Raw genomic sequence first — 43,230 nt, 5'->3', positions numbered from 1 at the left:
AAATAAGTGTGAACGTTCTCATTTTAATGCTTCTTATACTAAAGTCACTTATTCCTCTTTAACAAAAAAAGTGGAGGTAGAGCGTAAAATAACTGAGGATAATAAAGCCGCGACCTATACCGTGCCTATTGATGGGGGGGGATGGTGTAACTGGAAGTTAGTAAAAATAGAACTAGCACCAGTCTCTACTATTTATAAAAGTTATATGGTTTTTAGTAAGGTTATTCCAATTACCGATGATAAGCATTCAAAAATAGAACTGTTTGCTACATTAGCCCCTGTAATGGTAGAAGGCAAGAATGAGCAATCGATCTATTATTCATCATCGAGCACGGAAGGTGAGAAAAAACTATCTAATAAATCAAATGGAGAAATCTATTTTAATTATAAAGTTGAACCTAAATTAACCACGACTATCATCTCAAATGATAAAAAAGCTATTTTCCCTAACGGCAATATTAAAACACTGAGTGGATCGACTTATAGTAAAATGATTGGTTTTAATGAAATAATCGAGAATAGTGATGAAAAAGCGTTTACTTCTTTTGTTCGATATATTGATTGATTAATCTGTTTGGGGGAGTAAGTAGTTTTTTGCTGTCTAAAGTGTAAGAAGGGATATGCGATTGCGATTTTAAGCAGGTGAACGGAGTTGAATGGGGATTAACTATGCTAATGACAATGATTAAATTATTTGTTCTTATTCCTTATCTATTGTTAGGTGGTTGTAGTGGGCTTATCAATTCAATATATATCTTGATAATAAATTCCCCGTCAATATGAATAATGATGGCAATAAAATCACGGTTTATTCAACTATTTCCCCTGAAACAGTAGTGCAAGTCCGAGGTACTTATACGTCAAATAAATGCCAACGTTCTCATTTTAATGCTGATTATACCGAAGTCTCTTACTCCTCTTTAACACAAAAAGTGGAGGTAGAACGTAAAATAGCAGAGGATAATAAAAACGCGACCTATACCGTGCCTATCGATGGGGGAGGATGGTGTAATTGGAAATTGATAAAAATAGAACTAGCGCCAATCTCTACCATTTATAAAAATCATATGGTGATTAGTAAGGTTATCCCAATTGTCGATAACAAACATTCAAAAATAGAACTATTTACTACATTAGCCCCTGTTATAGTGGAAGAAGATGATCAATCTATCTATTATTCACCATCAATCACGGAAGGTGAGAAAAAACTATCTAATAAATCAAATGGAGAAATTTATTTTAATTATAAAGTTGAGCCTAAACTAACCACGACTATCTCAAAAGATGAAAAAGTTATTTTTCCTAATGGGAGTATTAAAGAACCGACCTTTTCTATTTATACTGGAAGGGTTAGTTTTAATGAAATAATCGAGAATAGTGATGAGAAATCGTTTACTTCTTTTGTTAGATATATTGATTAATCAATAGGTTACTATTCTAATTCAACTATTAATTTAACTATGCAATCTTATAGATTTATTTGATATGAGCTAACCTTCGATGGTGATCATCTTCTATGTATGTACATTACGTTAAATATGATTCTGTTGCTCCTGACCGTTTACTGTACTTTCCAACGCTTACTAGGCAATAGTACAGTGGTTTTAACAGCAAATCGAATCAGTAAATTGTTATTATCACAATACAATCAAGACCATCCAGAGACAGCAAGATTTCTACCGATTTTTATAGCTTATAACTATTCGATATAATAAAACCTAAATAACCTTATTAATTACGTTAGACCGAAATGAAATAAGTGATATAGTGGTTATATATTGCTTATTTATTATTCTTTTTAGTTATATGAATATGAGCGGAATAACAGAATAATAAGTCTTTTGTAAAGGGATCGTGCTTCTATGAAATTACAACAGTTGCGTTATATCGTTGAAGTGGTGAATAACGATTTAAACGTCTCAACGACAGCAGAGCGTTTATATACCTCTCAGCCGGGGATCAGTAAACAAATTCGTATGCTAGAAGATGAGTTGGGTATACAAATATTCTCTCGCAGTGGTAAGCACTTAACACATGTGACGCCAGCGGGGGAAGAAATTGTCAGATTATCTCGTGAGATATTATCCAAAACAGAAGCTATCCGCTCGGCTGCAGGGGAACACACTTATCCTGATCGCGGTTCGCTTTCTATTGCCACCACTCATACACAAGCGCGTTATGTTTTACCCCCAGTGATTAAAGGTTTTATAGAACGTTATCCCGAAGTGTCATTACATATGAATCAGGGTTCACCGACACAAATTGCAGAAGATGTTTGCCGTGGTAAAAGTGATTTTGCTATAGCGACAGAATCACTACATCTGTATAACGATTTAGTGATGTTACCTTGTTATCGTTGGAATCGTATTGTGGTGGTAACTAAAGATCACCCATTGGCGCAAAAGCGTGAAGTTACCTTACAAGAGCTTGCAACTTACGATATCGTTACTTATACCCATGGTTTTACTGGGCGCTCTGATCTTGACGAAGCCTTTGGTAAAGTGGGTTTAAAGCCTAAAATTGTTTTTACTGCAACGGATGCGGATGTAATAAAAACTTATGTCAGGCTACACTTAGGTATTGGTGTGATTGCGAGTATGGCATTTGATCCGATGCTTGATAGCGACTTAGTCGCTATTGATATGCGTGATAAATTTAGTTATAGCACCACAAAAATTGCATTTCGACGTAGTGGTTTTTTACGCGGTTATATGTATGACTTTATGTGGCGTTTTGCCCCACATCTAACACGTAATTTGGTGGAACAAGCGACAGCTTTACGTACCAATGAAGAAATTGAAGAGTTATTTAAAGATATCGAGTTACCTTTAGTTTAATACGCAAAGGCGGGTATATTATCCCGCCTTTTACCATTATGTAACTTATAACATTAATGCTATTGCAATAAAAAGTCCCCACTAAAAAATGAATCAGATTGAGTAATACTCAACTGACGAAACTTATTTAAAAAAGCATAAAATTGTCGATTAATCAGTGGATCATTAAGTGCACCAATATCAAAAATTGAGGTGATTGTTGTGTATTCTACTGAAATCGTAAATTTTCGCCCCGAACAACTGGCTAATAACATTTTGGCTGTTCGATGTGAGAAACGTAGACTCATTATTTTTAATTTAGGTACAAAAATAAGCTGATTATTATGATTAAGGATTTCCGTCACACCTGCAATAGTTATCGTTTTATAGCTATCAAAGGATTGGCGTATTCCTAGTTCAATTTGTTGTCCCTGATTGCGTAAAAAATCGATAAACTCGGCTAATGACGGTGACGCTGCATTAATGGCTGCACCTAATAACAGTTGCACAAAGGCTTGAGCAATTGAAAAATCAAATGTTTGCTTATCAAGTCGTTTGCTTTCAACTTTATTACGGCTAAGCAAAGGCAAATGATTAAGGGTTTCTAGCCAATGCTCTGGTTGATAATAAGCTTCACTATCTTCTTTTTTTAATACTGAAAGATGATTCGACATAATAGAGATTAAGGCAATTTGTATATCTTTCAGCTGTGTCATGATCATTTTTTCTGATTCGTTAAAACGTTTAGGTGAAGCGATAATAAATTGAACAAGTCCTTCTGTATCTTTGATATTAAGTGTCTGTTGTAATGATTTTATTGCTAAAGGCTGTGGAAAAGGGGGCGTAATAGGTTGTGCAAAATAACTATCAGCCATCATAATCTTTTTTAGTTGTTCGGCTTGTTGATTGTTCATATACATTATCCTTTATTTGCAATAATACCCCCATTAAATCCTAATTAAGTTAAAAGAAAGAGATTAAGTTTTGTTAGTAATATAATCTCAATAACATCATATTAACAAATCGTGTGGTCCGTAAGCGAAATTTCTCTTTCTATGATATGGTTAATAGATAACCTTACCTATTTTGATAGTTTGTGATTGCTGTCAGCATAAAAATAAGAAGGAGAGGAGCTATGTCGTTACGTCTGAAAAAGGAGAGTCTTTCTACGCTCTCTGTAGGTACTCATCAATATGAGTATTACCGTCTTTCTGAAGTTGCTCGTCAATTAGGGGATATCACTCGTCTCCCTAAATCGTTAAAGGTTCTGCTAGAAAATTTAGTCCGCTATCTTGATGATGATACGGTTGTTGAAGATGATATTAAGGCATTGGTAGATTGGCAAAAAAATGCCCACGCCTCCCGTGAAATAGCCTATCGCCCAGCAAGAGTATTAATGCAAGATTTTACGGGTGTACCTGCCGTTGTTGATTTAGCCGCTATGCGTGAAGCCGTAAAATCTTTGGGGGGAAATGTAGAAAAAGTTAATCCACTTTCTCCTGTTGACTTGGTTATCGACCATTCGGTGATGGTTGATAAATATGCCAGTGATGATGCTTTTGAGAAAAACGTTGAAATTGAAATGCAGCGTAACTATGAGCGTTATCTCTTTTTACGTTGGGGGCAACAGTCGTTTGAACGTTTTCGTGTAGTACCTCCTGGAACGGGCATTTGCCATCAGGTTAACTTAGAATATTTAGGTAAAGCGATATGGTCTGAACAACAAAATGGCCGACATATTGCTTACCCTGATACTTTGGTTGGAACCGATTCACATACTACTATGATCAATGGTCTGGGCGTGTTGGGTTGGGGCGTTGGTGGCATTGAGGCGGAAGCTGCGATGTTAGGCCAACCGATCTCAATGCTGATCCCTGATGTGGTAGGTTTTAAGTTAACGGGTAAACTACGTGAGGGGATCACAGCGACTGACCTAGTATTAACCGTAACGCAAATGTTACGTCAACATGGTGTGGTAGGGAAATTTGTTGAGTTTTATGGTGATGGACTAGCTTCTTTGCCTCTTGCTGACCGAGCGACGATTGCCAATATGTCACCTGAATATGGTGCAACCTGTGGCTTCTTTCCTATTGACGAAATTACACTAGATTATTTACGTCTTACCGGGCGTGAAGAGCAAGAAATTGCATTAGTTGAAGCCTATAGTAAAGAGCAAGGCTTATGGCGTCATGCTGGTGATGAACCCATTTTCACCTCAACCTTATCGTTAGATATGGGTACTGTGGAAGCAAGTCTTGCTGGCCCTAAACGTCCACAAGATAGAGTTAACTTGCTGAATGTACCAAAAGCATTTAAAGCTGCTGTAGAGCTTGAAACAAATAAAAAACCTCTTGCTCAATATCCTCAGGTCACTATTGATAATCAGCCTCCTTTTACCTTAACGGATGGTGCGGTAGTAATTGCAGCGATCACCTCATGTACCAATACCTCTAACCCTAATGTCTTAATGGCCGCAGGTCTACTGGCTAAAAATGCGGTAGAAAAAGGCCTACAGCGTAAGCCATGGGTCAAATCGTCATTAGCCCCCGGCTCTAAAGTGGTGACAGACTACTTAGCACTGGCAGGATTAACACCTTATTTAGATAAACTTGGTTTTAATTTGGTTGGTTATGGTTGTACCACATGTATTGGTAACTCAGGGCCTTTATTAGCCCCGATTGAAGAGGCGATTAAAGATAATGATTTAACTATAGCCGCTGTACTATCGGGTAATCGTAACTTTGAAGGTCGTATCCATCCTTTAGTGAAAACCAACTGGCTTGCTTCTCCTCCTTTAGTCGTGGCTTATGCGCTATCTGGTAATATGAATATTGATTTGACCAAAGAGCCATTAGGTGAAGATAAGCAGGGCAATCCAGTCTATTTGAAAGATATTTGGCCTGACAGTAAAGCCATTGCCGATGCAGTGGAAAAAGTAAAAACGCAGATGTTCCATAAAGAGTATTCTGCGGTATTTGATGGTGATGAAACTTGGCAATCACTAAAAATACAAGATACCCCGGTGTATGCTTGGCAACCTGATTCTACCTATATTCGCCATCCTCCTTTTTTTGAAGGTATGACAAAAACACCTGAGGCGATTAAAGATATTCACCAAGCCAGTATTTTAGCCATATTAGGTGACTCGGTGACCACCGATCATATTTCACCTGCAGGGAATATTAAAGCTGATAGTCCTGCAGGGCGTTATCTTCGAGAGCATGGTGTTGAACCAAAAGACTTTAACTCTTACGGTTCAAGACGTGGTAATCACGAAGTTATGATGCGAGGAACTTTTGCAAATATCCGTATTCGTAATGAAATGGTGCCGGGGATCGAAGGGGGCTTTACAAAACATATTCCAACGGGAGAAACGTTAGCCATTTATGATGCGGCGATGCGTTATCAGCAAGAAAATACGCCTTTAGCCATTATTGCCGGTAATGAATATGGATCAGGCTCTAGCCGTGACTGGGCCGCCAAAGGTACACGATTATTAGGTGTGCGAGTGGTGATAGCCGGATCGTTTGAACGTATTCACCGCTCTAATTTGATTGGTATGGGAGTATTACCTTTAGAATTTCCTAACGGTGTATCACGCCAGACTTTAGGGCTCAAAGGTGATGAAAAAATTGAGATAACGGGGCTTAATTCGCTAACACCGGGTCAAGATGTCGCTGTCAATATTACTTTTGCAGATGGTCGCCAAGAAACTATTATGGCTCGTTGTCGTATTGATACGCAAACTGAGCTGGCTTATTTTGAACATGGCGGGATCTTGCATTATGTTATTCGTAATATGTTGTAAAATAATTTAGTAAGTATTAATTAGTTGGCGAAGAATGATGAATTAATTCTTCGCTTTCTTTTTTATAATAGAATATTTTTATATTTCATAATATCGACAAATGATTTCATCTAATACTATAAACTAACCATTAAATGCTAAACGTATTTTTAATGAGTATCAAGTTAATATAACAATATTAACAGGGTGTTATTATGGAGGTGTTTATGAAGAAATATAAAATAACGAGTGAAACAAAAGAATATAATGGTGTTACTTTATATAGAATTAGAAGAGTGTATACAGATAGTCCAGGAGGATGGATAGAAAATGAAAGTAATTTAAGTAGAGATGATAATTGTTTTATTTTTGATAATGTAATGGTATTTGGTAATGCTAAAGTCACAGATAATGCAATTATAAGAAATAATGTGAAGATCTACGGTAATGCAATAGTTAAGGGAAATAGTAAAGTAAAAGACAATGCAGAGATTTATGGTAATGTGCTAGTGGAAGATAATGTGACAATATCTGATGATGTTGTAATATATGATAATGCAGTTATTAAAGATAATGCGAGAATATCTGACGATGCTGTAATATATGATAATGCTGTTATTAAAGATAATGCTAAAGTATCAGAATATGCTATTGTTCGTGGTGATGCAATAGTTGAAAAAAATGGTTGGGTGACTGGTTATGCGACTGTTGAGGGAAATACAATTGTATCGAAAGGTGAGGTTATTAAGAGCCAATTTGGCTCTTGGGATGATATTGATGAACTAAGAGCATTTTATATTTATATTAATAGATATAACAGTACAGCGACTGCATATGTTAATGGTAGACATCAGGTACCTATTACTATTTATATAGAGGCTTTAGATAAAAATGGTCGTATCATAAAAATAGCCAAAGAAGATATTTATAGAAATACACATATTGTAAATGAAAAAAATCTTCCTATTGACCGCAATGATATTTCTTTATCTGATAAAGAAAATGGATTTGTATTTCCAAGCAGTGAAGAAGCAACATTGAACTCCCCTGATGCATCTACTTGTGTTATTTATCTTTCTGTTAATAAAGTGATAGATACCTTTAGAATTTGTGCACAGACTCACATTAAAGGAAAAGAGTATACTACAGCCTTTAAAAATAATTACAGTGATTATTTAAATTTTATCATTCTGGACGTTGCACCAAAAAAAATATTTACAGAAGCAGATGTAGACATAGAACCGCTGGTAAATCCTAGAATAGAAAAAGATGTAGAAACATCAGGTGATGTCTTGACGAAATATTATCTAAGGTTTAACGGTAATAATAGAACGATAACTAAGAGTGTAGAGTATGAAGAAAATAAATCTTTTCATTATTTTCAAAAAGGTCATTATCAGATTATTAGCACATCGACTGATAAATATATTAAAAAAATTCCATTAAAGCCTCATTATTACACTAAGGAATTCCATTTTAAACCAGATACTTTAATTCCGGTCACATCAGCAAATGATGAGGATGGGGTATGTTTCTGGAGCTATAGTATAGAATATGGAAAAGCGTTTACATCCAGTAGGAAAGATGAAGAAATGAATTGTATTATATATGATCAATATGGTAATGATCTTCAAGTATCAATTAAAGCAGATGAAAATAATAAATTAAAGTTTTATTTTGGGTCATAACTATTAATAAATAGGTCACTTATTATAAGTGACCTGATAAATTATAAGTCGTGTTTACCACCCTTGAATAGCACCACCTTTAAAAATAGTCTCAGCGGCTGTTGCCACTTCGGGTGACTGGTAGGCTTTAATAAAATCGCGTACATTCTCTGCTTCTTTATTATCTTCTCTTGTAACAATAATATTAGTATAAGGTGAACTTTTATCTTCAATAAAAATACTGTCTTTGGTTGGTGATAAATTAATTTGTTGGATATAAGTTGTGCTAATTATCGCAACCGTTACTTGGGGATCGTTTAATACTCGTGGTAGTTGCGCACCTTCTAATTGCATAATATTTAATTTAAGTGGATTATCAATAATATCGAGTGTTGTGGGTAATAGGCCACTGTCAGGGTTTAAGGTGATCAGTTTCTCTTTTTGTAGCAATAATAATGCGCGCCCCAAGTTGGTTGGATCATTGGGCAGTGCTATTGTATCACCGGGTTTTAATTCTTGAGGATGTTTAATTTTGGTTGAATAACCCGCCATAGGAAAAACAAAGGTATTGCCTACCGCGACGAGGTTATAACCACGAGAACGATTATCTTGCTCAAGGAAAGGGCGATGTTGGAACACATTGGCATCTAATTCTTTGTTTGCAGTGGGATCGTTAGGTAACAATGAGCCACTAAAACCCACCAGTTCAACCTCTAAACCATATTTTTCTTTAGCCACTTTTTTAGCGACTTCTGCCACATCTTGCTCTGCACCATTAATCACCCCCACTTTAATTGCATAACGGTTGTTATCATTGTGATCGCAACCTGTTAATAGTGTCCCAGCTAATAAAAGAGACGCAAAAATCCTACCAGAAAAATGTAATGGCATTATGCTATTCCTATTAAAAATTATTTAGTTATAAATAGCTTAAAGCCAGTTAAAGAGTCAACAGCTTGCCATATGATAAAATTTCACATGATATAATTTAATAATTAAAGGATAAAAAAATCATCGTGAAAAATAGTCAGTAGCTTGATGGGATAAGTGCAGGAAAATAAAATCCGGGCTAAATCACCCGGATTGAATAATAATTTTATAATCTATCCAATATTTATGTTATTGCGCTTTTTTAAATAACATATGTCCCATTTTATCCGCTTTAGTATCAAGATAATGAGCATTACTTGGATTACGTCCTACGATTAATGGAACACGCTCTACCACGTTGATCCCAGCTTCTTTCATTATTTCGATTTTCTTTGGATTATTGGTTAATAATCGTACTTCATGTATGCCTAATAGATTATACATATCAGCGCAAAGGGTGAAGTCGCGCTCATCGGCTTTAAATCCTAACTTTAGATTAGCTTCGACAGTATCTAATCCTTGGTCTTGTAATGCATAAGCGCGGATTTTATTAAGTAAACCAATATTGCGACCTTCTTGGCGATGATAAAGTAATACACCACGGCCTTCTTTGCTAATTTGTGAAAGGGCAGCTTCTAGCTGAAAACCACAATCACAACGCAGGCTAAATAGTGCATCGCCAGTTAAACATTCAGAATGAATACGGGATAAAACGGGTTTTGTGCCAGAAATGTCACCAAAAACGAGGGCAACATGATCTTTTCCTGTGGCAATTTCTTCAAAACCCACCATTAAAAACTCACCAAAAGGAGTAGGGAGTTTTGCTTCTGCGATACGTCTTAATTTCATTATTTTTGACTCATAATTTCAGGTGATACTCTCGTTCAAGATTATACACTTTATAACGAGGACAAAGAGAAATAAAACACTGAAATGGTTCCTTGTCTAAATCGGCAGGGAATTTGATAACACACACTTAATAAATCACACCTAAACAAATTATCAGATTTTAAGCCTACTTGCATAATTATTTATTGCTAAACTGGTATTGTTTATACTAATCATTTATATCAGTTAATCATCAGTAAATAAAAACAGTGCATACAGAATAGATAAGGACAAATAGATTGAATAAGCAAATATCAGTATTGATGCTTTTAGGAAGTGGATTGCTTTTGATTGTACCTATTGTGGTGCTTATTCTGGGATGGCAATGGCAACCATCAGCACATCCTCTGGGAGGCGAAAGCACTTTATGGATAGCCAATAGTGCGGCTAAACCTTGGGGAGCTTTAACTATATTACTTTGCCTTGTTTTGCTCTTTTTTATTCTTAAACTACCTAAAAAAGCATTTATTCAGTTAGCAATTATTATGGTCGCGACTTTGATGTTGGGGCAGTTGATCAAAGTGGCTGTAAAAAATAGCGTTAAAGAGCCACGACCTTATGTGGTTTGGGTCAGTAACCAACTATCAATATCACCAGAATATTTTTACCAAGTGTCTCGTCCTGAGCGTGAGCAACTGTTGCATAATGGATTATCTCATTCGTCTCTGATCCCTCAATGGCAATTAAGCCATTGGCGAGCAGAAACCGGTTATGCCTTTCCTTCTGGACACAGCTTATTCTCTGCAACACTGGCTTTATTTGTGTTTGTGCTGTGTATGTTACGACGCCACTATTTTTTAGCCATCTTAGGGATATTATGGGGTATTGATGTGACTGTCGGACGAATAATATTAGGTATGCACTGGGCATCTGATGTGATTGTCGGTATTCTGATTAGTGCTGTGTTGGTGTGGTGTGCATTTTGGATGATTGAACGACGATTGTTGTTAAAACCTTGATAATCGTTTTTCTTTTTGAGATAGCGAATTTATTTTTCACTATTTATGTGAAAAAATATACGAAAATCAGATGATTCTAAGAAATGACTTTCTTTGTGAGTGGTGAAAATGCTACCTTTATCCCTTATCCAAAGAAAAGAGAATAAAAAGGAAATAATGTGAAGAAAGTTCTACTTTTTATTTTGGTTGTTCTGGTGCTAGCTATTGTCGTAATAGCCATGACGTTAGGTTCAAATAATGATCAGGTGATCACCTTCAATTATCTTATTGCTCAAGGTGAATATCGTATCTCTACTTTATTAGCCACGCTGTTTGGTGTTGGTTTTGTACTGGGCTGGATCGTCAGTGGCGTTTTTTACTTGCGAGTACGTTTATCATTAGTAAGAGCAAAGCGTAAAATTAAGCGCCTTGAAAGTGAACAAACCAAACAAGAAAGCCAAGAAAATCGTTCTACAGCCGTTTCTACTGTAAAATAAGGACGAGAATAGATGCTTGAGTTGCTGTTTCTGTTATTACCGGTCGCTGCGGCTTATGGCTGGTATATGGGGCGTCGTGGTGCGCAACAGGATAAACAGCAAAATGCCGATCGCCTGTCACGTGAATATGTGGCAGGGGTTAACTTTTTACTTTCTGATCAACAAGACAAAGCGGTTGATCTGTTCCTTGAAATGCTTAAAGAGGATAGCTCAGCCTTTGAAGCACATCTTACTTTAGGTAATCTATTTCGCTCTCGTGGTGAAGTTGAACGTGCGATTCGTATTCACCAATCGTTAATGGAGAGCGCGGCACTCTCTTTTGAACAACGTCTTCTCGCTATTCAGCAACTTGGCCGTGATTATGTCGCAGCAGGGGTTTATGATCGCGCTGAACATATGTTTTTACAGCTGATTGATGAGCAGGATTTTCGTCAAAGTGCATTACAATCCCTCCTAGCCATTTATCAACTTACCAGTGACTGGGGTAAGGCGATAGAAACCGCAGAGAAATTGGTAAAACTTGGTCAACATGAACTTAAAGAGCAAATTGCTCATTTCTATTGTGAACTCGCATTGCAAGAAATGAGCAGTGATAATCTTGATAATGCGCTAAGTTTTCTACAAAAAGCCGGGCAAATGGATCCACTTTGTGCCCGTGTTTCCATTATGTATGGTCGTATCTATATCGCGCGCGATGAAAAAAATAAAGCCATTGATGTATTAATGAAAGTAATTGAGCAAGATAAAGAGATGGTCAGTGAAACCTTGCCAATGCTTTTTGAATGCTTCCAATCTCAAGGTGATCCTGCACGTTGGGAAGCCTATCTACGTCAATGTGTCGAGAGTAATTGCGGTGCCATTGCAGAGCTTTATCTTGCCGATATTATTGAAGAAAAAGAGGGCATTGAAGCCGCACAGTTATATATTAATCGCCAACTAGAACGTCATCCTACCATGCGACTTTTCTATCGTTTAATGCTCTATCATTTAGCTGAAGCAGAAGAAGGACGCGCAAAAGAGAGTCTGATCTTATTACGTTATATGGTCGGTGAGCAGATCCGCACAAAACCTGATTACCGTTGCCATAAATGTGGTTTTACCTCCCATGCATTATATTGGCATTGTCCATCCTGTCGCTCTTGGGATACCGTTAAGCCGATACGTGGCTTAGATGGTCAGTGACGATGTCACTTTTAATAGTCTCTTGATAAATAAAGGCCTTAAAATGTCATTTGATTGTGATAAAAAATCGCCCAGCTCTACCTGCGCGCCCGTTATTGTGGCACTAGACTATGAAGACCAAAAAAGTGCACTCGATTTTGCACAACGTATCGACCCTTCATCTTGTCGCCTTAAAATTGGTAAAGAGATGTTTACTCGCTTTGGACCGCAATTTGTAACGCAATTGCAACAGCAAGGGTTTGATATTTTCTTAGATTTAAAATTTCATGATATACCCAATACGGTGGCGAGAGCAGTTGCCGCAGCTGCCGATTTAGGGGTATGGATGGTAAATGTGCATGCGAGTGGTGGTAGTCGTATGATGCGTGCGGCAAAGGAGAGCTTAAGCTCATTTGGCAAAGAGGCACCGCTATTAACCGCTGTCACTGTGTTGACCAGTATGGATCAATCCGATCTCACTGAATTGGGCATTAACCTAACTCCAGCAGAACAAGCCGAACGCTTAGCATTACTGGCTAAAGCCTGTGGTCTTGATGGTGTGGTATGTTCGGCCCATGAAGCCACTCGTTTTAAACAAGTGTGTGGTGATGACTTTTTATTGGTCACTCCCGGAATTCGACCCGCGGGGAGCGAAGTGGGTGATCAGCGTCGAGTTATGACGCCAGAGCAAGCGATAGTGGCTGGGGTGGATTATATGGTGATCGGCAGACCTATTACACGCAGTGAAAATCCACTGGAAACTTTACAGCAAATTAATCGTTCTATACAAGGTGTTGTGCAACATGGATAATAATTCTCGGCTGGTTTATTCTACTGATATTGGTCGGATTAAAGAAGAAGAGCAGAAACCTACACGCCCCGCCGGTGATGGTATTGTGCGTATCCAACGTCAAACCAGTGGCCGTAAAGGTAAGGGTGTTTGTGTTATCTCCGGTATTGATTTGGATGATGCAGCTCTGGCTAAATTAGCGGCTGAATTAAAAAAGAAATGTGGTTGTGGTGGCAGTGTTAAAGAGGGATTAATTGAAATCCAAGGTGATAAACGGGATTTAATTAAATCTTTATTAGAAGCGAAAGGGATGAAAGTGAAATTGGCCGGAGGCTAAGGTAGTTCTTTATCACAACCCCAATCATCGATTGAAGCCTAGTATTCTACATATAGTGCGCTTATCTTGTTGAAGGTCGGCGCATTTTTATTATTAGCAAACTAGTTTTAGTGGTGACGGTGTCACTTTATATATCTGTAGAGTCGCAAAATAAAATAAAAAAGCTGATAACCTGAGTAGGTTATCAGCTTGATAATATCTATTACGCTAAATAGCTGTTAAATCGGACGAGCAACAATATTACGCGTTTCTAGTTTCACATCTTCAATACGTACCGGAATAATGTCGTTGAGCTTATAGGCTGTTTCACCTTTAATAATGACAGAGCCAGTTTCTTGACTACATTGAATTTCGTCACGTACCGCATGTAAAAATGGTGCAGGAATAAAGGCAATAGCCCCATTTTCAACTAAACGTACCCGAATACCACCACGAGTAATATCAATAATTTCGGCATTAAAGGTACTCTCAGTGCCAGCAAAAGGTTTTAAGAAGCGCGCATATAACCAATCACCGACATCGCGCTCGGCCATACGGTTAGCACGACGACGTTCGGCAATACGAACACAATCTTCATCTTGCGGTTTTTCTGCCGCACTTTTGCTGATAATCGCTTTTAATAAACGGTGATTTAAAATATCACTGTATTTACGGATCGGTGATGTCCATGTCGCATAAGCTTCAAGGCCTAAACCAAAGTGAGGGCCTGGCTCTGTTTTTATTTCAGCGAAGTTTTGGAAACGACGAATACGGCTATCAAGGAATTGGTTTGGCTGATTATCCAGTTCACGACGTAAGCGACAGAAACCTTCAAGGGTTAATAACTCATCTGCGTTGGTTTCAATACCGTGCTCTTTTAAGGTTTGTGAGACTTGATCAATATAGAGCGGATCAAAACCAGTATGAACGTTATAAATACCAAAACCGAGATTACGACTAAGTACCTTTGCCGCACAAATATTGGCGGTGATCATCGCTTCTTCCACGATACGGTTGGCAGTACGACGTTTTTCCGCCACGATATCTAATACGTTGCCACTGTCATCAAGAATAAAGCGATAGTCAGGACGCTCTTTAAAGACGAGAGCATGTTGTTCACGCCATACATGACGTTTCTCGCTCATCTCTTTTAATAGCATGACTTGTTCATGAACAATCTCATTTTCAGGCGCCCACTGTGTTTCTTCACCTTCTAGCCAATCAGAAATATTGTCATAAACCAGTTTTGCTTTTGATTCTACCCATGCTGAGTAGAAGTGGATCTCATCGGTTAATGCACCATCCTCCATAATACCCACTTGGCAGACTAACGCAGGACGTTTTTCATTAGGGCGCAATGAGCAGAGATTATCTGATAGCTCACGAGGTAACATCGGGATATTAAAGCCCGGTAGATAGTTTGTTAGCGCTCGTTGTGCCGCAATGGTATCTAATTCACTATTAGGCTGAATATAAGCCGTTGGATCGGCAATAGCGATATACAGTGAAAGTTGGCCATTTTCTTCTTTACGAATATATAACGCATCGTCCATATCTTCGGTTGAAGCACTATCGATGGTCACAAAGGAGAGCGCGGTTAAATCTTCACGCGGTAGATCATCATGTAAGGTTAATGTTTCACTGTCTACTTCAGGTGCATTTCGCTCTAATTGATGACGCATTAATGTCACCCACCAAGGTGCAAAATGGTCATCTTTATCGGTAATAAAATCAGTTAATTCAGCTTGAAAATGTTTATCACCTTTAAGAGGGTGTCGGCGCATTTCCGCCACTGCCCAATCTTGATCGGCAAATGGATGCGTTAAGCTTTTTATAGGACGACAAGGAATGGCATCTTTGAGTAGAGGGTGATCAGGAATAATCCATAGACGATTATCACCTTCTTTTTTCTGAACACGGCCGACAAAGCGAGTCAAAAAGGGTTCTACCAGCTCTTCAGGCTCAGCGGACTCTTTATCATTATTAGTATGTACGGCAGCAATAATGCGATCACCGTGCATCACTTTTTTCATTTGAGGAGGAGGGATAAAATAGCTTTTCTGACCATCAACTTCAAGGAAGCCAAAGCCTTTATCTGTCCCTTTTACAAGGCCTTCCACGCGCGGTGTTTGGGCATGGAGTTGCTGTTTTAGCTGAGCAAGCAGCGGATTGTCTTGAAACATATTTTTCCGGAAAGTCGGCAATTTTAATAATAAAAGTGGGCAATAGTTTTATTCGATTGTGTGTAATGACGCAAGTAATATGCATCAGAAAAACAGAGAAATTTGCACAATGTTATTGTGGATCTGTTTTTTCGGTATACTCACAGAGATCTTCAATAATACAAGAGCCACACCGTGGTTTTCTGGCAATACAGGTATAACGACCATGCAGGATAAGCCAATGGTGGCAATCGACTTTAAATTCTGCCGGTACCACTTTTAGCAGTTTTTGTTCCACTTCATTAACATTTTTTCCCGGTGCAAATTTAGTGCGATTACACACGCGAAAGATATGTGTATCAACAGCAATGGTCGGCCAACCAAAAGCGGTGTTAAGTACGACATTCGCTGTTTTACGACCGACACCGGGTAATGCCTCTAAAGCCTCTCTATTTTCAGGAACTTGGCCATGATGTTTATCTACCAATATTTGGCAGGTTTTAATCACATTCTCAGCTTTTGTATTAAATAGGCCAATGGTCTTAATATAGGATTTGATCCCCTCAACACCTAATTCCAGCATTGCTTGAGGTGTATTGGCAACAGGGTAAAGTTTTGCTGTTGCCTTATTAACACTAACATCGGTGGCTTGTGCAGAGAGTAACACGGAGATCAATAATTCAAACGGGGAGTTAAATCTTAACTCAGTAGTAGGATGCGGATTGTTATCCCGCAACCTAGTTAAAATTTCTATACGTTTAGCTTGATTCATTATGCTCACAAATTAGTTTTTAACAATATGACTGCCACAACCTTGTTCTTTTTCATAGGTTTTGGTCGTGGATGGAACGCGTTTTTTCTGTTTTTCATCAATCAGGTATTTTATGGCCAGCATAAAACCTAAACCAATAAAGGCACCGGGTGGTAAAATAGCCAGCAAGAAAGGTGAGTCTAAATGTACTATCTCAACCCTTAATACTTGCGCCCATTCACCTAATAATAAATCAGCACCATCAAATAAAGTGCCATTACCTAATATTTCACGCATTGCCCCTAAAACAAAAAGTGCCGCTGTTGCACCTAATCCCATAGCAAAGCCATCAATTGCTGAAGGGAAAACTTCATTTTTAGCTGCAAACGCCTCTGCACGACCAATCACAATACAGTTAGTGACAATAAGAGGAATAAATATTCCTAACGATTGGTATAAACCATAAGCATAGGCATTGATAAGCAATTGTACCGCACTAACAACGGATGCGATAATCATAACATAAATTGGAATACGAATTTCAGAGGGAACCCAACGACGTAAACTCGACACTGCCACATTGGTACAAACTAATACTAATGTTGTGGCTAGACCTAAGCCTAGAGCATTGGTCGCGGTAGAAGACACTGCCAGTAATGGGCACAGCCCTAATAATTGAACTAAAGCAGAGTTATTCTTCCATAATCCTTGTGAAAACAGTTCTTTGATCATACTCATTTTAATTCGCCTCACAAGCTGAAAGGGTATCTAATTTTTCAGGTAAAGATTGTATTAACCATGCAGTGCGTTTTGATGCATTAACGACGGCTCTTGGTGTGATAGTTGCTCCAGTGAATTGGTCAAAATCACCACCATCTTTTTTTACCGCCCAATGTGAGTCATGATCACTGGTAATAAACTTGTTACTTAATGAGTAAATCCAATCTGAAATACGCGTTTCTATTTTATCACCTAGCCCCGGTGTTTCATTATGTGTTGTCACGCGAACACCGAGTACTTTGCCACTAAAATCAGCACCAACCAATAATTCAATCGCCCCTGAATAACCGTCAGGTGCCGTTGATTCTAATGCGGCGGCGACAGGTTTACCATTAAAACGAGCAACATAAAGTTTATGTGGTTTTTCATTACCTAATGCTTTATCTGTCAAAATATAACAATCTTGCGCGAGATGGTTATTGTAGAGAGAGGTTGGGATCACTTGGTCTAATAATTTCTGTTTTTCTAAAGCCGCTTGTTCTGCGATAGTATTCGCCGTCAAGTGATAGACGACAGCCGTTAACCCTGTGGTACAGGCCGCAAAGATAGCTAATGTTAACCCATGACGTTTTAGTATCTCGATCATCATTATCTCCATTAATGTCCATAAACCCGAGGACGGGTATAACTATCAATAAGCGGTACAGCAATATTAGCTAATAGGACTGAGAAGGCCACGGCATCAGGATAGCCACCATAGACACGAATAATCCACACTAATAGGCCAATGATTGCACCATAGATTAATCGCCCTTTTGGTGTGGTGGAGGCGCTAACAGGATCGGTGGCAATAAAGAAAGCCCCTAACATCGTCGCACCTGAGAAAAGCTGTAATAGTGGCTGAGAGTAACGAGTAGCATCGATCCCCCAACTGATCAGTGAACAAACACCAAGTAGCGTTAACATGGCAACAGGAATTTGCCAGCTAATAATTCGTTTATATAACAAGATAACGCCCCCAACCAGATAGGCAACATTCACCCATTGCCAACCCATTCCCGCAAATCCACCTTGTAAGATTGGCGTTGCTAATACTTCATCAATAGAGTGGGTTAATAATCCGGTTTTAAAACTATCAAGTGGTGTGGCTTGGGTAATGCCATCTACAGAGCGTCTTAAATCTTCAAGGGTGAGTCCTGAGGGTGTATGTCCGGTAAAGAAAATACTTAAGCTATCTATAAAGTTATAAGATACGGCTTGTAATTCAATGGGGGGCATCCATGATGTCATTTGTACAGGAAAGGAGATCAATAGCACCACATAACCGACCATCGCGGGATTAAATGGGTTTTGACCTAATCCGCCATAAATATGTTTGGCAATAACAACCGCAAAAAATGTCCCTAAAACAATTATCCACCAAGGCGCTAAAGGAGGAATACTAATTGCTAGTAAGATACCTGTTAGTAAAGCGGAATTATCTTTTAGGTATAGAAGTGGATCTTCTTTTCTGAGTTTGACACAAATAGTCTCCGCCAATAGCGCGACAATGATTGCCAAGATGATTTGATATAGCGTCCCTAAACCAAAGAAGTAGAGTTGGCATAGAATACCTGGAATAGCGGCCAATATTACCCACAACATCACTTGACTGGTGGATTGTTGATTATGAGTAAATGGAGAGCTGGCGATTTTCAATTTGCTATTGTTATTTTGTATTGGTCTAAATTTCATTTGTATTAATCCAATGTCACTTCTTCTTTAGCATGGCGTTGCTGTGCTTCTTTTTTAGCTTTTACCCGAGCAATAGCAGCAGCGACAGCGGCTTTGCGCGGATCGGTTTCCACTTCAGCCTGAGTTTCAGCCGGTGTGTCTACTTTTGCAGTTGCTTGCGCTTGTTGGGCTTTTTTAGCTTTTACCCGAGCAATAGCAGCGGCGACAGCAGCTTTACGTGGATCGGTTTCCACCTCAGCATCAGCCGGAGTTTCAGCAGGTGTGTCTATTTCTGCAGTTGCTTGCGCTTGTTGAGCTTTTTTAGCTTTTACGCGGGCAATAGCAGCGGCGACAGCAGCTTTACGCGGATCGGTTTCCACCTCAGCCTGAGCCTCAGCAGGAGTGTCTATTTCTGCAGTTGCTTGCGCTTGTTGAGCTTTCTTAGCTTTTACGCGTACGCGGGCAATAGCAGCGGCGACAGCAGCTTTACGCGGATCGGTTTCCACCTCAGCCTGAGCCTCAGCAGGAGTGTCTATTTCTGCAGTTGCTTGCGCTTGTTGAGCTTTTTTAGCTTTTACCCGAGCAATAGCAGCAGCGACAGCCGCTTTACGTGGATCGGTTTCCACCTCAGCCGGAGATTCAGCGGGTGTGTCTACTTTTGCGGTTGCTTGCGTTTGCTGGGATTTTTTAGCTTTTACGCGAGCAATAGCAGCAGCGACAGCAGCTTTACGCGGATCGGTTTCCACCTCTGCCGGAGTTTCAGCAGGAGTGTCTATTTCTGCAGTTGCTTGCGCTTGTTGAGCCTTCTTAGCTTTTACCCGAGCCAATGCTGCCGCCACAGCGGCTTTGCGTGGATCGGTTTCCACCTCAGCCTGAGTTTCAGCAGGAGTGTCTACTTTTGTAGTTGCTTGCGCTTGTTGAGCTTTCTTAGCTTTTACACGAGCTAATGCTGCCGCTACAGCGGCTTTGCGCGGATCACTTTCTGCATCGGCGGTGGTATGGGTATTTTGTGGTACCTGTTGTGCCAATTTAGCAGCTTGTTTTGCTCGGGCTTCTTCTTTACGTTTTTTGCGTGCAGCAATAGCCGCTGCGTTGTCAGGTTGTTCTCCTGCTTTAACAGCAATAATTTTGCCAATGCTATGTTTTTCTTTTACACGAGAAAGTGCAGATTGCACTTCATTTTGTTGGTGATCATCAAGCTTAACTGCAGCACGTTGATGTCTTGCCTCACGTTCAAGCTTTTCTCGTTCCATACGGATTTTTTTCGCTTCAAAGCGAGCCTTAGCTTCAGCCGCTCGCTTAGCTTCCGCATCAATTTCTCGTATTTCTGCTTTTTCTTGGCGGTAATATTGCACTAATGGAATATTACTAGGGCAGACAAAAGCACAAGCCCCGCACTCAATGCAGTCAAATAAATTATGTTGTTGCGCTTTCTCATGCTCTTTCCCTTTACTAAACCAGTAAAGTTGTTGTGGTAGTAAACCACTAGGGCAGGCGTCAACACATTGACCACAACGGATACAGGCTTCTTCAATATTATCTGTATCCATCTCTTCTGGAGAGGGAATTAATAAGCAGTTAGTAATTTTTATAACGGGGGCATTTAAGTCAGGTAAGGTGAAGCCCATTAAAGGCCCGCCCATAATGACCATCTGCTCAGAGCCAGCAACAAAGCCTGCTTGTTTTATAAGTGCATAAATAGGAGTACCTAAACGCGCCCAAAAGTTGCCTGGGGTTTTAGCCCCTTGTCCTGTCACGGTAACGACACGTTCAATTAAAGGTTCATCATCGATAATGGCACGTTTAATTGCCACTACCGTCCCCACATTTTGCATTAATACGCCAATATCAGAGGAGCGACCGCCAGAAGGAACTTCTTTGCCCGTTAATATTTTGGTTAACTGTTTAGCGCCTCCAGATGGATATTTGGTAGGGATCACCCGAATAAAAATACGTTTTTCATTTGTGAGTGCTGCTAATGCTTGTTTTAAGGCGGCAATAGCTTCAGGTTTGTTATCTTCAATACCAATCAGCACTTCATCCGGTGACAGTATATGCATTAATATCTGACAACCCGCAATAACTTCATCTGCGTGCTCTTGCATAAGTCTGTCATCAGCTGTGATATAAGGCTCACATTCAGCGGCATTTATGATGAGCGTTTTAACTAAATCACCACCACCTTTTAATTTTGTGGCTGTTGGAAAACCCGCTCCCCCTAATCCAGCAATGCCTGCTTCATGAATACGGGTAAGCAATACTTCTTTACTTTGTGATTGATAGTCAACTAGCGGTGATTTTTCTCGCCATTCGTCTTTACCATCAGAGACAATTTTCACTGCAATTTCAGGCAGACCAGAAGGGTGAGTGCTTGGAAATGGCTCTATTGCCGTGACCGTACCTGATATAGAAGCATGAACGGGTAATGTTCTTCCTACACCACGAGTTAAGGCTTGGCCTTTTAAAACATGATCACCCACTTTAACGCAAAGTTGCCCAGGAGTACCTAAGTGTTGATGAATAGGGATGGTAACCTCATCCGGTAACTGGGCTATACGCATAGGCGTGCGACTTGATTGTAATTTCATTTCGGGAGGATGAATGCCGCCTTTAAAATCCCAAATTTTATCTTTTTTAAATAACGAAAAGAGATTAAACATGAGCGTTATCCTCCGTCTTTAATGACGGTTCATCTTCGGGTGTTTCTTCTGGCTCTGCAGGAATATTTCTTACAGGGATAGTATTTAAATCCCATTTCCAATTAGAGGTCGTCATTTTCACAGGAACTAAAGTAATACAGTCTGTTGGACAAGGTGGAACACATAAATCACACCCTGTGCAGAGATCTTCTATTATGGTGTGCATTGCACGAGTAGCGCCGACGATGGCATCCACTGGGCATGCTTGAATACATTTTGTGCACCCGATGCAGTTGTCTTCATCAATTAAAGCCACTTTTCTCACCGGATTTAATGCTTCTTCATCACCGTCAAGTGGTTGTGGATCAACCCCCATCAGTTCGGCAATTTTTAACATAACCTGTTCACCGCCCGGTGCACAACGGTTAATCATTTCTCCATTATTAGCTACCGCTTCTGCATAAGGGCGACAACCAGGATGACCACACTGACCACATTGACTCTGTGGTAATATGGCATCAATTTTTTCCACAATAGGATCTTCTTCTACTTTAAAGCGACGAGCGGAATAACCTAAAATCAGGCCGAATAGAAGCCCTAGTACACCCAGTACACCAATTGCTATCCATAAAGAATTCATTACAGTTTCACCAAACCACTAAAACCCATAAAGGCAAGAGACATTAAACCCGCAGTAATTAAGCCAATAGAAGAGCCTTTGAAAGGAGCAGGAATATTGGCGACAGCCAGTCTTTCTCTAATGGCTGCAAATAACACCATAACTAAGGAGAATCCTACCGCAGCACCAAAACCATATACTGCTGATTGCATAAAGGTATGTGATTGATTGATATTCAGTAATGCGACCCCTAATACGGCACAGTTGGTGGTAATTAAAGGTAAGAAAATCCCCAATAGACGATATAACGTTGGACTCGTCTTTCTTACGACCATTTCTGTAAATTGCACCACAACAGCAATCACTAAAATAAAGCTGAGTGTACGTAAATAGAGTAAGTCTAAGGGAACTAAAATAAAGGTATCCATTAGCCAAGAGCTAATAGAGGCAATCGTCATGACAAACGTTGTCGCAAACCCCATTCCTATCGCGGTTTCTAATTTTTTTGATACACCCATAAATGGGCATAAACCGAGGAATTTGACGAGTACAAAGTTATTCACCAAGACGGTACCAACGAATAAAAGCAAGTAATCAGTCATTGCTATGCCAAAATTGTTAAAAAATGGAGAAAAAGCCTCATAAAATAAAGAGGCTAAACGGGCGAGTATAATATCAAGCTGAAATGTATGAAGTTATCGATCTTGTGTGAAAGTTTCACGGACACGCTTAGCATATTTGATATAAGGCACAAAGCAGACAGTTGCCATAACGGCCCATAATAGTGACTTAACCGCGGTTTGATCATCAACAGGGGCAAAACCGAAACTTTTTATCGCCAACAATAAGTTAATTAATAACCAAATAATAAATAAACGAGGAAAATTTTTAGCGCGGTAAAAAAACTGTCTTAACAAATAAGCGGTAAATGCAAACATCGCCCATGTTGTTAACACGGAAAGATACCAGCTTGATACCACATGAAAAGGTAGCTGGTGGATAATCGAAAAATCTGAAAAATATCGTATTAAATATAAAACAGACATTAAACCTAAGCCCACTATCGACAACAGCAAATAAGCCAAAGGGGCAAGTAACCAACCCGTAATAGGGGCTTTAGGGGATTGCTCGGGCAAAACGTTTGTCTGAGGTTTTAATTTCATTAATCAAAGATCCTACTATTATACTAAGTTCTAAACGAGATATTATCACAAACTTTGTTATTATTTATTTAGCTGTAGAAGTGAAAGTCATTTTTCATTTATAGAATAAAAAGATAAAAGCGGGATAGGGTTATGACAAAAAATTTAAACGTGGGGATTATAGGCTATGGTTATGCAAGTAAAACCTTTCATGCTCCCCTGATCTGTACCACTGAGGGGTTAACACTATCAGCCATTTCAAGCTCTGATGAAAGTAAAGTTATCGCTGATTTTCCTAATATTACGGTGTATGCCAACCCACAACGACTGATTGATGATCCAGACATCGATTTAATTGTTATTCCAACACCTAATAACACTCACTATACCTACGCCTCACAAGCCTTAAAAAACGGTAAACATGTTGTTGTCGATAAACCTTTTACTTTGACACTCGATGAAGCAGAAAAATTGGCACAACAAGCGAAAGAAGCTAAGAGATTACTCTCAGTTTTTCATAATCGTCGTTGGGATGCCGGTTTTCTTACCGTTCAAAAATTACTCGCCGATAAAACATTAGGTGAAGTCAGTGCCTATGAAGCGCATTTCGATCGTTTTAGACCCGCTGTGCGCCAACGTTGGCGTGAAGATGCCGGACTTGGTGGAGGACTTTGGTACGATCTGGCCCCTCATTTACTAGACCAAGCGGTATGTCTTTTTGGTCAACCTTATGCAATCACTGCTGATATTGCTCAGTTGCGCCCTAATGCTAAAAATGCTGACTACTTTCATACACTATTAGACTATGGTCATCTGAAAGTTATTTTACATGCCTCTATGTTGGTTGCCTCACCTACGCCTATTTTTGCTATTCATGGGACCAAAGGCAGTTATGTAAAATATGGTTTAGATACCCAAGAAGATGCATTAAAAGCGGGTTATCTCCCGACTGAAATGTATAACTGGGGGGCTGATCCTCAAGAGGGTGAATTAACATTATCGACAGAGAGTGGTGAATTAGTAACAACAAAGTTACCGACTCTATCAGGTAATTATCCCGCTTATTATCAGCAAATTTATCGTGCGATTGCATTTGGTGAAGAGAGTCCTGTTACTGTGTCACAAGCCATTAATGTTATGCGTTTAATTGAAGCCGGTAGCCTTTCAAATCAATCAAAAACCACAATTAAGCTGTAAACATTAGGGAGTGACGAAAACCATGTCTTGGTGGCAAAAGCTAAAAATTGACTCTTTTTTAATGATTATGATCTTGGTGGTCATACTCGCAACATTATTACCTGCGCAAGGTGAGATAAAAGTCATCTTTCAACATCTCACTACGGCTGCGATCGCCTTATTGTTTTTTTTGCATGGGGCAAAGCTTTCTAGAGAAGCGATATTGTCAGGACTTGGTCATTGGCGCTTACATTTAGTGGTTTTTGCCAGTACTTTTGTTTTATTCCCATTACTAGGGTTGGGACTACAGTTTATGGTACCTGACTGGATGTCACCTACCGTTTATATGGGATTTTTATATCTTTGTGCTTTACCTGCGACAGTACAATCCGCTATTGCCTTTACTTCTGTTGCCGGTGGTAATGTAGCAGCGGCAATCTGTAGTGCATCAGCATCAAGCATTTTAGGGGTATTTTTATCCCCTGTGCTGGTGGGTTTTTTAATGGAAACACAAGGCTCTGCTGAGCATTTTGATACTGCGGGGGCGATACAATCTATTTTATTACAACTGATGGTGCCTTTTATTATCGGTCATTTATCTCGTCCATTAATTGGCCGTTGGGTTGATAATCATAAGATGTTAGTGAATAGAACCGATCGCTCTTCTATTTTGCTGGTGGTTTATGTTGCATTTAGTGAAGCCGTCGTTGAAGGTATTTGGCATAAAATTGACGGTTGGTCGTTATTGACTATCACCATTGTCAGTTGTGTATTACTGGCTATTGTACTTGTTATTAATATTTATAGTGCAAGATGGCTTGGCTTTAATAAAGCTGATGAAATCACGATTGTATTTTGTGGCTCGAAAAAGAGCTTGGCGAATGGGGTTCCCATGGCAAATGTACTATTTCCCGCAGCAACGGTGGGGATCATGCTATTACCGCTGATGCTATTTCATCAAATTCAATTAATGGTTTGTGCCATATTAGCTCAGCGTTATGCCAATCAAGCTAAAAAACACCATCAGTAGTCACTGTAAAAATAGAGCAAAAGATAAAAATACCGCCTTAGCAATAAGGCGGTATTTTTTCGTTAATATTAACCTAAACTCACTTTTTTAATTAATGCATCACGTTCAGCTTGGCTAATAAAAGCCATAGTAAGACCATTAATTTGTGCTTGGCGAATTTGTGCTGCGGTTAAACCCGCCGCAGGAGCAGCAACAGTATACTCATGTTTTAACTCAATACCTTCCACGGCCGGATCGTCAGTATTGAGTGAGGCGATAATACCGTGCTCTAAGAACTTCTTAAGAGGATGTTGTGCTAAAGAGGCAATAGTACTGGTTTGAATATTTGAGGTTAAGCAAGATTCAATACCAATTTGGTGCTCTGCGAGATAATCCATCAAACGGGGATCTTCAATGGCTTTAACACCGTGACCAATACGACTTGCCCCTAATTCTTTAATCGCGTGCCAAATACTTTCAGCACCAGCCGCTTCACCTGCATGAACGGTGATCTTCCAGCCAGTATCACGAGCACGATTAAAGTGAGGTTGGAATAAATGCCCAGGGAAACCTAATTCATCGCCAGCTAAATCAAGTGCGGTGATTTTATCTTGATGTTTTAATAGACCATTTAATTCTTGCTGGCAGGCATTTTCACCAAAAGTACGGCTTAAGATGCCGATTAAACGGATCTCAACATCATAAGTGTGTAAGGCACTTTGTACACCATCAATAATTGCTTCAACAACACCTTCAATCGGTAATTGATGCTTCATGGCCATATAGTAAGGTGAAAAGCGTAATTCTGCGTAATCAATACCTGCATTAGCAACATCGACGACGTTCTCATAAGCAACACGGCGACAAGCGTCTAAATCGGCGAGTACAGCAACGCCCCAATCTAGCTTTTGTAAGAAGCTCACTAAGCTAGGCTCATTTTTAGTTATCTGCACATGTGGGCGCAATGTTTCTAGCTCATAGGCAGGTAGGGCAATATTATGTTGTTGTGCTAAATCTAAAATTGTTTCCGGACGGATGTTTCCATCTAAATGGCGGTGCAAATCGGTTAAAGGCAACTGTGTGTCAATCACGTGTTATTTTCCTTTTTAATAATAATAATGAAAATCCACTTGTTATGGTGACTTTCTTTTAAGGGGAATAAAGTAATAAATTGCCTATTATTATGAATGATTTTCAATTGATTCACTATAAATTAAACTGAAGTTGTTTATTTTTAATACATAAAGAGGCGTTTTTTTTGTATTTTTCGATGATAAAAATTATTTTTAAATTAATACTGTACATTTATTATGTTTATTTTTCAGTATAGTTGATGCTTCTTATCAACCTGGCTGAAAATATAATTTTTCCTTTAAAAACAAACATATCATTGTTTTTGATATAAGCTATCAGATATATTGATAGGTGTTGGTAAGAATTAAGAATGTCTATTGGTGGAAGGGCTGATTATCTAATTATAAATAAAGTGATTGTTTTATTAATTATTGTTAATAATATTGGGATATTAAAAAACAACAAATCTATTATATTTAATAAGGAAGTGAATAAACAAAATAAAATCATAATATATTCTTGCTAGAAAAAGGCTAATCACTTTATTTTTAATATCGCATATATTGGAGCGAGAATATGAATGGAAAATCAAATAATAGTTTAATAAATAATGATAGTAATAAACAAATAGCTAAACCAATAATTCCGCCACCAACTGCTAACCCTACTTTAAGTTCACAAATGGAGACAGGAGATGGCAATGTTGCTTTAGATTTAGTTGTGGTAATAGATACAAGTGGCTCAATGGCTGATGAATCTTCTGATTTAAGTCAACAAATAGATGATGCTGTTCAAAAGGCATTAGGACGTTGCCCATCAAGTTTAAGAGTCACTTTTTTAGGAATAGAAGGTACGTGGGATAATACTAAGTTCGATCGCTCAGTGACTGACTATTTAATGACACAAGGTGTATCTGCTCACAAATTACAAGCAAGAGCGCCATTTAAAGAGGCTGATGGACGAGATCATGCTGGAAATAAAGAAGATTTATGCCGAGCCGTCATTGATGTGTGTAAATATTTCGATTGGCGAGATGGCGCTCGTCGTGCAATTTTTGTCTTAGGTGATGAAGGTATGGAAGGTGGCGGAGGTGTATTAACACAAGCCGCTGTGCTTAAAAACAATGAGGCAATAGTGGTTGCTAGAAGCGAAAAAGTAAAAGTATATACTTATCAGGGAACGCCTAATGATGATCCCTCTAATGTGGATCGCTTTCCTACTATTGCTGATAGAGATAACATCACGAAAGAGTATGTGCGCTTAGCGCAGATGACGGGAGGACGCTCTTATATATACACAACAGGTATCGCTAATTTTTCTTTAGTTCTGCAAGAAATTCTATGTGACAGTTTAACATTACCTAAACTTCCTGATCTGAATAAAGATAATTCAACGTGTCGTCATGTTTGTGAAGAGCTCTCTACTATTATATCAACAGTTAATACCCTTGCAGAAATAATGCATAAAGCGATTGATTCATGTTGTAAAGATGATTGGGGCACACGCGAAGTATTTAAGCCTAATTGTGATTGTTAATAACAATAAAAAGCCCCTTATCATAAGAATGGTGATAGGGGGCTTTATTGATTAGTGACTGTATGCTCTCAGTGACTAAAATTAATTGTTTTCAGCAGGTGCTGCTGGGATCTCAATTTGTGGCTCTTCTATTGCATCATTTTGATCTGGCTCTTCTGAATATTCAGGATAATCAGAGTCATCATAATCATAAGAAGAAGCACCCGCACCAAATAACATAGCCGCTAAACCTAACATTTGAGGGGCTTGTGTTACTTCCATAAACTCATCAAAGCTGTAAGTTTTACCGTTCATAGTAAATTTATCAGCAGCATAGTTCAGGTTTAAAGACAGTTTATTACCGTCTTGTGATAACAGCATCAATGGCAGAGCATCTTTCTCGTCTTGAGAAATTTGATTGATATTTTGCTGTAATTCAGTTTTTAACTGTGCCATGTCGTTAGCGGTTGTTTTCTGAATTTCAGCTTTATCTTCGTCTGTTAAGCCTTTTTCAGAATAACGCATAACATCAAGGTATTGTGTGGTACTACGGAACTCCGTTAGCATTGGTACAGAAAGATCGATATTAAAATCGATATTATTAAACAATTCATTAAACAGAACTGAAGGCGCCTTGTTTTCTTTTTTCAGTGCATCAGCATTGAACGCATTTAAATCTAACTTAAAGTTTAGCTTGCTTGCGCCACTGCTATTGGTAAGCGATGCTTCATCAATACGGAATACTAAACCTTTTTCCAAAACATCACGTACAGCTTGCTCAATCATCGCTGAATTATCGTATTTATTTTGATTCCAAGGTAAGAAGGTGCTGTTATAAACTTTTGTTAATAGCAACATCGCATCTGGGTCTGCTTTATCAATTGAGTAAGCAAATTTACCCGCACCAAAATCAAAACCACCAACATTAAGAGATTTAAAACTATAATCTTGAGTGATAAAGAATAATTTATCTTTAATTTGGCTCTTAGTAGCAAGAGAAGTATCTTTTAAAGTGAAATTAGATGACTTATCTTGGCTCGTAAAGGTAATATCGCCAAAGTTCAGTGTTTGTGTATCAAATAGATATTGATCGTCTTTAACTTTAGTTCCTTCAACAGAGCCTGCAATATTTTTCAGCGTAAAGGTTTCATCATTACCTTTCTTAACAATGACTTCATCACCTTTTACTGCTGTTGAGATGTTTGTTGCATTTTTATCGGAAGAAAAATCAATCTGAAACGCAGATGTTGTTAATTGGCTACCTTCTTTGCTGTAATTAATAGGATTTATGTTAACTTTACCTGATACACTGCCATCAAACGATAAAGAAGAGTGCATATCAATAAATGATGGCTCTTTGGTCAACTTAAATAGATCTTTAGTGGTCTCATTATTCACTAAAGTATTATTCATTGCTGCTAACTTAGGAGCTAGATTAAATTGAGCAATATCAGAAAGAGGGAATGGCCCATGGTCAATATCCGTCTTAAAGAGCACTTCTTCTACTTTTTTATCTTCATCTGATTTGGCATGCTCTGAAATCACAACCGCAAGATCAGCAGTAGAAGTAAAGACGCCTTTCTTATAGTCACGAATTTCAAGTTTAATATCCGCACCTAATTGGCTTTCTTTAGCGAGTTGCGCTAATTGAACGTTAGTGCGTTTGGTTTCTTCCTGTAAGCGGCTTTCAATTTTACTGCCCATGTACCATGACGCACCGGTCCAAACAACACCTAGTGCAACAATAACACCAACAGCGACAAGCGATTTCTTCATAATTCTAGTCCATCCTCTGTGTATGCTTCGTAGCATACGTTCTTAAGATTGTTTTGCTACCCTTAAACAATCCAACAAATTGGTTTTGGTTATCAATACTCTGAATATGAATATAGATAATTAGCGTATATTAATTGCTATCTATATTCTCTGTAAATATAGATTTAGTGAAATAAGAACGCAATCAGAACTTACTTAGTTATAAGCTAACACAATGAGTTTAAAGAGAAATAATTATAGATAACTTAAATAAGGCAATTAAAGATAAAAATGTCGTTTTTTGGTCTTTTTTGGATTAAAAGTATATTTATTTAAGCCATATTTGTATTTATGATACAGAATAAAAGCTTGTAATTAATATGGTTATAAATAGAGAGCAAAAACACCAATATTATCGTGAGCCAACCTCATTTAATCAGAAAAATCAACCAATTTCATTCTGTTATAAATTTCATAAGCTCGCTTTAGCTCTCATATTTATTATTCTATTTATGGCATGATAGCTGTATCCGAGTTATTTACTAGAAAGTAATTCGGAACTAATCAATTATTCTGTGTACTTAAGGAGATTGAAATGGCAGCCACTCGCATTGAAAAAGACTCAATGGGACAAATCGAAGTACCAGCTGACCAGTTATGGGGAGCTCAAACGCAGCGTTCTCTAGAACACTTCCGTATTTCAGTAGAAAAAATGCCTGTTGCACTGATCCACGCGCTTGCTTTAACCAAAAAAGCCGCCGCCGGTGTCAATATGGATCTCGGGTTATTACCTAAAGAACGTGCAGATGCAATTATTGCTGCTGCTGATGAAGTGCTGGCAGGTAAACACCCAACTGAATTCCCGTTAGCAATCTGGCAGACCGGTTCTGGCACTCAATCAAATATGAATATGAATGAAGTGTTAGCTAACCGTGGTAGTGAGATACTCGGTGGTATCCGTGGCATGGAACGCAAAATTCATCCGAATGATGATGTTAACAAAAGTCAAAGTTCAAATGATGTGTTCCCAACGGCCATGCATGTCGCTGCTGTTATCGCATTACGTCAGGATTTACTGCCGGAATTAAAATCATTACTGAAAGTATTTAAAGAGAAAGCAGAAGCTTTCCATGATATCGTCAAGATTGGTCGTACTCACCTGCAAGATGCGACACCACTTACATTAGGTCAAGAAATCTCCGGTTGGGCGGCGATGCTTGAGCATAATATCAAACATATCGAAGATTCAGTTCCTCATGTGTGTGAGCTTGCGTTGGGAGGAACGGCGGTTGGTACAGGATTAAACACACATCCTGAGTACGCAGTTCGCGTTGCTAAACGTATCGCTGAATTATCAGGTCAGCCATTTGTCACGGCTCCTAACAAATTTGAAGCATTAGCAACCTGTGATGCACTGGTTCATTCTCATGGTGCGTTAAAAGGTTTAGCTGCCTCATTAATGAAAATAGCTAATGATGTACGTTGGTTAGCATCTGGCCCTCGTTGCGGTATTGGCGAAATTTCTATTCCAGAAAATGAGCCAGGTAGCTCCATTATGCCAGGTAAAGTGAACCCAACTCAGTGTGAAGCGTTGACCATGCTGTGCGCTCAAGTTATGGGTAATGATGTTGCTATCAATATCGGTGGTGCTTCAGGTAACTTTGAACTGAACGTATATCGCCCAATGATTATTGATAACTTCCTACAATCAGTGCGTTTATTGGCTGATGGTATGCGTAGCTTTAACGAGCATTGTGCTATTGGTATTGAACCAAACCGTGAGCGTATTAATAAATTATTGCATGAGTCTTTAATGCTGGTTACGGCATTAAATACCCATATCGGTTATGACAAAGCTGCAGAGATCGCGAAGAAAGCTCATAAAGAGGGCTTAACGCTGAAAGAATCTGCACTGAAACTGAACTACCTGACAGCAGAAGAATTTGATAGCTGGGTACGTCCAGAAGATATGGTTGGTAGTATGAAAAAATAAGCAATTATACGCTTACTTTATCTAGTACAATATTGGATCCCGCTATCCCAGATAGCGGGATTTTTTTCTATTGCTTATTTTTCAAGATATAAATGTAAGCGTGGAATAAGTAATTGTAACTTTTTGGCTTTAGGACGATGGCGAATTTGAATATTATTCACATCATAATCAGCTAATTCACCTATTATGGGCTTAAAGTCTGACTCTTTATCAATGTAGAAAGCTAATAATGGTAGGGGACAAGCATATTGTACCTGTTTTTGTTGCTCCGAATACCAAACTCTGGCAATAGGTTGGACTTTCACTGGACGCTTAATTTTTAATTTGGCATTTTCCGGGAGTTGTGAAAGGGTCATTATCTCTTTATCGATACGTTCAGCCCATTGTTCACTAGTATAAGGAGGTACGGCGCGATTGGCCTCTCGACTTTTTTCTAGCTGAGCTAACACATCATTACGAGTTAAGTTTTTTATAATGTTTTTATTGGCCCAGCCAAAACGTACTGTATCAGGATCAGAAAGTAGGGTGAGGGTGCGATAAGCATTAAGTGTAATTAAGCCTTTTAGCTGATTATGGACAAAATCAAAACGTTCTTCTTTCGAAATACCAGACTCTTTCGTCACAATATCTGAAAGTTGTTTTTTTAATGAATTAATGCTCTCTACTTGTGTTTTTACATTCTTAAATACAGGATTGCTGACACTAAAACAGAGTACCCCCGGTAAACGTATCGCACGCTTGCTACTGACATGTGGGGCATTATCATAGATAAAGAGATTGGTCATTAATTTTAAAGAGAGTTCTAAAGCATCAAGATCATAACTAGGTGACACTGTAACATTTGTTATCTCATCATGTTCATCTTCTTTACTTACCTCAGGTAATTCAAAAACCGCAGAAGGAAGTTGCTTTAACTGACGAAGAAAATCGGTAAGAGCATTGATTTCTGTTTCAAGTTGTTGAAAACAGAGATTAAATCGCTGTATTGCATCATATTTGCTCATCTCTATAACCTTATTTAGTTACAACATACAATTAGCCGTTATTAAAAACAATACATAAACTTCAGTGGAATGTATATCGTCTAGTAGGGTGAAAATTAAAAAATTACGCTATACTGTTTATTTATACAGTATAGCGATAAAAGGGCACTTTGTTGATGATATTTTTCTTAAATATCGTTATATGCGGTTTTTTTAAGCTAGCTTGGTTTTATTTTTAATCTTCTTCAGGAGGGTAATGAAAAGCTGTATATTCGTCTACACAATCTGGCTTAGTCGGTGGACAGTTGTCTACTGTGGCAACAGATATAGATGCAAATAATAGTGTTGCTAGTATTATTGGTAATTTTATTAAAGTCATGGTTGTTGTCCTTTTCAAAATAGAGAATCCATATTAAAAAAAGCAAATTAAAGTCACAATTTTCTTTATTATTAATAGGTTTTTATAAATTAACAGATAGAAAATTATGACTTTTTATTGTGCTATTTGATTAAGGCGCAGTGCGATTAATAGTGCTGTTAACATTAAAAAAGCAATAAACAAACCAACACCAAGCCAACCAAAATTGACCCAGAAGATCCCACCTAGTGTTCCCGCAATACTCGAGCCTGCATAATAGGTAAATAGATAAAGAGAAGAGGCCTGCGCACGTCCTCGTTTAGCTCGACGTCCAACCCAACTACTTGCTACCGCATGGGCAGCAAAAAAACCTGTAGTTAGAATAAGCATACCTATAAAAATAATTGCTAGAGAGTCAAATAGTGTAATTAATATACCCGCTAGCATCATAGAAACACCGGCAATAAACACTTTACCTAATCCATATTTATTGGTTAATAAGCCTGCTTTCGATGCACTATAAGTTCCACTCAAATAAACAATTGAAATTAAACCAACGGTTGTTTGAGTTAATGAATAAGGTGCATCTAATAGGCGATAACCAATATAATTAAATAAAGTTACAAACCCTCCCATTAACAAGCCACCTTCAATAAAAAGAAGAGGGAGTCCTTTATCTCTAAAATGCAATTTAGTTGTGATAAGAAGATTACGTGGTTTTAAGGTTGCTGGCCTAAAATGTTGTGATGTCGGCAATATTCGCCAAAAAATGATAGCAGCAACAAGGGCAAAAATACCTAAAATAATCACAGACACACGCCAAGAGTAATAATCACTCAAAACACCAGTAATAACACGGCCACTCATACCACCAATAGAGTTACCGCTAATATAAAGCCCCATCGATAAGGCTAGATAAGCAGGATGGATCTCTTCGCTAAGGTAGGTCATCGCAACGGCTGCAACACCACTAAGTGATAGCCCTACGAGTGCTCGTGTAATTAAAATTCCCGTCCAGCTATTCATCATGGCACTTAATAGTGTGAAAAAAGCCGCACAAAATAGCGCAATAACCATCACATTTTTTCGACCAAACGCATCAGAAAGAGGCCCTGTAATCAATAGACCACAAGCCATAAGACCTGTAGAAAGCGATAAAGCAAGACTACTGGTTGCAGGGGTGACTGAAAATTCTTTTGATAGGATAGGTAAGATAGGTTGCACAAAGTAGAGTAATGCAAAAGTGGCTAAACCAACCATAAAAAATGACACTGTCACTTTTATATAAAGCGCGTCATCACGCTGGATATAGTGTTTCGGACTGTTTGGTTTAGAAGTGGTGTTGATAGAAACATCTTCTTTTAGGGCCATGTTTTTACTGCTTATTTCATGAGTGTCCATAAAAAGTGGCTATCCAATACTTAAATTTGATTTATATCAATGTTAGAAACATTTGATTTTTTTGTCTAATATATTAATCATTGGCAATAAGACTTTTAAAGTATCATTAGGCATTTACATCAACGAATAATACAAATTATGAATATAGAACTTCGCCATTTACGTTATTTTATTGCTGTTGCTGAAGAATTACATTTTGGTAAGGCAGCTGAGAGATTAAATATTTCCCAACCTCCTTTAAGTCAGCAAATACAAGCCTTAGAAAGTGAGATAGGGGCTCGTTTACTCGAAAGAACCAATCGTTCTGTTTCGTTAACCCCGGCAGGACAAATGTTTTTAAAAGGATCCTATCAAATTATGGCACAAGTTAAGGCGGTAGCGACACGAGCATCAAGAATGGAAAAAGGAGAATTAGGTGAAATTTCAATTGGTTTTACCTCAACAACACCTTTTATGCATTTGGTTACGTTAAGTTTGCGTCAATTTAGGGAAAATTATCCTGAAGTCGGTATTCATATGCATCAAATGAATACCAAACAGCAGATATCACCATTATTAACTGGTCACATTGATTTGGGAATTATGCGTAATACGGTGTTACCTGATAATTTGCACCACCAGCTCCTATTTCGTGAACCTTTTATTTTGGCAGTTTATGAAGGGCATCCTTTACTTGAATACAAAGAAACAGGCGTAAATATTCAAGATATTGGGCAATATCCTTTTGTATTTTTTGAGCGAGATGTAGGAACGGCGCTTTATGATGAAATTATTCAATTGCTTAGCCTTGCGGGTATTACACCAACGATAGCACAGGAAGCCGGAGAGGCGATGACCATCTTGGGGCTTGTTGCTGCCGGATTAGGTATTTCTATTGTGACAAAATCATTTACCCGCATGAAAGTTGATGGTGTGCATTATCTGCATTTTGCTAATTCGAATGCTTTCTCTGAAGTATGGTTAGTTTCTCATAACAAACGAACGATCCCCGCAGCGGCCAACAGGTTGACTCAATTATTGCTAAAAAATATCTTAGAAGATCAAAAATCTTGATTTATATGTGCTTTCCATCACGATTTTTATGTAATTATTGTACAATTATCACAAACTGACGACATAATCGAAAAATAATTATTTAGAGCTTCGAATTAATTACGGCTTTTTTATTAAGGATAAGATGAAATGGGGATCCCGCCTAGCCATATTGATCATGTAAAACAATTTAATCTTGGCACTGTTTTTCGATTAATTGATGAACATGGTCCTATTTCTCGTATCTCATTATCTAAAAAAGCAACACTTGCGCCTGCCAGTATTACTAAAATTACGCGAGAATTAGTCGAAGCACACCTTATTCATGAAACAGAATTTCCTGGGTTAGGATTTCGAGGACGGCCGGCTGTTGGTTTAAAGTTAGAGAGCAAAGGGTGGCAATTTTTATGTATTCGAGTAAATAATGGTAGTCTACTTTTTAGTTTAAGAGAGCTAGATAATCAATTAGTTGTTGAAGATACCTTCGACTTTCCTAAACAAAATAGTGATGCTTTTTTGCATCATTTCCTTGCTGCAATAGATACATTCTTTCAACGTTATCAATCAAGAGTTGAGCGCCTTACTGCAATTAGTATTACCATGAATGCAATTGTTGATCCGATTAGTGGCGTTATTTATAGCTCTCCTTACTATGCTATCCAAGATATCCCGCTGGCTGATAAAATTCAGGAAAAAACAGGTGTTGCTGTTTTCTTACAACACAGTGTAACAGCTTGGACGATGGCTGAATCACTCTATGGTGCAGCCAAAAATAACACCGATATTCTGCAAATTGTTATTGATGATATTGTCGGTGCAGGGGTTGTGACTAATGGAAAGACATTACATTCAAACAGCCATAGTGCCGTCGAAATAGGGCATACAAAAGTTATTGATTCACAGACGCAATGTTATTGTGGTGCAAAAGGGTGTTTAGAAACGGAAATATCGATCCCTCAGTTAATTAAAAAAGCACAGCACTTGGCGCAAGAAAATCCCACCTCAATACTTAATCAATATCCGATTACGGTAGAAACGCTATGTGATGCTGTATTAATTGGTGATAAACAAGCATTAGACATCATTAATTTAGTGGCGCAACGACTTGGTTTTATTTTAGCCGTGATGGTCAATATTTTTAATCCTCAAAAAATATTAATAGGTTCACCTCTGTGTAGAGCAAAATCTGCACTTTTCCCCCTGATCCTTAGTAGTATCCAACACCATGTATTACCTAGATATGCCCATAACTTGGTTATTGAAGAAACAGAATTGCGCAATAAAGGCACATTGCCAGCGGCATCACTAGTAAAAGAAGCCTTATATAATGGCTCATTATTACTTGAGTTAATGCAAGGCTAATAATAATACAATAAAGTATAATTAAAGTATTATGCATAGAGAAGTAGGCCAATTGATCACTTACATTACCCTATTTTTACTCAATTAACTAAAAAATTGAGCTAACTCAAGCCACCATAAACAGTGTTACCCTAAACTCTAATCTCTGTCATTTTTCGTAAACCTGATTTATCTGTCATAACGGAAGTAAATTATATGTTAACACGCTTGTTTGTTACGGGGACAGATACCAACATAGGTAAAACTGTTGTCACCCGAGCACTTCTTCAGTCAATAAATCGTGGCGGGACAACAGCAGTGGGCTTTAAGCCTATCGCAACCGAATTACATGAAACGGTTGAGGGTAATCGTAATCGTGATGCTCAGATTATTCATAATTCCTCACCTATTGACGCTCGCTACGACGAAATTAACCCTATTTTGCTAGAAAATTGTTATGTAAGTGAAAATGCAATAGACTTCCATCAAATTTCAAGTGAACTAAATAATTTGGGCCAAAAAGCTGAATGCGTTGTTATCGAGGGAAATGGTGGTTGGCGCTATTTACTTGATGATAATACTTTTTATTCAGACTGGGTGGCTAAAGAAAAAATTCCTGTTGTTCTAGTGGTTGGGATCCAACCTGGTTGTGTCAATCACTCAATTCTAACCGCGCAATCTATTATTAATGATGGTTTAGAATTAGTTGGTTGGGTGGCTAATAGAATTAATCCTGGGTTACCGCACTATGCAAAAATTGTAGAAAGGTTATCTCAACATATTCCAGCCCCATTGATTGGTGAAATCCCGTATTTATTGCGCCCTGAAGAACGTGATCTCTCTTGTTATCTTGACTTAAGCCAGTTAGAAATCGCTCAACCCGCTTAGTTAAGGTCAATTAAAGAGAATAAAAATAAGTTATTTCTATTCAATAACTTATTTCCTATTAATATTTAGTTTTACTTATTACTTATCAACGCCTAATGGGTTAACTCATTGGGTGTTTTTTTATTTAACAATGAATACTAAATATTAATAGCCTAATCGCTATTTAGGTTAAAAAAGAAAAGGGCACACAAAGTACCCTTTTTAGCTATTAATTCTATTAATTCTATTAAATCAATGATTAATGGCGAGTATAAATGATTTTTTTAGAATCATTTTCACAAGTACCTACAACTTTACCTTCAGTCTGTGCAACTTGATCATTTTCAACCACTGTTAGGGTAAAGTTAGCTGCAGGAACACCATTATTTTCAATTTTTTGTTGAATATCTTGAACGACTTCATCACATCCAGCATTTGCGGCTAAAGGTGAAAATGCGAACAATGTAGCCAGTACTGCAAATAGATATTTTTTCATAACATTTCTCTCCTTGCTTGATTTTTAAAACATCATTGTTTTATTTATATTAAGGGTTAATTGGGCGACCAGTATTACTGTCTAAACAGCGACGTGTTTCTGGCTCCCAGTAAGCATAGATATTGGCGCTTTTTAAACAAGCATCACGCTCATCAATAGCTTTATCTATTTTATTAAACTCAGTTTTTTCGCGTTGGTTGATTTTATTACGGAGATCGCGTTTTTGATCCCAATCTTCTTTCATTTGTCGAGCTTGCTCTTTATCTAAAACATTATCATAGCCATTGCCATTAATGGTTACATTTGTTGAAGCTGCAACAGAAGAAAAAGAAGACACGGATAAACCAAGAAATAGTGAAAATAGCAGAGTCCTTGTTGCTTGTTTCTTAGTTAACGTATTTATCATAATGGCTATCCTCTAAAATTATGTAGCACTGAACAATGACTATTTTATATCAACAAGTATATATGATCCCTTAACAAAAAATGAGTTTTCAGTGCGTTTAATTTTGTCGGTGCACACTTAATCCGGCAAAAGATTGACTGACGGGCATCATCTCAAGCGTATTAATATTAACATGTGCAGGCAATGTTGCCGTCCAAAAAACCGCCTGTGCAACATCTTCAGGAGTAAGCGCATCTGCTCCTGCATAAGTTTGTTCTACTTTATCGGTATCACCTTTAAAGCGTACTAATGAGAACTCAGTTCCCCCAACAAGACCGGGTTCAATATCAGTAACACGTATTTTTTTACCTTGAAGATCGGCACGTAAGCCTAGGCTAAATTGCTTAACAAAGGCTTTGGTTGCACCATACACATTTCCCCCCATATAAGGCCAAGAAGCCGCTGTTGAGCTGATATTAATAATATGCCCGACATTGCGTTCAACCATTGAGGGTAGTAATGCTCGAGTGACATGCACTAAACCTTTATTATTAGTTTCGATCATAGTATCCCAATCATCAAGATTGGCTTTATCAGCGGTACTTAATCCTAAAGCGAGTCCTGCATTATTGACTAATACATCAATTGAGCGCCATTGTTCTGGTAATTGGTGATAAATTTCACTGACTGCTTTTTTATCGGTGACATCTAATTGTAAAGGATAGAATAGATCGCCCAGTTCTTGATGAAGAGCTTGCAGTTTATCAAGACGTCTCGCGGTACCAATAACTTTGTGTCCATGGTTAATAAAGTGACGAGCAATAGCTTCTCCAAAACCTGCTGAAGCACCGGTGATAAATATAATCATTTACTTATCCTCATTGTTTTAATCTTTGAAAGTAAAAAGCGAACGTTAACAAGAGTCAAGTTGAAAAATGCAGCTTTGAGATAAATCAGGGGAAAGATAAGGTTCTTTGCCAATGTAAAAGATTTTTAACTTTAATCATCACTGAGTTATACGTTTTTCACTACTGATCAAAGTGGGTTGAAAGGGGGTTTTTATTTCGTGTCACAGTAGAGAAGGTTTAATACAGAGGTGTCATAAAAAAGCTAGGGCAAAACAAATAGGCTTAATAAAAACATGGTTACAACAATAATCACGACGCCTATAACGGCAATGGTAAGTGTGGGAGATAAAAGAAAGCAAAAATAACAGAGTACAAAAGTCACCGCGATATGGAGCAGATCGCTAAACTGATGATAAAGCCAAATAATCAAATTTTTAATTTTCAATAGAGCCGTTCTTACCATCATTTACTCGTAACTATGATTACTATATAGGTCATTGCTCGAATCTGAGCTTATAAAAATTTATAAGCTCAGTTTAGCATAGTAAATAACGGTAATAGTTATTTTTTGCCAACTTGATGGCCAATAACACCACCTAATACACCGCCGCCAATGGTTCCTAATGGACTACCATCTGTTAAAATTGCACCACCTATAGCACCAGCACCGGCACCAATTGCTGTATTACGATCGCGTTTTGTCATGCTTGAACAACCCGCAAGTGAAAAAAGCAGAACAGAAGCGACACACATTGTTCCAATTTTCTTAAACGTGATATTCATTTTTATAAGCTCCAGTATAAAGAACATTATAAAGTTACTGCTATCATAATCGTACTGGCATCAGAATATTCGGGAAGAATAGGGTGCAATACTCCTAAAATGCGTATTAAAAAGCATTAAAAAAGTAATAATAACTAACTATCTGATTAAGTTAGTTAATACAATGAGCATTGTATTACAAAATGAGAGATATTAAGAATAGGCTTAAAATAACTTACAGACTCTAAGCCTATTAAATCTAACGGATCAGACGGGTAGTTAGCGTTTTTTGTTGATCCAGTAATTATGCTTATCGCGTAATTCTTCTTCTGTATATTTTATCGCTTCACTATCAGAAATTTTACGATGTGCATTATATGATTGATAAATTTTTGCTTCCCAAGTCAGTATTTTTGGTAAACATTGTTCAAATACAGCATCTGAATTGTAAGTACATTTATGGGTTATTTTTGACGCGAGATCTTTGTCTGCCGAGGTAAATTGGCTATATGCTTTATTTTCATTCATAAAGCTAACCTCTTCTTTGGTAAATTCGCTTCTTCTTTGATTATCACCAAGTTGTACAATATAAGCACCAATTAGACCAATAACACTACTCAATAACCATTGTTTCCATATTTTTCTTAAAGTAAAAGGCGTTTGAGTCCTAACGCATTTAATAAGATATAGTATTAAATAAATAGCAAAATACAGTGTTGCTAAAGCGATGATTGAACTACCGATAATAATTTTTGTATTTAAATATTCCATTGGTCCTCTATTTGTACAGGTGTTTTATAAAAATATGTTTATAATGGAGGGGAGTATAAATGAAAAACAATAGGTCACCAATAGAATAAATAATTAATATTGTTTAACATTATGCCATTAATAAATAAAGGGTTTTATGAGGGCGAAAAATTAAATGAGAATTGAATGTTATAGCTGGTCAGATGTTACTGAACAAATTCTTGAACAAGCAATAGCCTTACAAAATTCAGCTTTTGAGGATATGAAGGGTAATTTTTATCAGGTTGATATACCTTACAAGTTGGTACTGGCAATTGATGATAATCAGGTTATCGGACATGTAGCTGTTTATTTACGAGATGTTTACCTAGATTCATTTCCTGAAACCATTGGTATATTGAGTTGTGTAGTGGTGGCTCACAAATACCGAGGAAAGGGCGTTGCGGCATCATTAATAAAAAGGGCTCATGCTATACTGAAAGAGCATTCTGTTAATTTTTCTATTTTATTTGCTGTTTCTCATGCTTATTATCTCTCCTCTGGATATATTCCGATGAAAAATCTCACCCGTTTTATTGAGAATAATGAGAAGAAAGAATTTATATATGACGGTGGTATGGTGTGTGAATTAAGTAGTCAAAATTGGAATGTAAATATATTAGAATTAAATGGGGAAGTTGTATAATTTACAAGTGGTGTAAATAGTATAAATAGGTGTAAAATTACTATTTATACCTTTAGATAAATATTAATAAAAAACTTAGTTAATATTGGTTTTAATATCTGATTTCTGCTCAATCAGAATAATTACTCAACGATAAATGAAACATCGACAGCTCCTGAATATTTATCTGCTATAACTTTGCCATTAGCACATAGACCAAATAGAAAAGTTTGATTAAAGGATTTTATATTATCCATATTGGGTATATAGTGACCATCAAAGAATCTAATGGCACTTGTATCATTCGCTTGACATGTTTGATTTGTTAAATTTTTTAATGATGCAACAACATAAACTTCTGATTGATTGTTTGATTTTGTTCCATTTAAAAGCATTCCAGACATATTTCCACTAACAAGACTATTATAAGCTTTTATTGTAATATAGTTTTTTCCACCTTGAGTACATGTAACATTAACAGAATTTACTGGTGAAGTATCTAATAATGTTGGTGAAGTAAATGTTGATGTAAATTGATCTTTAAATTTAATATTAGTCTCAGTACTACTTGTTACGTTACAGCTTCTTAAGGCCGTAACTTTAATTTCTCCAGGGCGGATAAAATAAGCAGTACTATCATCGACGCTATTAGCTGTATTTCTTGACAACTTAAAACTAGTTTCTAATGAAAAAATACCAGGTTTTATATCGCCATATGCATAAACTGAATAACTATTTATACTGATAGAGACATAAGATCGAAAAGAAGGATCATAAAAATTTTCTTGATCATAAGCCGAAGGTCCCCAGCAAAAAGAACCATTTTTGCTTACATTATATAAACTTGAACGAGTCAACTTAGATCGAGTTAATACTCCTTTTATATTTTGGATACCTGAATTATTAGTTTTATATTGTCCTCCAATGTTTCCATTTATCGCCAATAGTAAATAGCCAGAGGTAGGATAGTTTTTATTTATTAGTTTAAATCCCCATTCATTAATTTCAGGTATTTTTTGTAGCCCATCGGTACTACCACAATAACCCGTCTGGTTGGTAAGGCTCAGAAAACCAAGCCTAGCATAATAATTAGCGCTCGAAGGGGCAGTGAAACTTTTAGGAAAGGTTTCAGCTAATTTTGTCACTGGAACAACTTCGCCTACATAGCCAGTTTTCCCCGCCATTATTTTAATTTCACCATCAGTAGCATAGCTTAATGTTGTACCTGTTGTCATGAGTAATATAAAAAATGGTGAGTATTTCATTTTCATAAATGTTCCTAGGAATTTACTAAAAATTATTTCTTATTAAGAGACAAGGTTTTTATTAAATTAGCCTAGCATAT

General features: G+C 37.8%; 39 protein-coding genes and 1 pseudogene. 18 read left to right on the top strand and 22 right to left on the bottom strand.

The window, feature by feature from the left end:
* The 3 genes and pseudogenes from AACQ49_RS09035 to cysB all read left to right on the top strand — a co-directional run.
* On the top strand, positions 1 to 565 hold a 565-nt coding region (locus AACQ49_RS09035), incomplete at its 5' end, for a hypothetical protein (RefSeq protein ID WP_161779006.1).
* Between the two features lie 104 nt (positions 566 to 669).
* A pseudogene (locus AACQ49_RS09030) lies at positions 670 to 1,421 on the top strand (hypothetical protein).
* Between the two features lie 441 nt (positions 1,422 to 1,862).
* Complete coding sequence (gene cysB, locus AACQ49_RS09025) at positions 1,863 to 2,837, top strand: HTH-type transcriptional regulator CysB (RefSeq protein WP_004243041.1); 975 nt, start codon at positions 1,863 to 1,865, stop codon at positions 2,835 to 2,837.
* 59 nt (positions 2,838 to 2,896) lie between these two features.
* Here the strand turns inward: cysB and AACQ49_RS09020 are convergent, their stop codons facing one another.
* Positions 2,897 to 3,730: a hypothetical protein gene (locus AACQ49_RS09020; RefSeq protein ID WP_004248113.1), complete on the bottom strand. Its 834-nt coding sequence runs from the start codon at positions 3,728 to 3,730 to the stop codon at positions 2,897 to 2,899.
* Between the two features lie 221 nt (positions 3,731 to 3,951).
* On the opposite strand from AACQ49_RS09020, the gene acnA reads away from it, so the two are divergent.
* Both acnA and AACQ49_RS09010 read left to right on the top strand, forming a co-directional pair.
* The gene (gene acnA, locus AACQ49_RS09015; RefSeq protein WP_004248112.1) at positions 3,952 to 6,624 is read left to right on the top strand and encodes an aconitate hydratase AcnA; all 2,673 of its coding nucleotides are present in this window, start codon (positions 3,952 to 3,954) and stop codon (positions 6,622 to 6,624) included.
* Between the two features lie 206 nt (positions 6,625 to 6,830).
* Positions 6,831 to 8,291, top strand: coding sequence for a transferase (locus AACQ49_RS09010; RefSeq protein WP_004251102.1), 1,461 nt, complete (start codon positions 6,831 to 6,833; stop codon positions 8,289 to 8,291).
* Between the two features lie 54 nt (positions 8,292 to 8,345).
* Here AACQ49_RS09010 and AACQ49_RS09005 read toward each other — a convergent pair whose 3' ends face one another.
* Together AACQ49_RS09005 and ribA are read right to left on the bottom strand one after the other, a co-directional pair.
* Positions 8,346 to 9,161, bottom strand: a complete 816-nt coding sequence (locus tag AACQ49_RS09005; protein WP_161779005.1) for a MetQ/NlpA family lipoprotein — start codon at positions 9,159 to 9,161, stop codon at positions 8,346 to 8,348.
* A gap of 228 nt (positions 9,162 to 9,389) precedes the next feature.
* A complete protein-coding gene (gene ribA, locus AACQ49_RS09000) occupies positions 9,390 to 9,989 on the bottom strand; it encodes a GTP cyclohydrolase II (protein WP_004243033.1) in 600 nt (199 codons plus the stop codon).
* A 278-nt stretch (positions 9,990 to 10,267) separates the two neighbouring features.
* Here ribA and pgpB point away from each other — a divergent pair, with 278 nt between their 5' ends.
* The 5 genes from pgpB (at position 10,268) to yciH (ending at position 13,751) form a co-directional block, all read left to right on the top strand.
* Positions 10,268 to 10,987 carry a phosphatidylglycerophosphatase B gene (pgpB, locus tag AACQ49_RS08995; RefSeq protein ID WP_161779004.1) on the top strand — a complete coding sequence of 240 codons (720 nt, stop codon included), beginning with the start codon at positions 10,268 to 10,270 and terminating at the stop codon, positions 10,985 to 10,987.
* 158 nt (positions 10,988 to 11,145) lie between these two features.
* Positions 11,146 to 11,463: a LapA family protein gene (locus tag AACQ49_RS08990; protein ID WP_004243031.1), complete on the top strand. Its 318-nt coding sequence runs from the start codon at positions 11,146 to 11,148 to the stop codon at positions 11,461 to 11,463.
* 12 nt (positions 11,464 to 11,475) lie between these two features.
* Positions 11,476 to 12,645, top strand: coding sequence for a lipopolysaccharide assembly protein LapB (gene lapB, locus AACQ49_RS08985; protein WP_161779003.1), 1,170 nt, complete (start codon positions 11,476 to 11,478; stop codon positions 12,643 to 12,645).
* 43 nt (positions 12,646 to 12,688) lie between these two features.
* Positions 12,689 to 13,435, top strand: a complete 747-nt coding sequence (gene pyrF, locus AACQ49_RS08980; protein WP_004251116.1) for an orotidine-5'-phosphate decarboxylase — start codon at positions 12,689 to 12,691, stop codon at positions 13,433 to 13,435.
* Positions 13,428 to 13,751, top strand: a complete 324-nt coding sequence (gene yciH / locus AACQ49_RS08975) for a stress response translation initiation inhibitor YciH (protein WP_004248106.1) — start codon at positions 13,428 to 13,430, stop codon at positions 13,749 to 13,751. Before pyrF ends, yciH begins: the two co-directional genes overlap by 8 nt.
* Positions 13,752 to 13,969: 218 nt before the next feature.
* Here the strand turns inward: yciH and AACQ49_RS08970 are convergent, their stop codons facing one another.
* The 9 genes from AACQ49_RS08970 to AACQ49_RS08930 form a co-directional block, all read right to left on the bottom strand.
* Complete coding sequence (locus tag AACQ49_RS08970; protein ID WP_004243027.1) at positions 13,970 to 15,913, bottom strand: exoribonuclease II; 1,944 nt, start codon at positions 15,911 to 15,913, stop codon at positions 13,970 to 13,972.
* A 112-nt stretch (positions 15,914 to 16,025) separates the two neighbouring features.
* Positions 16,026 to 16,664: an endonuclease III gene (nth, locus tag AACQ49_RS08965; RefSeq protein WP_004243025.1), complete on the bottom strand. Its 639-nt coding sequence runs from the start codon at positions 16,662 to 16,664 to the stop codon at positions 16,026 to 16,028.
* A 12-nt stretch (positions 16,665 to 16,676) separates the two neighbouring features.
* The gene (locus AACQ49_RS08960) at positions 16,677 to 17,381 is read right to left on the bottom strand and encodes an electron transport complex subunit E (RefSeq protein WP_004243024.1); all 705 of its coding nucleotides are present in this window, start codon (positions 17,379 to 17,381) and stop codon (positions 16,677 to 16,679) included.
* Between the two features lies 1 nt (position 17,382).
* Positions 17,383 to 18,009 carry an electron transport complex subunit RsxG gene (gene rsxG, locus AACQ49_RS08955; RefSeq protein ID WP_004251120.1) on the bottom strand — a complete coding sequence of 209 codons (627 nt, stop codon included), beginning with the start codon at positions 18,007 to 18,009 and terminating at the stop codon, positions 17,383 to 17,385.
* Positions 18,010 to 18,020: 11 nt separating this feature from the next.
* Positions 18,021 to 19,097: an electron transport complex subunit RsxD gene (rsxD, locus tag AACQ49_RS08950; protein WP_004243022.1), complete on the bottom strand. Its 1,077-nt coding sequence runs from the start codon at positions 19,095 to 19,097 to the stop codon at positions 18,021 to 18,023.
* Between the two features lie 5 nt (positions 19,098 to 19,102).
* Positions 19,103 to 21,736 (bottom strand): electron transport complex subunit RsxC, encoded by a 2,634-nt coding sequence (gene rsxC, locus AACQ49_RS08945; RefSeq protein WP_161779002.1) that lies wholly within the window; start codon positions 21,734 to 21,736, stop codon positions 19,103 to 19,105.
* Entirely contained in the window at positions 21,729 to 22,355 is a 627-nt protein-coding gene (gene rsxB, locus AACQ49_RS08940; protein ID WP_004243020.1) for an electron transport complex subunit RsxB, read from the bottom strand. Before rsxB ends, rsxC begins: the two co-directional genes overlap by 8 nt.
* Positions 22,355 to 22,936, bottom strand: a complete 582-nt coding sequence (gene rsxA / locus AACQ49_RS08935; RefSeq protein WP_004243017.1) for an electron transport complex subunit RsxA — start codon at positions 22,934 to 22,936, stop codon at positions 22,355 to 22,357. The genes rsxB and rsxA overlap by 1 nt, the downstream gene beginning before the upstream one ends.
* Before the next feature lie 93 nt (positions 22,937 to 23,029).
* Positions 23,030 to 23,497: a DUF2569 family protein gene (locus AACQ49_RS08930; protein ID WP_004243016.1), complete on the bottom strand. Its 468-nt coding sequence runs from the start codon at positions 23,495 to 23,497 to the stop codon at positions 23,030 to 23,032.
* Between the two features lie 132 nt (positions 23,498 to 23,629).
* On the opposite strand from AACQ49_RS08930, the gene AACQ49_RS08925 reads away from it, so the two are divergent.
* Both AACQ49_RS08925 and AACQ49_RS08920 read left to right on the top strand, forming a co-directional pair.
* Positions 23,630 to 24,673, top strand: a complete 1,044-nt coding sequence (locus AACQ49_RS08925; protein WP_036894957.1) for an oxidoreductase — start codon at positions 23,630 to 23,632, stop codon at positions 24,671 to 24,673.
* Positions 24,674 to 24,695: 22 nt separating this feature from the next.
* Positions 24,696 to 25,682, top strand: a complete 987-nt coding sequence (locus tag AACQ49_RS08920; RefSeq protein ID WP_004243014.1) for a bile acid:sodium symporter family protein — start codon at positions 24,696 to 24,698, stop codon at positions 25,680 to 25,682.
* Between the two features lie 68 nt (positions 25,683 to 25,750).
* Here AACQ49_RS08920 and add read toward each other — a convergent pair whose 3' ends face one another.
* Positions 25,751 to 26,752 carry an adenosine deaminase gene (gene add, locus AACQ49_RS08915; RefSeq protein WP_004248098.1) on the bottom strand — a complete coding sequence of 334 codons (1,002 nt, stop codon included), beginning with the start codon at positions 26,750 to 26,752 and terminating at the stop codon, positions 25,751 to 25,753.
* Between the two features lie 559 nt (positions 26,753 to 27,311).
* On the opposite strand from add, the gene AACQ49_RS08910 reads away from it, so the two are divergent.
* Positions 27,312 to 28,271, top strand: coding sequence for a hypothetical protein (locus tag AACQ49_RS08910; RefSeq protein ID WP_004248097.1), 960 nt, complete (start codon positions 27,312 to 27,314; stop codon positions 28,269 to 28,271).
* An 81-nt stretch (positions 28,272 to 28,352) separates the two neighbouring features.
* On the opposite strand, the gene AACQ49_RS08905 is transcribed toward AACQ49_RS08910, so the two are convergent.
* Positions 28,353 to 30,026, bottom strand: coding sequence for a YdgA family protein (locus AACQ49_RS08905; RefSeq protein WP_104459705.1), 1,674 nt, complete (start codon positions 30,024 to 30,026; stop codon positions 28,353 to 28,355).
* Positions 30,027 to 30,600: 574 nt separating this feature from the next.
* Between AACQ49_RS08905 and fumC the strand changes: the two genes are divergently transcribed.
* On the top strand, positions 30,601 to 31,998 hold the full coding sequence (gene fumC, locus AACQ49_RS08900; RefSeq protein ID WP_004243002.1) for a class II fumarate hydratase: 1,398 nt from the start codon (positions 30,601 to 30,603) through the stop codon (positions 31,996 to 31,998).
* 74 nt (positions 31,999 to 32,072) lie between these two features.
* Here the strand turns inward: fumC and tus are convergent, their stop codons facing one another.
* Together tus and AACQ49_RS08890 are read right to left on the bottom strand one after the other, a co-directional pair.
* On the bottom strand, positions 32,073 to 33,002 hold the full coding sequence (gene tus / locus AACQ49_RS08895) for a DNA replication terminus site-binding protein (RefSeq protein ID WP_036918364.1): 930 nt from the start codon (positions 33,000 to 33,002) through the stop codon (positions 32,073 to 32,075).
* Between the two features lie 472 nt (positions 33,003 to 33,474).
* The gene (locus AACQ49_RS08890; RefSeq protein WP_004251149.1) at positions 33,475 to 34,740 is read right to left on the bottom strand and encodes an MFS transporter; all 1,266 of its coding nucleotides are present in this window, start codon (positions 34,738 to 34,740) and stop codon (positions 33,475 to 33,477) included.
* Between the two features lie 138 nt (positions 34,741 to 34,878).
* Here AACQ49_RS08890 and AACQ49_RS08885 point away from each other — a divergent pair, with 138 nt between their 5' ends.
* The 3 genes from AACQ49_RS08885 (at position 34,879) to bioD (ending at position 38,001) form a co-directional block, all read left to right on the top strand.
* On the top strand, positions 34,879 to 35,793 hold the full coding sequence (locus AACQ49_RS08885; protein ID WP_004242999.1) for a LysR family transcriptional regulator: 915 nt from the start codon (positions 34,879 to 34,881) through the stop codon (positions 35,791 to 35,793).
* Between the two features lie 129 nt (positions 35,794 to 35,922).
* Positions 35,923 to 37,134 (top strand): sugar metabolism global transcriptional regulator Mlc, encoded by a 1,212-nt coding sequence (mlc, locus tag AACQ49_RS08880; RefSeq protein WP_004242997.1) that lies wholly within the window; start codon positions 35,923 to 35,925, stop codon positions 37,132 to 37,134.
* 195 nt (positions 37,135 to 37,329) lie between these two features.
* A complete protein-coding gene (gene bioD, locus AACQ49_RS08875; protein ID WP_004242994.1) occupies positions 37,330 to 38,001 on the top strand; it encodes a dethiobiotin synthase in 672 nt (223 codons plus the stop codon).
* A 238-nt stretch (positions 38,002 to 38,239) separates the two neighbouring features.
* Here the strand turns inward: bioD and AACQ49_RS08870 are convergent, their stop codons facing one another.
* The 5 genes from AACQ49_RS08870 to AACQ49_RS08850 form a co-directional block, all read right to left on the bottom strand.
* Positions 38,240 to 38,476: a DUF1161 domain-containing protein gene (locus AACQ49_RS08870; RefSeq protein ID WP_161779001.1), complete on the bottom strand. Its 237-nt coding sequence runs from the start codon at positions 38,474 to 38,476 to the stop codon at positions 38,240 to 38,242.
* 49 nt (positions 38,477 to 38,525) lie between these two features.
* A complete protein-coding gene (locus AACQ49_RS08865; RefSeq protein ID WP_004242992.1) occupies positions 38,526 to 38,882 on the bottom strand; it encodes a DUF1283 family protein in 357 nt (118 codons plus the stop codon).
* A gap of 97 nt (positions 38,883 to 38,979) precedes the next feature.
* Positions 38,980 to 39,729 (bottom strand): bifunctional NADP-dependent 3-hydroxy acid dehydrogenase/3-hydroxypropionate dehydrogenase YdfG, encoded by a 750-nt coding sequence (ydfG, locus tag AACQ49_RS08860; RefSeq protein ID WP_004242991.1) that lies wholly within the window; start codon positions 39,727 to 39,729, stop codon positions 38,980 to 38,982.
* 541 nt (positions 39,730 to 40,270) lie between these two features.
* On the bottom strand, positions 40,271 to 40,492 hold the full coding sequence (osmB, locus tag AACQ49_RS08855) for an osmotically-inducible lipoprotein OsmB (protein ID WP_004248092.1): 222 nt from the start codon (positions 40,490 to 40,492) through the stop codon (positions 40,271 to 40,273).
* 258 nt (positions 40,493 to 40,750) lie between these two features.
* The gene (locus tag AACQ49_RS08850; protein ID WP_004242988.1) at positions 40,751 to 41,242 is read right to left on the bottom strand and encodes a hypothetical protein; all 492 of its coding nucleotides are present in this window, start codon (positions 41,240 to 41,242) and stop codon (positions 40,751 to 40,753) included.
* Positions 41,243 to 41,396: 154 nt separating this feature from the next.
* Between AACQ49_RS08850 and AACQ49_RS08845 the strand changes: the two genes are divergently transcribed.
* Positions 41,397 to 41,906 (top strand): GNAT family N-acetyltransferase, encoded by a 510-nt coding sequence (locus tag AACQ49_RS08845; protein WP_161779000.1) that lies wholly within the window; start codon positions 41,397 to 41,399, stop codon positions 41,904 to 41,906.
* 122 nt (positions 41,907 to 42,028) lie between these two features.
* Here AACQ49_RS08845 and AACQ49_RS08840 read toward each other — a convergent pair whose 3' ends face one another.
* Positions 42,029 to 43,156: a hypothetical protein gene (locus AACQ49_RS08840; protein WP_036972005.1), complete on the bottom strand. Its 1,128-nt coding sequence runs from the start codon at positions 43,154 to 43,156 to the stop codon at positions 42,029 to 42,031.
* Positions 43,157 to 43,230: the final 74 nt, after the last annotated feature.

The sequence above is a fragment of the Proteus sp. G2675 genome (assembly GCF_963886535.1).
GTDB lineage: Bacteria > Pseudomonadota > Gammaproteobacteria > Enterobacterales > Enterobacteriaceae > Proteus > Proteus mirabilis.
Note: the sequence above shows the minus strand (reverse complement) of the source record. Positions and strands in the feature narration are given on the sequence as shown.

Bases quoted from the DNA above. Each gene is read 5' to 3' on its own strand.
- cysB (WP_004243041.1), top strand. From the start codon at position 1,863: ATGAAATTACAACAGTTGCGTTATATCGTTGAAGTGGTGAATAACGAT.
- AACQ49_RS09020 (WP_004248113.1), bottom strand. From the start codon at position 3,730: ATGAACAATCAACAAGCCGAACAACTAAAAAAGATTATGATGGCTGAT.
- acnA (WP_004248112.1), top strand. From the start codon at position 3,952: ATGTCGTTACGTCTGAAAAAGGAGAGTCTTTCTACGCTCTCTGTAGGT.
- AACQ49_RS09010 (WP_004251102.1), top strand. From the start codon at position 6,831: ATGAAGAAATATAAAATAACGAGTGAAACAAAAGAATATAATGGTGTT.
- AACQ49_RS09005 (WP_161779005.1), bottom strand. From the start codon at position 9,161: ATGCCATTACATTTTTCTGGTAGGATTTTTGCGTCTCTTTTATTAGCT.
- ribA (WP_004243033.1), bottom strand. From the start codon at position 9,989: ATGAAATTAAGACGTATCGCAGAAGCAAAACTCCCTACTCCTTTTGGT.
- lapB (WP_161779003.1), top strand. From the start codon at position 11,476: ATGCTTGAGTTGCTGTTTCTGTTATTACCGGTCGCTGCGGCTTATGGC.
- pyrF (WP_004251116.1), top strand. From the start codon at position 12,689: ATGTCATTTGATTGTGATAAAAAATCGCCCAGCTCTACCTGCGCGCCC.
- yciH (WP_004248106.1), top strand. From the start codon at position 13,428: ATGGATAATAATTCTCGGCTGGTTTATTCTACTGATATTGGTCGGATT.
- AACQ49_RS08970 (WP_004243027.1), bottom strand. From the start codon at position 15,913: ATGTTTCAAGACAATCCGCTGCTTGCTCAGCTAAAACAGCAACTCCAT.
- nth (WP_004243025.1), bottom strand. From the start codon at position 16,664: ATGAATCAAGCTAAACGTATAGAAATTTTAACTAGGTTGCGGGATAAC.
- AACQ49_RS08960 (WP_004243024.1), bottom strand. From the start codon at position 17,381: ATGAGTATGATCAAAGAACTGTTTTCACAAGGATTATGGAAGAATAAC.
- rsxG (WP_004251120.1), bottom strand. From the start codon at position 18,009: ATGATCGAGATACTAAAACGTCATGGGTTAACATTAGCTATCTTTGCG.
- rsxD (WP_004243022.1), bottom strand. From the start codon at position 19,097: ATGAAATTTAGACCAATACAAAATAACAATAGCAAATTGAAAATCGCC.
- rsxC (WP_161779002.1), bottom strand. From the start codon at position 21,736: ATGTTTAATCTCTTTTCGTTATTTAAAAAAGATAAAATTTGGGATTTT.
- rsxB (WP_004243020.1), bottom strand. From the start codon at position 22,355: ATGAATTCTTTATGGATAGCAATTGGTGTACTGGGTGTACTAGGGCTT.
- rsxA (WP_004243017.1), bottom strand. From the start codon at position 22,936: ATGACTGATTACTTGCTTTTATTCGTTGGTACCGTCTTGGTGAATAAC.
- AACQ49_RS08930 (WP_004243016.1), bottom strand. From the start codon at position 23,497: ATGAAATTAAAACCTCAGACAAACGTTTTGCCCGAGCAATCCCCTAAA.
- AACQ49_RS08925 (WP_036894957.1), top strand. From the start codon at position 23,630: ATGACAAAAAATTTAAACGTGGGGATTATAGGCTATGGTTATGCAAGT.
- AACQ49_RS08920 (WP_004243014.1), top strand. From the start codon at position 24,696: ATGTCTTGGTGGCAAAAGCTAAAAATTGACTCTTTTTTAATGATTATG.
- AACQ49_RS08910 (WP_004248097.1), top strand. From the start codon at position 27,312: ATGAATGGAAAATCAAATAATAGTTTAATAAATAATGATAGTAATAAA.
- AACQ49_RS08905 (WP_104459705.1), bottom strand. From the start codon at position 30,026: ATGAAGAAATCGCTTGTCGCTGTTGGTGTTATTGTTGCACTAGGTGTT.
- fumC (WP_004243002.1), top strand. From the start codon at position 30,601: ATGGCAGCCACTCGCATTGAAAAAGACTCAATGGGACAAATCGAAGTA.
- tus (WP_036918364.1), bottom strand. From the start codon at position 33,002: ATGAGCAAATATGATGCAATACAGCGATTTAATCTCTGTTTTCAACAA.
- AACQ49_RS08890 (WP_004251149.1), bottom strand. From the start codon at position 34,740: ATGGACACTCATGAAATAAGCAGTAAAAACATGGCCCTAAAAGAAGAT.
- AACQ49_RS08885 (WP_004242999.1), top strand. From the start codon at position 34,879: ATGAATATAGAACTTCGCCATTTACGTTATTTTATTGCTGTTGCTGAA.
- mlc (WP_004242997.1), top strand. From the start codon at position 35,923: ATGGGGATCCCGCCTAGCCATATTGATCATGTAAAACAATTTAATCTT.
- bioD (WP_004242994.1), top strand. From the start codon at position 37,330: ATGTTAACACGCTTGTTTGTTACGGGGACAGATACCAACATAGGTAAA.
- AACQ49_RS08870 (WP_161779001.1), bottom strand. From the start codon at position 38,476: ATGAAAAAATATCTATTTGCAGTACTGGCTACATTGTTCGCATTTTCA.
- AACQ49_RS08865 (WP_004242992.1), bottom strand. From the start codon at position 38,882: ATGATAAATACGTTAACTAAGAAACAAGCAACAAGGACTCTGCTATTT.
- ydfG (WP_004242991.1), bottom strand. From the start codon at position 39,729: ATGATTATATTTATCACCGGTGCTTCAGCAGGTTTTGGAGAAGCTATT.
- osmB (WP_004248092.1), bottom strand. From the start codon at position 40,492: ATGAATATCACGTTTAAGAAAATTGGAACAATGTGTGTCGCTTCTGTT.
- AACQ49_RS08850 (WP_004242988.1), bottom strand. From the start codon at position 41,242: ATGGAATATTTAAATACAAAAATTATTATCGGTAGTTCAATCATCGCT.
- AACQ49_RS08845 (WP_161779000.1), top strand. From the start codon at position 41,397: ATGAGAATTGAATGTTATAGCTGGTCAGATGTTACTGAACAAATTCTT.
- AACQ49_RS08840 (WP_036972005.1), bottom strand. From the start codon at position 43,156: ATGAAAATGAAATACTCACCATTTTTTATATTACTCATGACAACAGGT.